This is a genomic window from Sphingomonas ginsenosidimutans (assembly GCF_002374835.1).
Lineage (GTDB): Bacteria > Pseudomonadota > Alphaproteobacteria > Sphingomonadales > Sphingomonadaceae > Sphingomonas > Sphingomonas ginsenosidimutans.
The window spans coordinates 902,499-959,693 of sequence record NZ_NWVD01000001.1 but is presented as its reverse complement, the minus strand read 5'-3'; the positions used below and the strand labels follow the sequence as shown (position 1 = coordinate 959,693).

Below are 57,195 nucleotides of genomic sequence, written 5' to 3'. Positions count from 1 at the left end.
CGTGCTCGGGCTGGTGGTGGAGCGCGTGTCCGGCATGAAGCTGCCGCAATTCTTCGCGGAACGGATCTTCGCGCCGCTGAAGATGCACGACACTTTCTTCACCGTGCCCGGCGACAAGGTCGATCGCCTGACCGACTGCTACACCGTCGTTCCGGGCAAGGGCCGCCAGATGTTCGATCGCGGCGCGGAGAGCATGTGGTCCACGCCGTTCAGGTTCATGTCCGGCGGCGGCGGGCTGGTGTCGACCGCGCTCGACTATCATCGCTTCTGCTGCATGTGCCGGAACGGCGGCGAGCTGGACGGCGCGCGCATCCTGGGGCGCAAGACCCTCGATCTGATGACGCAGAACCACCTGCCCGGCGGCGCCGACCTGTCCCAGCTGTCGCGTTCGCTGTTCAGCGAGACGCAGAACGCCGGCACCGGCTTCGGCCTCGGCTTTGCGGTGACGATCGATACCGCGCGCTCGATGATGCCCGGGTCGGTCGGCGAATATTACTGGGGCGGGATGTTCTCGACCGCCTTCTTCATCGATCCGGTGGAGCGGCTGCACATGGTCTTCATGACGCAATTGTCGCCGTCCATGCTCTACCCGATCCGGCGCGAGCTGAAGACGATGATCTATGCCGCGCTGACCTGATCGCCCCGCACCGTCACCCCAGCGAACGCGGGGGTTCCTGGCGGCTCAAGACCCCAGCCTTCGCTGGGGCGACGTTTTAGGAGACTGAAAAGCAATGACTTCCCCCGTCCGCACCGAACGCCATGGCGACATCCTGGTCATCATTTCCGATTCGCCCCCGGTCAACGCGCTCGGCGCGGCGGTGCGCGACGGGCTGGAGGCCGGGGTGAAGGAGGGCGTCGCCGATGCCAGCATCACCGCGATGGTGCTGCGCTGCGACGGCCGCACCTTCTTCGCCGGCGCCGACATCACCGAATTCGGCAAACCGCCGAAGGGCGCGTCGCTCCACGACGTGATCGAGATGATGGACGCCAGCCCCAAGCCGATCGTCGCCGCGATCCACGGCACCGCATTGGGCGGCGGGTGCGAGGTCGCGCTGGCGTGCCATTATCGCGTCGCCGTCCCCTCGGCGAAGCTCGGCCTGCCGGAAGTGAAGCTGGGCCTGCTGCCCGGCGCCGGCGGTACGCAGCGGCTGCCGCGCGTCGTCGGGGTGAAGGCCGCGCTGGAGATGATCGCGATCGGCGATCCGATCCCGGCGCAGAAGGCCGCCGACGTCGGGCTGGTCGACAAGGTCGTCGGGGAAGGATCGCTGGAGGCCGATGCCATCGCCTTCGCAAAGGAGATCGCCGCCACGCGCCCGATCCCGCGCGTCCGCGACAAGACCGCCACTCCCGATCCCGACGCGGTCGAGGCGTTCCGCAAGGCCAATGCGCGCAAGATGCGCGGCTTCGACGCGCCGGAAGCGTGCATCGCCTGCGTCGTCGCCGCCAGCGAAAAGCCGTTCGACGAGGGCATGACGTTCGAGCGCGAACAGTTCATGAAGCTGATGACCGGCACGCAATCCGCCGCGCAGCGCCACATCTTCTTCGCCGAGCGGCAGGCCGCCAAGATCGACGACGTCGATCCCAAGACCCCGTTGCGCCCCATCAACCGCGTCGGCGTGATCGGCGCCGGCACGATGGGCGGCGGGATCAGCATGAACTTCCTGTCGGCGGGCATTGCGGTGACGATCGTCGAGATGCAGCAGGAGGCGCTCGACCGCGGCACCGGCGTGATGCGCAAGAATTACGAGGCGTCCGCCGCCAAGGGCCGGATCAAGCCCGACGCCCCCGAAAAGGCGATGGCGCTGCTCACGCCGACGCTCAGCCTCGACGATCTGGCCGACTGCGACCTCATCATCGAGGCGGTGTATGAGAATATGGACGTAAAGAAGGACATCTTCACGAAGCTGGACGCGATCGCCAAGCCCGGCGCGATCCTGGCCAGCAACACCAGCTATCTCGACATCGACGAGATCGCCGCGGTGACGAAGCGGCCCGAGGACGTCGTCGGGATGCACTTCTTCTCCCCCGCCAACGTCATGAAGCTGCTGGAGGTCGTCCGCGGGGAAAAGACCGCCAAGGACGTGCTCGCCACCGTGATGGATCTGGCCAAGAAGATCCGCAAGGTCGCGGTGGTCGCGGGCGTGTGCCACGGTTTCATCGGCAACCGCATGCTCGCCCCGCGCCAGCTGGAGGCGAACAAGCTGCTGATGGAGGGCGCCACCCCGCAGCAGATCGACAAGGTGCACACCGATTTCGGGATGCCGATGGGGCCGTTCCAGATGGCCGACCTGGCGGGTGTCGACATCGGCTGGCACCGCGATCCGTCGCGGATCGAAAGCATCCGCGACGCGCTCGCCGCCGAGGGGCGCTGGGGGCAGAAGAAGGGCGCCGGCTTCTACGATTACGACGAGAAGCGTAACCCCACCCCGTCGCCGCGCGTCGCCGAGATCATCGAGGATTTCCGCAGCCGCTCGAACCTGCAGAAGCGCGAGATCACCGACCAGGAGATCGTCGAGCGCACGCTCTATCCGATGGTCAACGAAGGCGCGCTGATCCTGGAGGAAGGCAAGGCGCAGCGTGCGTCGGATATCGATGTGGTGTGGATCTACGGCTACGGCTGGCCGGTCTATCGCGGCGGCCCGATGTTCTGGGCACAGACCGAAGGCCTGCCGAAGGTCGTCGCCGGGCTGGAAAAGCACGGCTTCAAGGTCGCGCAGAGCCTGAAGACCGCCGCCGACACCGGCGGTTCGTTGTGATCCTCCGCGGCACGGGGAGGGGGACTGCGCCCGCAGGGCGTGGTGGAGGGGGCCGTCCGCGGGCGCCCCGTTCGCGGCGATCCCCCTCCACCATGCTGCGCATGGTCCCCCTCCCCGTACCGGGGAGGATGCAATGACCGAACCCACCGCCCTCGCCACCGCCGCCGCGATCCGCGCGGGCGAAACCACCGCGCTGGCCGAGACCGAAGCCGCGCTGGCCCGGATCGCGGAGCGTGACGGCGCGCTCAACGCGGTGGTGGTGCGCGACGGCGATCGCGCGCGTGCCGCCGCGGCGGAGCTGGACCGGCGCATCGCCGCCGGCTTCGACGCGCCGCTGCTCGGCGTGCCGATGACGATCAAGGAAAGCTTTGACGTCGCCGGCCTGCCCACCACCTTCGGGTTCGCGGAACATCGCGGCTTCATCGCGCGGGAAGATGCCGTCGCGGTGAAGCGGCTGAAGGCCGCCGGCGCGATCCTGCTCGGCAAGACCAACGTGCCGCCCGCGCTGTCGGATCTGCAATCGAACAACCCGGTCTATGGCCGTACCAACAACGCGATCGATCCCACGCGCGTCGCCGGCGGGTCGTCGGGCGGCTCGGCGGTGGCGGTCGCCTCGGGCATGGTCCCGCTGGAGTTCGGCTCCGACATCGGCGGGTCGATCCGCGTCCCCGCCGCATTCAACGGCATCTGGGGGCACAAGCCGACCTGGGGCGTGCTGCCGGCCGACGGCCATTATTTCCCCGGCACCGACAGCGCGCGCACCGCTTTGTCGGTGATCGGGCCGCTGGCGCGCGATCCCGCCGATCTGGAGGTCGCGCTGGGCGTCGTCGCCGATCACCCGCTCGCCCCCGCGCATCAGCATGTGTCGGGCACGTGGCGCGTGCTGCTGCTGACCGGCCATCCGCTGGCGCGCGTGCAGGGCGCGATCGTGACGGCGCTGGAGGAACTGGGCGAGCGGATGGCCGCCGCCGGCGCGCACGTCGATCGCACCAGCCCGCTGCTCCCCGATCTGGCGCACCAGCACGCCGGTTACTGGCAGATGCTCAACATCGCCATGTCGCGCCGGATGCCGCTGCCCGATGGCGCCACCCCGCCCGCGCTGGAGGACTGGCTCCACCTCCACGACGAACAGGCGCGCAACCAGCGCGCGTGGCGCCGCCTGTTCGAACAATATGACGTGGTGATCGCGCCGACCATCGGCATGACCGCCTTCGCGCACGACGACACGCCGCTCGCCACCCGCCGGCTCGACGTGGATGGCGAGGATACGCAATTCTTCCACCAGTTCGCCTTCCCCGGCATCGCCACCTTCCCGATGCTGCCCGCCACCAGCGTGCGGATCGGCACCGATCGCGACGGCCTGCCGATCGGGGTGCAGGTGATCGCCGATCTGTTTGCCGACCGTACCGCCATCGCCGCCGCCCGCACGGCGCACGAGCTTTCATGGAGTGACCGATGACGACCGATCTCGACACCTTCCGCGCTGACACGCGCGCCTGGCTTGAAGCGAATTGCCCGCCCGAAATGCGCGAGCCGGTGCGCGGCGAAAAGGATGCCGTGTGGGGCGGACGCGACCAGAGCGCGCTGACCCCGGCGCAGAAACAATGGATGGACGCGATGGGCCAGCGCGGCTGGACCGTGCCGGACTGGCCGAAGGAATATGGCGGCGGCGGCCTGTCGGCGGCGGAAACCAAGGTGCTGCGCGAGGAAATGGCCCGCATCCGCGCGCGCAATCCGCTCAATTCCTTCGGCATCTCGATGCTCGGGCCGGCGCTGCTGAAATACGGGACGGAGGAGCAGAAGAAGCGCTTCCTCCCCGAAATCGCGCGCGGCGAGATCCGCTGGTGCCAGGGCTATTCGGAGCCGAACGCCGGGTCGGACCTCGCCAGCCTCGCCACCAGCGCTGAGGACAAGGGCGATCACTTCCTGGTCAACGGGCAGAAGGTGTGGACCAGCTACGCCGACAAGGCGGACTGGATCTTCTGCCTGGTGCGCACCGACAGGACCAGCAAGCACAACGGCATCAGCTTCGTACTGTTCGACATGGCCAGCGAGGGCGTGTCGACCAAGCCGATCCTGCTCATCAGCGGCTATTCGCCCTTCTGCGAAACCTTCTTCGACAATGTGAAGGTGCCCAAGGAGAATCTGGTCGGCGAGCTCAACAAGGGCTGGGACGTCGCCAAATACCTGCTGGGGCATGAGCGCGAGATGATCTCCGGCATGGGCCTGGGCGGCACCGGCGCGAAGAACCCGCTGATCGAGGTGGCGAAGCGCTCGGTCGGCACCGGCGACGACGGGCAGCTCGCCGATCCGCTGCTGCGCGCGCAGCTGGCGCTGTTCGACGTGCGCGCCAAGGCATTCGCGGCGCAGAGCGAGCGCTTCATCGACGAGCTGAAGGCCGGCCGCGCCCATCCCGCTCAGCCCAGCATGATGAAATATTACGGCACGGAGCTGAACAAGACGCGCTACGAACTGCTGATGTCGGCGGGCGGCTCGGACGAGCTGGAATGGGAAAGCGCGGCGTCGGACGGCGGGCGCGAGGCGCGCGCCTGGCTGCGCACCAAGGCGAATTCGATCGAGGGCGGCACCAGCGAGGTGCAGCTCAACATCATCGCCAAGCGCATCCTGGAATTGCCGTCGTAACGCGCCTGACCCGTCACCCCGGCGAAAGCTGGGGTCTCCCGCTCCAACACATGCCCTCGCGGCACGCAATCCCGGCCTGCGCCAGGATGACGAACGGAAACGAACAATGCCTCTTTTCCTCAACGACGAACAGACGATGCTGCGCGACACCGCGAAGGATTTCGTCAGCGAACATGCCCCCGTCGCCCATATGCGTGCGCTGCGCGATGCGAAGGACGCGACCGGCTTTTCCCGCGACCTGTGGAAACAGTTCGCCGACATGGGCTTCACCGGCATCCTGATCGGCGAGGACGCCGGCGGGCTGGGCCTCGGCCATGTCGAGGCGGGCGTGGTGCTGGAGGAGATCGGCCGCAACCTGTCGCCCTCCCCGTTCCTCACCACCGCCGTCGCCGCGGTCGAGGCGCTGAAGGGCACCGCGCAGGCCAACCGCTGGTTCCCCGGCATCCTGGCGGGCGAGACGGTCGCCGCGCTGGCGATCGACGAGGGCGCCAAGCACCGCAACAGCGTCGGGATGAAGGCCGAGCGTTCGGGCAACGGCTTTCGCCTGTCGGGCGCCAAGCAGTTCGTCACCCATGGTCATGTCGCCGATCTGCTGATCGTCGCGGCGCGCACCGCCGGGTCGCCGGATGACGATGCGGGGGTGACGCTGTTCGCGGTGCCGCGCGACGCCGCCGGCCTCACCGCCACGCCGGAGCGGCTGGCCGACGCCAGCCTCGCCGCGCGCATCGCCTTCGACGGTGTCGAGGTGGATGCCGATGCGGTGATCGGGGAGGTCGATGCCGGCCGCGATCCGCTGTCGCGCCTGCTGCGCGCGGGGCGTACCGGCGCGGCGGCGGAAATGCTGGGCGTCGGCGGCGGCGCGATGGACATGACCGTCGGCTATCTCAAGGATCGCAAGCAGTTCGGCGTCGCCATCGGCAGCTTCCAGGCGCTCCAGCACCGCGCCGCGCATCTCTATGCGGAGATGGAAGTCGCGCGCGCCGCGGTCCTCAAGGCGCAGCAGCTGCTCGACGCCGGCGACGACAAGGCGGATCAGGCGGTGTCGGTGGCCAAGGCGATGACCGGCCTGGCCACCACGCTGGCGGTGCAGGAAGGCGTGCAGATGCATGGCGGCATTGGCATGACCGACGAATATGACATCGGCTTCTACATGAAGCGCGGGCGCGTGCTGGCGGAAATGTTCGGCGACGCCAATTTCCACGCCGATCTGCTGGCGAGAACCGCGGGCTATTGACCCGCCTCGCGCTCCTGCGCACGCAGGGGCCCGGAATCACAAGCGCACCGCGTGTGGCCCTGGGCTCCCGCCTGCGCGGGAGCACGCACGATGACCGACCCCACGCCCACCCCCGCCGATCTCGCCGCCGACCTGGTGGACCTGCTCGACGTCGAGGAGATCGACACCGATCTGTACCGCGGGCGCCGGTCGCGCGGCGGCGTGGGGCGCGTGTTCGGCGGGCAGGTGATCGCCCAGGCGCTGCAGGCGGCGCAGCGGTCGACCGATCCGTCGGGCAAGATCGCGCATTCGCTCCACGCCTATTTCATGCGGGCGGGCGCGGAGGATCATCCGATCATCTACCGCGTCGTGCGCGATTTCGAGGGCAAGAGCTTCGCCACCCGCCGCGTTATCGCGATGCAACGCGGCGCGCCGATCCTCAACATGGCCGCCTCGTTCCAGCTGCCCGAGGACGGCTTCGCACATCAGGATGCGATGCCCGACGTCCCCCCGCCCGAGGAACTGCGGTCGGAGGCCGAGTTGCGCGCCGCTGACAGCGCCGGGGTGGATGAGAAATTTCGCCGCGCGCTGCTGCGCCCGCGCCCGATCGAGCTGCGCCCGGTGTTCCCGCGCCGCTGGGCCAGCCCCGTCCCGACCGATCCGGTCCAGCACAGCTGGTTTCGCATCGTCGCGCCGATCGGCGACGATCCGGCGGTCCACCGCGCGATCCTGGCCTATGCCAGCGACATGTCGCTGCTCGGCACCTGCATGTTGCCGCACGGCGTCAACTGGACCTCGCCGGGGTTCCAGAGCGCCAGCCTCGACCATGCGGTGTGGCTCCACGAACCGTTCCGCGCCGACGAATGGCTGCTGTACACGACCGACAGCCCCTGGGCCGGTCACGGCCGCGGCATGAACCGCGGCAAGATCTTCAGCGCCGACGGCCGGCTGATCGCCAGCGTCGCGCAGGAAGGGCTGATCCGCCTGCGCGAGCCGCGCGGCTGATGACGGCGGGCGTCAGCCCGCGATCATCGCGCGCGCCCGCGCCGTTGCGGCATGGGTGTCGTTGGCCAGTTTCTTGACCTCGCTGGCCACCACCGCGAAGCCGCGCCCCGCCGCGCCCGCGCGCGCCGCCTCGATCGAGGCATTGAGCGCCAGCATGTTGGTCTGCTCCGCGATGCCCGCGATCGAATCGACCACCCGGCCCAGCTTGGTGAGCATCGCGTCGGTTTCATCGCGCCGTTCGTCGGCGACCAGGCGATGGCGCGCGATCTCGCTCAGCTGCGAGCGCAGCTCGCCCTGCCGGCGGACCTCGTCGGTGATATCCGCCGCGAACTTGACGATCCGCTCGACCGTTCCGTCGCGGCCCGGCACCGGGGTATAGGTCGCCTGCAACCACAGGTCGCGGCCGTCCGCGGCCAGCCGGTGGAATCGCCCCGCCTCGGCCTGCCCCGACGACAGCCTGCGCCAGAAGGCGGCATATTCGGGCGATCCGGCGTCCTCGCGCGCGCAGAAGATGCGGTGATGCCGCCCGACGATCTCCTGCAGGCGATAGCCGGCGGCGCGCAGGAACAGCGCATTGGCATTGCGGACGATGCCGTCTGGCGAGAATTCGATCACCAGCTGCGATCGGTCGATCGCTTCCCACAACAGATCGCTCTGCATCGCCACCATCACCACTGCTTCCGTGCCGAACGCGTGCACCCGCAACGGTTAACGCGCCGCTAAGCGATCACGCCGGCTCGACCATTCGTCCCGGTTCGTGGATCGGGCAGCCGTTCGTCCGCGCGCGAAACTCGGCGGAGTGGCGATAGGTGTCGCGGCGCGCGCGGTTGATGTTGCCCAGCGGCTGGTGCGCCGCCAGCCCGGTCCACACGCTGAACCGCATTCCTTCGTCGACCGCCGCGACACGGTCCGCATCCCAGCTGTCCTGCGCCCGCGCCCGCACTACGCCGACGCGCGCGAACGGCGCCTCGGCCTCGTCCCATTCGACGGTCGCATCCTCGACCGGCTGGCGCTGCGGGTCGCGCGCCAGCTGGACGCGGAATTCCCATTCGCCGTCCATCCGCTGCATCTCCTCGCGCACCGTCGCGCGGATCGCGTCGCGGTTCCCGGAGGTGTCGATGATCGCTCCATTGCGCTCGCGCAGCCCCGGCGCCACCGGCTTCAGGCTGAACTTGGCGATATGGTCGCCATATCGGAACGGCGTCGCGCTGTAATAGGTCTCGCCCAGCGGATCGACATTGGGCGCGCCGCCCAGCGTGCGGATCGCCGCGCTCTCGATCCCCACCGCGCTCAGCGCGCCGTTCACTCCGCGCAATACCGCGGACAGCATCTTCTTGCCGCCCTCCGCCACATCGGTCGTCTTCGCCAGCAGCTTCAGGTTGCCCAGGAACGCGTCGGCGCTCTTCGCCTGGAACGCGGTGGCGTTGACCATCACGAAATCCTGCGTGTTCCCCTCGGCACCCGGCAGCCGCTCGCCCGGAACGTCCAGAACCTTCATCGCCAGCCCGCGCGGCAGTGAGATCGCATCGTCCAGGATATCGCCCGGATTGGTCGACAGGCGCAGGAACACCTTGTGCTCGCCCGGCGTCGCGAACAGCCCCTGCGCCAGCTCGGGCGGCAGGTCGGCGTCGATCGTCAGCGTGCCCTCGATGATGCCGTGCGACTTGGCATGGACCGCGCGCACCGCATGGCCGTAATCCTTCGCGGTCGTCTCCAGGATCGTGTCGAACGTCTCGTTCAGCTGGCGGACCACGTCGGCCTCGTCCGGCTTCACGTCCTCGACGGCGGGGGTGTAACGGACGGGCGCGGCCATGATGTTTCTCCTCAGATCGCGGGAGAAACCCGTGTCAGCCGCGACCCGTTCCGTCGCGCGGTCCGCTACACCGCGGTGCGGCCATATTCCTGCTTGGTCACCGGGTGGCTCGACGACAGCCCGCCATCGACCGCGATCGCCTGTCCGTTGACATAGCTGGCATCGTCGCTCGCCAGGAACAGCGCCACCTTCGCCAGCTCCTCGGGCTGCGCACCACGGCGCAGCGGGTTCAGCCGGCCGACGCGGTCCATCTTGCCCGCGTCGCGCGCATAGTCGAACGTCGGCTTGGTCATCCCCGTTTCCGTCAGCCCGGGGCAGATCGCGTTGACGCGCACGTTCGATCCCGACAGCTGCTGCGCCGACACCATCGCCAGGTTGATGACACCCGCCTTGGACGCCGAATAGGCCGGCGATCCCGCGCCCGATCGGATACCCGCGACGCTGGCGGTCAGGATGATCGCCCCGCCGCCTCGCTCGGCGATATGCGGCGCGGCATGCTTCACCGCCAGATACGGACCGATCAGGTTGACGCGCAGCACCTCGGTGATGAGCGATACGTCGGTGTCGAAGATATTGGCCATGCCGCCCGAAATGCCGGCATTGGCGAACATCACGTCCAGCCCGCCGAACCGCTCGACCGCCAGCGCGACCGTCTTCGCCACGTCATCCTCGTTGCCCGCATCGATGCGGATCGCCTCGGCGGTGCCGCCGGCATCGCGGATCGCCTGCGCGGTGGCGTCGGCGGTGTCGTTGATGTCCGCCACCACCACGCGCCCGCCCTCGGCCGCGAACAGCGTCGCCGCCGCGCGCCCGATGCCCGAACCCGCGCCGGTGACGATGATCGATTTGTCCTGGAACCGCATTTCACCCTCCGTCATGCCGGGCTTGTTCCGGCATCCACCGGGCCGCGCGCGCCGGTGATGAATTCATGCGATGCGCCCGCCGCACGGTGGACCCCGGCACGAAGCCGGGGTGACGGACGCGGGGGGTTCAGATCGTCACGCCACCGTCGATCACCATCGTCTGCCCGGTCATGAACGCGCTGGCGGGGCTGGCCAGATAGACGACCGCGCCGGCGATCTCCTCCGGCTCGCCGATGCGGCGCAGCGGGGTGGTCGCGTTGCGCTCGGCCACCGCCGCCTCATCCTCCCACAATGCCTTGGCGAAATCGGTCTTGATCAGCCCCGGCGCGATGCAGTTCACGCGGATGCCGTGGCGGCCGTATTCGTGCGCCAGGTTGCGCGCCAGCTGCATGTCGGCGGCCTTGCTGATGCAATAAGCGCCGATCACCGTCGATCCGCGCAGGCCGCCGATCGAGCTGACGATGACAATGCTGCCCGCGCCGCGCTGCTTCATCTCCGGCGCCACCATCGAAATCAGCCAGTGGTTGGAGATGATGTTGTTGTCCAGGATCTTGCGGAACTGGTCGTCGGCGATCCCTTCCTGCGGCCCGTAATAGGGGTTGGACGCCGCGTTGCACACCAGCACGTCGATCCGACCGAACGCTGCGCGCGTCGCATCCACCAGCGCCTGCAACCCGGCCTTGTCGGAGATATTGGCCGCCACCGCGATCGCGGTCCCGGCCCCGAAACGCGCGTTGATCTCGCCCGCCACCGCCTCGCACGCATCCTGCTTGCGGCTGGAAATCACCACCTTCGCGCCCTGTTCGGCGCAGGCGATCGCGCTCGCCTTCCCGATCCCGCGCGACGATCCGGTGATGAGCACGACCTTCCCGGTCAGATCGAACAGCGACATCATCCCTCCTGGAGTTCCCGGGCATCACCCCAGCGCAGGCTGGGGTCTCCCCGTTTCTTGTGCGGCGCCGGCTAGGCCCCTGCCTTCTGCGCAAATCCCCACGCCGCATCCGCCAGCATCGGCACGCGCTTGGCGGTTTCCTCCGCACGCGCATTGCTGGCGGTGCCGATCAGCACGCGCTTCTTGATGCCCTGGACGATGCTGGCCAGCCGGAAGAGGTTGAACGCGAAATACCAGTCGAGCTGCGGCACGCCGTCGCGCCCGGTCCGCGCGCAATAGCGTTCCAGCATCTCCTCCAGGTGCGGAATGCCGGTGTCGGGACCGGTCAGCCCCATCACGCCCGATCGCCCTTCCGGTTCGGTCACCCAGCTCATCAGATAATAGGTCAGGTCCGCGATCGGATCGCCCAGCGTGCACAATTCCCAGTCCAGCACCGCCAGCACGCGCGGCTCGGTACCGGGCGCGAAGATCATGTTGTCGACGCGATAGTCGCCATGGACGATCGACGTGCGCGTCTGCTCGGGCACCGTGCGCGGCAGCCATTCGATCAGGCTTTCCATCGCGGGCATGTGCTCGGTCTCGGCACCGCGATACTGCTTGATCCAGCGCGATACCTGCCGCTCGAAATAATTGCCGGGCCGCCCGAACGTCTCCAGCCCGGCGGCGACATGATCGACATTGTGCAGGTCGGCCAGCGTGTCGATCATCGCATGATAATGGTCGCGACGCTGCGCCGGGGTCAGGTCGGGCATCGCGCCGTCCCAGATCGTCCGTCCGACGACCATCTCCATGACGTAGAAGGCCGAACCGATCACCGCATCGTCCTCGCACAGGCCGTACTGGCGCGGCACGGGGAAGCCGGTGGGGTGCAGCGCGGCCATCACGCGATGTTCGCGGTCCACCTGGTGCGCGGACGGCAGCAACTCGCCCATCGGCTTGCGCCGCAGGACGTAGTTGCGCGCCGGCGTCTGCAACTTGTACGTCGGGTTGGATTGCCCGCCAGCGAACTTGGCATAGGTCAGCGGGCCTTCGAAGCCCTCGACATGCGCCTGCATCCACGCGCTCAGGCGATCGGTGTCGAGCCGGTCGCGCTCGGCGATCTCGGACTGAAGATTGCTGTCGGTCATGCGTCGAAGGTAATGACGCTGCGCGTCGCGTCGCCCTTGCGGAGCTCGTCGAACGCATGGTTGATCCGGTCGAGCGGCACGCGCTCGGCGATGATCGTGTCGAGGTCGAGCAGACCGCGCTGGTAGAAGTCGACCAGCCGCGGGATATCGACGGGGAAGCGGTTCGATCCCATCAACCCGCCCTGCAATTTCTTGCCCGACAGCAGGTCCATCGCCGACAGCCCGACCTTTTCCGACAGCGGCATCATCCCCAGGATCGTCGCGGTGCCGCCGCGGCGCAGCACCGATACGGTGGTCGCCGCCGACTGCGGGCGTCCGACCGCCTCGATCGCATGGTCGACCCCGCCCTTCGACAGTTCGACCACCTCGGCCACGACGCCCTCGGCCAGCGCATCGAACGTGTGGGTCGCGCCCAGCTTCTCGGCGATTGCGCGCTTTTCGGGGACGGGGTCCAGCGCGATGATCTTGCCCGCGCCGGCGATCTTGGCGGCGTTGACCGCGGCCAGCCCGATCCCGCCGCATCCCACCACGCACACCGTCTCGCCCGGCGATACGTCGCTGGTGTTGAACACCGCGCCCGCGCCGGTCGTCACGGCGCAGCCGATCAGCGCGGCCCGGTCCAGCGGCATGTCGCGGTCGATCGCGACGCACGCATGTTCGTGGACCAGCATCATCTCGGCATAGGCGGACAGGTTCAGCATCTGGTTGACGACGCCGCCGTCCGCCAGCGTCAGCCGCGGCGCCTCGCCCTTGCCGCGCCGCGTCTCGCCGCTGACGCACAGGAACATGCGGCCGGTGATGCAGAATTCGCAATGTCCGCAAAAGGCGGACAGGCAGGTGACGACATGGTCGCCCGGCTTGACGGTGCGCACCTCGCTGCCCACCGCCTCCACCACGCCCGCCGCCTCATGCCCGGGGATCGCGGGCAGCGCGTGCGGATAGGTGCCGTCGACGAAATGCAGGTCGGACCGGCACACGCCGACCGCGCGCGTGCGGATCAACACCTCGCGCGGGGCCGGCTTGGCGACGACGACGTCCGCCACCTCCAGCGGTTGTCGCGTCTCGAACAGGACTGCGGCCTTCATGTTTCGGTCCTCTCGCTATCGTCCTGCCGCCGCGCTTACCGGCTCACCCCGATATCGCCGCTCGACACCTCCGGCCCGCGGTCGTTCGACGGGCGCTCGGCCTTCCATTCGCCATGCTTGCCGAATTCGTTGCGGGCGATCGCACGGTTGTGGACCTCGTCCGGGCCGTCGGCGAAGCGCAGCGTGCGCATCGCGGCCCAGGCATGCGCCAGCCCGTAATCCTCCGCCACGCCGCCGCCGCCATGCGCCTGGATCGCATCGTCTAGGATCTGCAGCGCCATGTTGGGCGCCTGCACCTTGATCATCGCGATTTCCTGCTGCGCGGCCTTGTTGCCGGCCTTGTCCATCATGTCGGCGGCCTTCAGGCAGAGAAGGCGCGTCATTTCGATGTCGATGCGCGCGCGCGCGATCCGCTGTTCCCAGATCGAATGGTCGGCGATCCGCTTGCCGAACGCGACGCGGCTCAGCAGCCGCTTGGCCATCTTCTCGATCGCGACCTCGGCGACGCCGATCGTGCGCATGCAATGGTGGATGCGCCCCGGCCCGAGCCGCCCCTGCGCGATCTCGAACCCGCGCCCCTCGCCCAGCAGGATGTTCTCCACCGGCACGCGCACGTTGGTGAAGCTCACCTCGCCATGGCCGTGCGGTGCATGGTCATAGCCATAGACCGACAGCATCCGCTCGATCTTCACGCCCGGCGTGTCCATCGGCACCAGGATCTGGCTCTGCTGCTGGTGGCGCGATCCCTCGAAGCTGGTCTTGCCCATCAGGATGCCGATCTTGCAGCGCGGATCGCCCACCCCCGACGACCACCATTTGCGGCCGTTGACGACATAATGGTCGCCGTCGCGCTCGATCCGCGTCTCGATATTGGTGGCGTCGGACGATGCGACCGCCGGCTCTGTCATCAGGAAGACCGAGCGGATCTCGCCGTTCATCAGCGGGCGCAGCCACTCCTCCTTCTGCGCCAGCGTGCCGTAGCGGTGCAGCACTTCCATGTTGCCGGTATCGGGGGCGGAGCAGTTGAAGCATTCGCTCGCCCATCCCACCCGGCCCATCTCCTCGGCGCACAGCGCATATTCGAGGTTGGTCAGCTGCGTGCCCTCGAATTGGAACGTGTCGTCGACATGCTGCTGGCCCGAATGCGGCGGCATGAAGAAATTCCACAGCCCCGCCTCGCGCGCCTTGGCCTTGACCTCCTCGATCACCGGGATCACCTTCCACGGATCGCCTTCGTGGTGCTGGCGGTCGTGCTCGGCCTGGCGGGGGGCGATTTCCTTGGCGATGAACTCGCGGACCCGGTCGCGGAAATAGGTTTCCCGTTCGCTCAGCGTGAAATCCATCGCATCTCTCCAATTCGGTTTCGGATGCGGGCTTAGGCCATACCGCATCTTCGGTAAAGCGCCTGTTTGATCGCGATACCCCCGCGTCACCGTGGCGATGCGATGCGCAGGAAAAGGGACTGTACCTTCGAAACGCGCATGCTAACGTGACTCGGATGGGGGACGTCCACATCAGCGAAAACACCAGCACGCGCCGCTTCCGGGAAAAGCGCGAGGCGATCCTGGCCGCCGCCGCGGAAGCGATCAACGAACAGAGCGCGAAGGGCATGACCTTCGCCGATGTCGCGCGCCGCGTCGGGCTCAACACCACCAGCGTCACCTATTATTTCAAGCGCAAGGAGGATCTGGCCGCCGCCGCCTTCGAACATACGCTCGACTATCTGCTGGCGATGCTGGACGAAGCGGCGGAGGCGACCACGCCGGAGGAGCGCGTCGGACGCTTCGTCGCGATCAACATGGCGCGGCTGGCGCGGATCGAGCGCGGCGAGGAACGCCCGTTCGCGGTCCTGTCCGACCTGCGCGCCATGGACGAGCCGGCGCGCGGCCGCCTGATGACCACCTGGCGGGAGGTGTTTCGCCGCACCCGCGCCTTGTGGGGGGACGGTCTGGGCCGCGCACGCACCGATCTGGCGGGCGCGCGCGCACACGTCCTGCTGGAGAACATCTTCTGGTTGCCGGTCTGGCTGCCGCGTTACGACGCCGATCAATATGCGCGGATCGAAGCCTGGCTGATCGACTTCTTCCGCCGCGGCGTCGCGGGGCCGGGCGCGCTGTGGGCGCCGCGCCCGATGGAGGTGCCGGTCGACGACGTCGTACCGGGGCGCGAGGCGTTCCTGCTCGCCGCCACGCGGCTCATCAACGAACTGGGCTATCGCGGCGCGTCGGTGCAGCGGATCGCGTCGGAACTGAACGTCACCAAGGGCAGCTTCTACCACCATCTGGATGCCAAGGACGATCTGGTCGTCGCCTGCTACCGCCGCAGCTTCGACACGATCACCGCGACGCAGGCGCTGGCCGATCGCATGGGCGGCACCCACTGGCAGCGGCTGTGCGATACCGTCGCCGCGCTGCTGGCGGTGCAATTCTCCGATCAGGCATCGCTGCTGCGCACCACCGCGCTCAGCGGGCTGCCCGCGGGGGAGCGCCAGTCGATGGTCGACCGCTCGAACCGCATCGCGCGCCGCATCGCCGGCACGATGATGGACGGCATCGCCGAGGGGACGATCCGCCCGCTCGACTGCCTGGTCGCCAGCCAGGCGATGATGGCGCTGCTCAACGCCGCGTTCGACATGCGCAAATGGGCCTGGCCGATGCCGCGCGACCGCGCGATCGCGCTCTACGCCTCCACGCTGATGTTCGGCATGTTCGACGACCGCGCGCTGGAGGCGTGAGCGACGGCAAACGGATCGGGCGACATGCCCGCGCCCTCCCCGTCACGCCGGACGTGATCCGGCATCCATCGCCGCGCACGCGCTGAACTGGCTGACGACGCGGAACGGTGAAGCCGGGACGAGCCGAAAGCTCCCCGAACCGCGCTGCCCGCACCCGGCAAAGTCCGTCACCTCGGACCCGTTCCGGCATGACGAACGGACGCCATCGCCTCCGACGACGACACCCAACGCCCCGCACCGCAACGGCTTACCCGTCCCGCCCCCTCACACCGGTTCGCCCAGCGCCTCCACGCGCCGCTGGATCGCCAGCTGGTTCATCGGCCCGCGCTGCCGCACGAAATCGCGGATCGAACAGCCCAGGAACAGGTGGCTGTCGCGCAGGAAGTGCGACCGATCCCAGTAACCCGCCGCCTCCAGCGCGCTCGCGCCCGATGCCGGGTCGATCAGAATCGCCGACAACGCGCGCAGGAAACGGTTGCGGCGCAGCAGCACCTTGGGCGTGAACCCGAACGTCGCGCGCGTCAGCGTGGTCAGCGCGCGCGGCGTCATCTCCAGCGTCTCGGCCACCGCCTCGATCCGGCTGGTCGCGGGATCGTCCAGCAACCGCGTCAGCACCGGGATTCGCGGGTCGGCGGGCGGGCGGCGCTGCAACCGCGTCTCCAGCCATGCCGCGAACGCTGCGACCGGGCTGTCGCCCGCCGCCTCCGCCGCCGCCAGCGCATCGCGCAGCGCCTCGCCCCCGCCGTCCAGCGTCGCCAGCGGCACGACCCGGTTGGCATGGCGCGACAGGTCGCCGCCGAACAATTGCGCCCAGCCGATCGGACGCAGGCCCACGCCGATCAGCGTGCCGCTGCCCTCCACCGCCACCTGTCCCGCCTGGCTGGTCGGCCCCATGAAGGTGCGGTCCGGCACATTGTCGAACACGCGATTGCCGATGCGGGTGGACCAGCGTGCGCCATCGTGCAGCGCGATGCGGATCGTGGCCGGGCTGGGCAGCAGGATGTCGCGATAGCCGCCCGGTACGTCGGGCACGCGAAAGCGATGGAAACCGGTGACATACCCCGTCAGGCCCGCCGGCGGCGCCCAATAGCCGACCGGCCCGTGTTGATCGTCCATCCCCTGCCCTTCCCCCCAGAAGGCGTTATCATGCCGCTCTCATACGGAGCGCGCGGCATCGGGCAAGCGATTGTTCCAAAACGGGACGATTTGATCAGCGCGCGGCGCGGCGCATCAATACGCCGGCGCGCCAGTACAGGAAGATCGGCACCGGCGTCATCATCGCCACCGCCAGCATCGCGTAGCGGAGCGACTGGTCGCCCAGCGCCGGCCGCATCAGGTCGCTCAGCCGCCCGACCGCCAGCGGCCCCAGTCCCAGCCCGATCAGATTGACCATCAGCAGCGTCAGCGCCGCCCACATCGCGCGCAGCCGCAGCGGCGCCAGATGCTGGATCAGCGCATAGGTCGGCCCCAGATAGACGCCCGCGAACAGCAGCGACACGAAATAGGCGCCCAGCGCGACCGGCACCGAATCGAAGAAATAGAAGGATACGGCGAACGGAAAGGCGATCGCCTTCATCGCCGCGATCACCCATGCCTGCGCGTGCAGGCCGTAGCGTTTCGCCATCCGGTCGGCGATCGCCCCGCCCAGCAGCGCGCTCGCCCCGCCGACCAGCGCGGCGGGCAGCGCGATGTAATTGGCGACCGTCAGCATCGACATGCCCATCGACCGCTGCATGTAGCTCGGGCCCCAGCCGGTCAGCGCATAGCCGACCAGCGACGTCAGCGTCATGCCCGCCACCAGATACACCGCCGCCGGATTGTGCAGCATCGCCAGGAAGCCGCGCCACATGCTCGGCAGCGGTTCGGCCTCCTCCTCCGCGACGCGCTGCACGTCGGACAGGCCGCGGCGCGGCTCGGCGACGAACAGCCGCACGATCAGCGCCAGCACGATGCCCGGGATGCCGACCACCAGCATCGCCGCGCGCCAGCCATGAGCGTGCGCGACATTGCCGCCGATCATGATCCCCAGCCCCCCGCCCAGCAGGACGCCCAGCGAATAGATCGCCATCGCGCTGGCGCGCTTTTCGGGCGGGTACAGGTCGGCGATGATCGACTGGCTCGGCGGCCCCGCCCCCGCCTCGCCCACGCCCACGCCGACGCGCGCCAGCAGCAGCTGCGTGAAGTTCTGCGCCACGCCGCACAATGCGGTCATCACGCTCCACACCGCCAGGCTGGCGGCGATGATGTTGCGCCGGCTGGTCCGGTCTGCCAGCCGCGCGATCGGGATGCCCAGCGTGGCGTAGAAGATCGCGAACACCAGCCCCGACAGCAGCCCCAGCTGCGTATCGCTCAGCGACAGGTCGCGCTTGATCGGCTCCAGCAGGATCGCCAGGATCTGCCGGTCCATGAAGCTGAAGAAATAGGTCAGCGTCAGCAGTGCCAGCGTGATCCAGCGGCGCTTGAGGACCAGGGTCTCGTCGATTTCCCGCCGGTGCGTGATCGGGGTCATCCGCCTCTCCTCATTTTTGTCTTTTGTCGGATGAGGCTAGCCGTTGCGACCCGGCGCGGCGACAGGATGCGACATGGAAAACATTCATTACAATAATGTACCGGCGGGACCGGCGACGGCATCACACAGATGCCGCCGCCCGCCCCGGCCCGGTCAGAATCGCCCGCGCAGCGTCACGCCATAGGTGCGCGGCTCGGCCAGGAAGTTCGAGAAGATCTGCCGGCCGCCGGGATATTGCGGATCCTGGAACGCGGCGGTGTTGGCGCCTTCCTGGAACGGCGAATTGAACGCGACCTGCGCATAATCCTTGTTGAAGATGTTCTGCGCCCACAGCTCGACCGCCCACCGCTCGCTCGGCCCGCGGATGCCGACGCGCGCGTTGACCAGCGCGAAGCCGTCCTGCACCTTTTGCGGGAACAGGTCCGACCCGGTGTTATAGTCGCCCGTCAGCCGCGTATCGACGTAGAACAGCGCCGACAGGCCGCTGCTGCCGATGTCGGGGGTGAAGGCGACCGATCCCGTCACCGTGATCGGCGCGGCCAGCGAGAGTTGCTGCCCCGGCAGCTTGCGCAGCGCCTGGTTCAGCGGTGCGCCGCTGGCCCGGCCGACCAGCTGCTCGCGGAACTTGGTGTCGGCATAGGTCATGCCCGCCGTGACGCGGAAGTCGCGGATCGGGACCAGCGTCGCTTCCAGCTCGACGCCCTGCGATCGCACGCCATAGCCGACGTCGCCGCTCGGGCACGCGCCGGTGGTCGCCGCCGCGGCATTGTAGTTCGGTGCCGCGGTGAACTTGCTCTGGTCGCGATCGCCGCCGCCCAGGCTGGACGAGCAGCCGTTGACGTTCTCGACGATGAAGACCGTACCGTCGAAGGTGTTCAGCTGGAAATTGCTGAAGTCCTGACGGAACGCCGCTGCCGACAGGCTGAACGGCCCGGTCGCGTATTTGAAGCCGATTTCGAAGGCGTTCACCGTCTCGGCATCGAACTGCAGGTTGCGCGCTAGCGCCTGTGCCCCGGCTTGCGCGCTGCCCCCGCCGAAGCTGGCGAAGGGCAGCGTCGGCGCCTTCAGCGCGGACCGGTCGAAGTTGAAACCGCCCGCCTTGTAGCCGCGCGAATAGCTGCCGTAGACGAGCAGGTCGTCGATCGGCTTCCACGACGCGATGGCGGTGCCCGTGAATTCGTCCTCGCTGCGCTCGTCGGCGATGCTGACGCCGTTCAGCTCCGCGGTCGAATTGCCCTGGCACGACAGGCCGATGATGCCGCCGGCCACCGCCGCAAGCGCGGTGTTGGTCAGGAACGGCGTCAACGCGGCCTGGTTCTGCGTGCAGGCGACGTTGTCGTTGCCGAACGTCGCGGAGAAGCGCTTCTTGTCCTTGGTGTAGCGCAGGCCCAGCGTCAGGTCGAACGTGTCGGTGATGTGGATGATATTGTGCGTGAACGCCGCGAAGCTGGTGGTGTTCTGGTTGTAGAAATCCACGGTCGAGCCGCGATCATTGAGCCCGTCGAGCCGCAGCAGCGAGGCGAGCAGCGGCGCGCCGGCCGCCCCGAACGCGCCCGAGAACGCCGCTTGGCTGGCGACGCAGCCCGCCGCCGCCGGATTGTACAGCGCCGCCAGCCCGCCGCCGCTGATCAGGCGGCACGTCGCGAAGCGGCCGTACTGGCTGCCGAAGCGCAGGTTGCTGCGCCCGCGATACTTTTCGTCCATGAAGAAGCCGCCGATCAGCCAGTCGAGCTTGTCGCCGAACGCGCTGCCGTTCAGCCGCAGCTCCTGCGTGAAGGTGCGGAACTGGCGGCGGTTGTTGCCGTCGTTGGCGTTGTACAGGATGTCGACGGTGCCGTAATCGACGTCACCGGCCTGGGTGTTATAATAATCGCGATAGGCGGTGATCGACGTCAGCTTGACGCCGCCGAAGTCCCAGTCGAGCTGCCCCGATACGCCCCAGTCCTCCATCTTGCCGCCATAGCTGCGGCCCGGTGTGACGGAGACGTCGCGGCTGTAATTCTGGTTGAACGCCCCCAGGTTCTGGCCCAGGTCGCGCAGCACGTTGATGATGTTGTTGCCGTTGCTCCCCGCCGCGACGCCCGCGTTGACCGAGCCGACCGGCGTGGTCAGGTTGCCGATGAATTCGTTCATCGACGGGCTGACATAGGTCGCCGCGCAGCAGCTTTCGTCGCGCTTGGTATAGTCGCCGATCAGCCGGAAGCTGATCGCGTCGGTCGGTTCGAAGACCAGCTGCGCACGCCCGAAGAAGCGGTCGCGATCGTTGATCGTCGTATCGTTGGTGCGATCGTTGTAGAAGCCGTCGCGCTTCACGTAGACGCCGTCGAGCCGGAAGGCGAGCGTTTCGCTGATCGGCCCGGTGACCCCGGCGGCCAGCCGCCAGAAGTCGAAATTGCCGTAGGTCACCTCGCCATTGGCGCCGAACGTGAAGCTGGGCCGCTTGCTGACGACCGAGATCAGGCCGGCGGACGAATTGCGCCCGCCCAGCGTGCCCTGCGGGCCGCGCAGCACCTCGACCCGGTCGATCTCGCCGAGTTCGTTGAGGCCGATGCCGGCGCGCGAGCGATAGACGCCGTCGATCAGCACGACGACTGAGCTTTCCAGGCCGGGGTTGTCGCCGACCGTACCGATACCGCGGATGCGCGGCGAACCGTTCGCTTCCGAGCCCGTCGAGGTCACCAGCAGCGACGGCGCCAACTGGTTGAGCTGGCGGATGTCGTTGGCACCCGACAGCGCCAAGCTGTCGGCGTTCACCGCGGAAATCGCCACCGGCACGTCGGCCAGCGCCTGCGCGCGCCCCTGCGCGGTCACGACGATGTCGGCGGCGTTGAGGTCCTGCGCGCCGCCAGCGGTCTGGTCCGCAGGCGCCGCCTGTCCGGCGTTGGCATCGGTGGTCGCCTGCGCCGCCGCGATCGGCGCCACGAAACAGGCGGCCGCGCACGCGGCCAGCAGCGTGTACCTGGTCATCATCTCTCTCCCGTCGCGGTCGTCGCATCTCCCTGACGATCGTACCGCGTCTTCGATTGGAGCGATTCGGAGAATGAATTACAAGTGAAAAATGGTGTTATATTACCGAAGTGGACCGACCGATGCTTCTATGTCGCACTCCAAACGAAAACGGGCGCGCGGCCTGCCGATGGCCGCGCGCCCGATCGCGCATCGTCCGCCGCGCCGCCGTGGCGCGCCGCCCGGTCAGTATCCGTTGAGCCGCCCGAAGCGGTCGCGGTGGAACGCGCTGTTCCCCCACATCACCTCCAACACCGCCGCGCGCTTCAGGTACAGGCCGGCGTCATATTCGTCGGTCATGCCCACCCCGCCGTGCAGCTGCACCATCTCGCGGCTGATCAGCTTCAGCGTCTCGCCCGCGGTCGCCTTGGCCAGGCTCACCGCCTGGTCGACGTCGCTGCGCCCGGCGTCGATCGCCTCCAGCGCGCCTTCGACCGCCGATCGCATCAGCTGCAATTCGGTGAATTGCCTGGCCATGCGATGCTGGAGCGCCTGGAACGTCGACAGCACCTGCCCGAACTGCACGCGCTGCTTGAGGTAATCGTTGGTCTGCTGGAACGCCGCCTCGGCCATCCCCAGCATCTCGGCACAGGTCACCGCCGCCGCGCGGTCGACCACCGCCGCGGTCAGCTCCGGCCCGCCCAGCTTTTCCGCCGGGGCATTGTCGAACGCGACATGCGCGTGGCTGCGCTCGTCGGCCATGTGGCGGTGGCTGACGGTCACGCCCTCGCCCTTCTCGACCAGGTACAGCCCGTCCTGCGCGGCGACGACGAACACGTCCGCGCCGTCGCCCTCCGCGACGAACGGCTTGGCGCCGGTAAGCCGCCCGCCGGCGACCGTGGTGCCGGATACCGCACCGTCATGCACCGGCCCCTCGTCCACCGCCAGCGTCGCGATCTTCTCGCCCGATGCCAGCTGCGGCAGCCACGTCTGCTTCGCCGCGTCGGACGATCCCATCACGATCGCGCTCGCCGCCACCGCGGTCGATGCCAGCGGCGATGCGGTCAGGTTGCGGCCCAGCTGCTCCACGACCAGCCCCAGCGACAGGTAACCGAACGCCGATCCGCCGAATTCCTCCGGGATTACCACGCCCGCCCAGCCCATCTGGCCGATCGCGCCCCAGGCGTCGCGGTCGAACCGCTCGGCCGGTGCGGCGGCGCGCATCTTGCGGAACGCCGCCACCGGGCCTTCATTGTCGGCCCATTCGCGCGCCATGTCGCGCAGCATCACCTGTTCGTCGTTGAGTACCGCCACCGTCGTCTCTCCCGTTTCGTCGAGGATAACCGGGGAGGGGGCGCCTCTTGGCGGGCGCACCCCTCTACCCGGCCCTCTCCTGACGCGGCGATCCGTCCGCCGCCGCGCCTAGCCGATCTCTACCGCCGCACCCTTACTGGTGGTCCAGCATCCCCAGGATACGCTTGGCGATGACGTTGTTCTGGATCTCGGTCGAGCCGCCATAGATCGACACCGCCTTGCCCCACAGCCAGCTGCGGGTCTGCGCCAGTTCGTCCTCGGCAAAGCCCTCGCCTTCCCAGCCCAGGCCCTGCATCCCCATGATCTCGATGTTCAGTTCGGCACGGTCCTGCGTGATGCGCGCGCCGACGTTCTTCATGATGCTGGTCGCCGCCGACGGCCCGGCATTGCCCTTGGCCTCCAACGCGGCACGCCGCAGCGTCAGCGCGAAGGCGCGCTGGTCCATCTCGTGCTTGATGATGCGGGTGCGCAGGTCGGCATCGCCGATCCGCCCCTCGCCATCCGCGCCGCGATATTTCTTCGCGATCTCCGGCACGCTCCTGCCCGCGTTCATCCGGCTCGCCGAACCGCTGCCACCCGACAGCGAGCTGCGCTCGTGCTGCAACAGGCGGGTGCCGATTTCCCAGCCCTGCCCCTCGCGCCCGACCAGATTGCCCTTGGGCACCTTCACGTTGGTGAAGAACGTCTCGCAGAACGGCGACTGCCCGCTGATCAGGCGGATCGGCCGCGTCTCGACACCCTCGGCATCCATGTCGATCAGCAGGAAGCTGATGCCGGCGTGCTTCTGCGACTTGTCGGTGCGCACCAGCGCGAAGCATTTGTCGGCCCATTGCCCGCCCGACGTCCAGGTCTTCTGCCCGTTGACGACATAATGGTCGCCCCGATCCTCGGCGAAGGTCTGGAGGCTGGCGAGGTCCGATCCCGCGCCCGGCTCTGAATAGCCCTGGCACCAGCGCACCTCGCCGCGGACGATGCCGGGGATATGCGCCTGCTTCTGCTCCTCCGTGCCATATTCCAGCAGCGTGGGGCCGAACATCATCACACCCATGCCGCCGATCGGGTTCCACGCGCCGATCCGCGCCATCTCGTCCTGCAGCACGCGCGCCTCGGCCCGCGACAGCCCGCCGCCGCCATATTCCTTCGGCCAGGTCGGCACGCCCCAGCCCTTGGCGCCCATCGCCTCGCGCCATGCCTTCTGCTCGGGCGTCTCCTCGGTCGGCCCCTCCACCGCCGACATGGCATTGTCATGCCCCTTCAGCGACGGGGGGAAGTTCGCCTCCAGCCAGCTGCGCGCTTCCTGACGGAAACCGTCGAGGGCGTCGGCGGGGCGGTCCAGTTCGGGGGCCGTGGCCATGACATCATTCTCCGCGTGATCGGATCGGGTTCCCGATTCTGAAGATCGGGTATGCTCGCCACCCATGACACGTTTGCCGGGCGATGCAAAGCGCGAAGCGCGCGGCGCGACCGGCCGGTGCGGTCGGCACGCGCGCAGGCGCGCTCCGAACGCGGCACGTGCCGCATTTTGACCGCCCAAACCGGTTCCGGTGACGCATTTTACCCCGCATCACCCGCCTCCCACCGCGAACAAAAGGTGTCTAAAGGCCGCTTTCGGGACTACCGTGCGCGCCAAAAGGGGGAATCGGAGTGCGTTTCGGGATCGGCTTCATCATCGGCCCCGCGCTCGGCGGCCTCGTCGCGACCTTCGGCCACCGCGCGCCGTTCGTCGCCGCCGCCGCGCTGGCCGCGCTCAATGCCGCCGCCATGTTCCTGTTCTTGCCCGAAACATTGCGCGCCGAGCACCGCCGCGATTTCGTCTGGCGCGATGCGCATGTGGTCGGCGCGTTCCGCCCGCTGTTCGCCGCCGGGCGCGCCGCGCCGCTGCTGGTGGCGTGGTTCGTGTGGCAGGTCGGCGGCGTCGTCTATCCCGCCGTCTGGAGCTTCTGGGCGACGATCCGCTTCGGCTGGAACGCGACGCAGATCGGCTGGAGCCTCGCCTGGGTCGGGCTGCTCCAGCTGATCGTGCAGGCGACGTTGACCGCGCGGACCGTCCGCCGGCTGGGTGAGCGGACCACCGCCGTGCTGGGCCTGGGGTGCAGCGCCGCGACGCTGTTCGCCTATGCCTTCACCACCCATGGGCGGCAGGTTTATGCCTTCTTCCTCGTGGGTTGCCTGGGGGCATTGGCATGGCCCGCGATGAACGGGCTGCTCAGCCGGCTGGTCGATGCGCAGCGGCAGGGCGCGTTGCAGGGCGGGCTCGGCAGCCTCAATTCGGTCGCTGCGATCATCGGCCCGTTGCTCGCCTCGCAAAGCCTGGCGTGGGGCGCCGCGCGCGGGTTCGACGGGCTGGCTTTCCTGATCGCCGAGGTGCTGATCGGCGTCGCGGCATTGATCGTCGCGCTGCTCGTCCCCACTCTTCGCGCTCCCGATGGAGACAGCGCATGATCGACCTGCATTACTGGCCCACCCCCAATGGCCATAAGATCACGATTTTTCTTGAGGAAACGGGCCTCGACTACACGATCCACCCGGTCAACATCGGCAAGGGCGAACAGTTCGCGCCCGATTTCCTGGCCATCGCCCCCAACAACCGGATGCCCGCGATCGTCGATCGCGCGCCCACCGATGGCGGCGCGCCGATCAGCGTGTTCGAATCGGGGGCGATCCTGCTCTATCTGGCGCACAAGACCGGCCGGTTCGGCGGCGCCACGCCACGTGCGCATGTCGACGTGCTGCAATGGCTGATGTGGCAGATGGGCGGACTGGGGCCGATGGCCGGGCAGAACCATCATTTCGGCCGCTACGCGCCGGAGAAGATCCCCTATGCGATCGACCGTTATGTGAAGGAAACCAACCGCCTGTACGGCGTCCTTGATCGCCGGCTTGAGGGGCGCGAGTTCGTAATCGGCGACGAATATACCGTCGCCGACATGGCCGCCTTCCCGTGGATCCTGCCGGAGGCGCAGGGGCAGGACATGGCCGATTTCCCCCATTTGTCGCGCTGGCATGCCGCGATCAAGGCGCGCCCCGCGGTGGAGCGTGCCTATGCCCGGGGGCGCGAGATCCAGCCCCAGCCCGCCGAGATGACCGACGAACAGCGCCGGGTCCTGTTTGGCCAGTCGTCAACCCCGGCGCGCTAGATTTCCCGCCCCGGGCGGCGGCTCATCCCGATGTCGAGATGCCCGCCCCCGTCCAGCAGCAGGACCTCGCCGGTCATCACCCGGCTGGCGGGGTCCAGCAGCATCACGATCGGCCCCGCGATATCGTCCGGCCCCGCCGCCATCGCCATCGGCAGCGCGCCCGCGACCTTGTCGTTCAGCGCCGCAAACCCCTGCTCGCCCAGCCGTTTCTCGAACCAGCCGGTCCCGACATAGCCCGGCGCCACCGCATTGACGCGGATCGCCGGCGCCAGCACGCGCGCCAGGCTCTTGGTCATCGTGATCAACGCGCCCTTGGACGCGGCATAGGCGACCGACGATCCGATCCCGAACACGCCCGCGACGCTCGCCACGTTGACGACCGCGCCCATGTCGCTTTGCCGCAGGTGCGGGGCGCAGGCGCGGATCATCTGGAACGGCGCGATCGTGTTCAGGCGGTAGATGTCGATGAAATCCTCGGCATCCAGCGCGTCCATGTCCTCATGCGCGGCGAACTTGGTGCGCCCGGCGTTGTTGACCAGGAAGTCGACGCGACCGAACGTCTCCGCCGCCGCCGCGGCCAGCGCCCGGCACTGGCCGTCATCGGCGATATCCGCTCGCACCGCGATCGCGCCATTCCCTACCTCGGCGACCAACGCCTCCGCCTCGTCGCGGCTCGATGCATAATTGACGACGCACCGCACCCCACGCGCCCCCAACCGCCGCACCACCGCCGCCCCGATCCCGGTCCCACCCCCGGTCACGATCGCCACTGCGTCCCGCATCATCCGCTCCTATGGTTTTCGAAGATCGCGTATGGCATTCGCGGTCCGCTTCGCCTAGCCATGGCGATCATGACGACCACTGCCGCCGATCTGCTCGACCGTGATTTCGGTACATTGCCCGATCTCATCCGCGCCAATGCGCTGCGCCACCCGGACAAGCTGGCGATCGCCGATGACGACAGCGCGATCAGCTATGCCGAGCTTGACCGGCTGATGAACCGCATCGCCGCCGCGCTCCAGCGCGACGGCACCGCGCAGCGGCAGGCGGTCGCCTCGGTCTCCTATCCCTCTGTCGCGCAGGCAGCGGTGTTCCTGGGAACGCTGCGCGCCGGGTCGGTCGCCGCGCCCATCCAGCCGTCGGCGACGCCGGAGCAGATCGCCGGGATGATCGCCGATTCCGGTGCGGACATCGTCTTCCTCGATGCCGCCAACGCCGCCGCGCTGTCCGGGCAGGCGATCGCCGCGCGCGTCCTGATGCTGGAGGAACTGGACGCCTGGCTCGCCCGCGGCGACGCCGCCCCCGCGCCGGTCACGATCGCGCCCGGCGACGGGTTCAACATCATCTATTCCTCCGGCACCACCGGCATTCCCAAGGGGATCGTGCAGAGCCATGCGATGCGCTGGCAGCATCTGTCGCGCAACGCCGCCGCCGGGTTCGACCGCGCGGTCACGCTGCTGGCGACGCCGCTCTATTCGAACACCACTTTGGTCAGCTTCCTGCCGACGCTCGCCTGGGGCGGCAGCGTGGTGCTGATGAAGAAATTCGACGCGCGTCGCTATCTGGAACTGGCGCAGCACTATCGCGCCACGCACACGATGCTGGTGCCGGTACAGTATCAGCGGATCATGGCGCTGCCCGATTTCGACGCTTTCGACCTCGCGTCGTTCCGGTTCAAGACGTGCACCTCCGCCCCGTTCAAGCCGGAACTGAAGCGCGACGTCCTGACGCGCTGGCCCGGCCTGCTGGTCGAATATTACGGCATGACCGAAGGTGGCGGCAGCTGCGGCCTCAACGCCACCGAACATCCCGACAAACTGCATACCGTCGGCCGCCCAATGCCGGGGCACGACATCCGCCTGATCGACGACGACGGCAACGAAGTCCCCCCCGGCGCCACCGGGGAGATCGTCGGCCGCTCGCCCGCGATGATGAACGGCTATCACGGCCGCGAACAGGCCACCGCCGACGCGACCTGGGTCTCGCCGCAGGGCGAACGCTTCATCCGGCACGGTGACGTCGGCCGCTTCGACGAGGACGGCTTCCTGATCCTGATGGACCGGAAGAAGGACATGATCATCTCCGGCGGGTTCAACATCTACCCGTCGGATATCGAGGCGGTGCTGGCGCAGCATCCCGCGGTCGCGGACGGCACCGTCGTCGGCGTGCCGAGCGAGCAATGGGGCGAGACGCCGGTCGGCTTCTACGTCCCGCGCGCGGGCACCACCGCCGATGCGGCGACCGTCCTGGCGGACACCAACGCGAAACTGGGCAAGACGCAGCGGCTGTCGGCGCTCCATGCCACCGACGAGCTGCCGCGCAGCGCGATCGGCAAGGTGCTGAAGCGCGAGTTGCGCGACCGGCTGGCCGCCGGCGAATTCGCCTGACGAAAAAAGGGGCACCACATGAACCTGAAAGACGTGCTGGCGGCGCTGGAGCCGCAGGACGACGGCGCCAGCTGGCGCGGCATCATCCCCGACAACTGGTTGCAGGGGCGCACCGCTTATGGCGGGCTGTCGAGCGCGATCGCGCTTCATTGCGCGATGCGTTCCGACACCGATTTGCCGCCGCTTCGCTCGGCCCAGGTCAGCTTCATCGGTCCGCTCGCCGGCCCGGTGACCGTCACCACCCGCCGCCTGCGCCGCGGCAAGAACGCCGCCTTCATCGAGGCGAATGTGGAAAGCGAGGCGGGACTGGGCCTGCGCTGCACCTTCGTGTTCATGCGCGCGGTGGATAGCCAGATCGACCATGAGGACACCCCCGCCCCCGACTTCCCGCGCCCCGGCTCCGGCGACACTACGTTCAGGGGCAATCCGCACGTCGCCTTCACCCAGCAGTTCGAATTCCTCGACCGGCGCGAAGGCCCCGCGTTGAAGCCCGCGGAATGGCTGCGCTGGACGCGGCTGAACGATCGCGACGGCATCGATCCGATGGTGGAGCTGGTCGCGATCGCCGACTGCCTGCCCCCGGCGGCGCTGCGCATCCTGGGCAAGAACGTGCCGATGAGCTCGCTGACCTGGATGCTCAACATCCTCGGCCCGACGCCCGCTACCGACGACGGCTGGTGGCTGCTGCGTTCCGACGCCGATTACGCGCGCGGCGGCAGTTCGTCGCAGGTGATGGGGGTGTGGAACGCGCGGGGGGAGAAGGTCGCGGAGCAGATGCAGTCGGTGGTTATCTTCGGCTGATACATTTCGCGACACTTTCGGGGTTACCGCGACACAGGTGGACGACAGGCCGCGAGTACGAAGGGCCATCGACGGCGGCATCCCCCTAATCGGCCGCCGTCGAACCCCTTTTCGGAAGGATCGACCGTGAACAAGTCCCTGCTCCTTGCCTTGTCGTTGGGCGGCACGCTGCTGGCCGGCGCACCCGCGCTCGCCGCCGCGCAGGCCGCGCCCGCTGCCGCCCCGACCACCCCTGCCCCGACCACCCTTGCCCCGGATCCGGCCCGTTCCCAGACCCGCGCGGACGCGATCGCCGCCGCCGATCGCCGCTTCGCCGCGATGGACGCCAACCACGACGGCACCGTCACCGCCGAGGAACGCCACGCCTGGCGCGACGCGCGCCGGGCCGCGCGCGGCGGCGGCGATGCGGCGACCGCCGGTCGCCCGGACCGCGCCGGCCCCGATCGTGCCGGCAAGGGGCGCGGGATGAAGGCGCGCGAAATCACCCAGGCCGAATTCCGCGAGCGCGCGCTGCGGATGTTCGACCGGATGGATACCAACCATGACGGGGTCGTCGACGCACGCGAGCGCGAGGCCGCTCGCCTGCTGATGCGCGCACGGATGACCGGCGGCGACGACGGCGCGAACTGATCGCACGCCCGCATCCGTCCGCTGCGGCGGGCGGATGCGGGGGCTTCCCATCGGGGTATCCGCCATGCCAATCCCGGACGTGATGGGCGACACACCTCACCTCCTGCTCGTCGATGACGAACGCTCGATCCGCGAACCGCTGGCGGTATATCTGACCAAGCAGGGGTTTCGCGTGACGCAGGCGGGCGACGCCGAAAGCGCTCGCACGCGGCTGGCCGCCTATGCGATCGACCTGATCGTACTCGACATCATGATGCCGGGCGAGGACGGCCTGTCGCTATGCCGCCACATCCGCGCCACCGGCGAGACGCCGATAATCCTGCTGACCGCGCGCAGCGAGGAAACCGACCGCATCGTCGGGCTGGAGATGGGCGCCGACGATTATGTCGTGAAGCCCTTTTCCCCGCGCGAGCTGGCGGCGCGGATCAAGACCGTGCTGCGCCGCGCGGCGGGTGGCGGCGGCCTGCGCCAGCATGCGCCGGAAAGCGGCTCCTACGCCTTCGCCGGCTGGGTACTGAAGACCGGGGAGCGCGCGCTGGTCGATCGCGAAGGCGTGTCGGTGGCGCTGTCGACCGGCGAATACAATCTGCTGCTCGCGCTGGTGCAGCGCCCGCGACAGGTGCTCACCCGCGACCAGTTGCTCGACCTGACGCAAGGGCGCGAGGCCGCCGCCTTCGATCGCGCGATCGACAATCAGGTCAGCCGCCTGCGCCGCAAGATCGAAGCCGATCCCAAATCGCCGGAGATCATCAAGACCGTCTGGGGCGGCGGCTACGCGCTGTCCACCGACGTGACCCGCCTGTGACGCCACGCCCGTGACCCGCCGCCTTCCCTGGCCGCGCAGCCTGGCGGGGCAGATGGCGCTGCTGGTCGCGCTGGCGCTGTTCGTGGCGCAGGCGTTCAACCTTGCGCTGGTCCTGCGCGATCGTACCGCCTTTCGCGTGGCGCAGGCGACTCGCCCCGCCGCGGTGCAGATCGCCGACGCGCTCGATCGCGAGGCGCAGGGACGGGCGCTGTTGCAGGATCGTGGGCGGGTGCGGATCGCCGCCGCCAGCCCGCTGACCCCGGCGATGCATGCCCAGCCCGATCTGGCGCACGAACTGGCATCGCAGCTCGCCGAGCTGGGCGTGCCGGTGCGCCGGGTCGCCGTCGCGCTCGCCTCCCCCAATCAATATGCGCTGCGCCCCACCCGCATCGAACGGCGGATGATGGCCCGCGACGGCATGGCGTCGCAGCGCCGCGATGCGCTGGTGATGGCGGTGCAGCAGCCCGGCGGACGCTGGCTGGTCGTCGCCTCGCCATGGTCGCGCAACGATTCGCGGCTGTTCTGGCGGCTGCTGGCGCAGACGCTGATCCTGTACGGCGCGGTGCTGCTGCCGGTGCTGTGGATCGCGCGGCGCATCTCGCGGCCGCTGCGCGAACTCGCCGCCGCGGCGCGCGCCTATTCCCCCGCCTCCGCGCCGGTGCCGCTGGCGGAAAACGGCCCGCCCGACGTGCAGGCGGTGATCGCCGCGTTCAACGCGCTGCGGCTGCGTGTCACCGCGATGCTGGACGAAAAGGACCGGATGCTCGGCGCGATCGGCCACGACCTGCGCACCCCGCTGGCGGCGTTGCGCGTCCGCGTCGAATCGGTCGAGGACGACACCGATCGCGCGCGCATGGTGGAAACCATCGCGGAGATGAACAGGACGCTGGACGATATCCTGTCGCTTGCGCGGATGGGCCGCCCCAGCGAGCCGCCGACCGAGGTCGATCTGGCCGCGCTGGTCGATGCCGTGGTCGAGGATTTCCGCGATCTGGGCGCCGCCGTCACCTTCGAGGAAGCGGAGCGGCTGCGGATGCGGCTGCGCCCGTCGCTGATCCGGCGCGCGATCCGCAACCTGATCGAGAATGCCGTCAAATATGCCGGCGCGGCCGAGGTCACGCTGGAGGCCGGCGAGCGGCACGCCGCCATCCATGTCGCCGATCGCGGCCCGGGCATCCCGCCGGAGCGGCTGGACGACGTGTTCGATCCGTTCATCCGCCTCGAAACCTCGCGCAATCGCGATACCGGCGGGATCGGACTGGGGCTCGCGCTGGCGCGGTCGATCGTGCGCGAGGCGGGCGGCGAGATCGTGCTGGCCGCGCGCGACGGCGGCGGACTGCGCGCGACGATCACGCTGCCGCGATGAACGCATAGTTTTTCTACGGCCCCGCGACGCAGGTCTTGCCCGCCGCGCTATCGACTTCGCGCGCCCGTGTAATATCCTATCGGATAACTGGAGTAAGGGCGTAGGAGCGCGTTCGTATGACCATTCCCGATACCGTGTCGGGGCTGCGGGCCGCCCGCGGCGACTGGCGGCGCCGTCACGATCATCGCCGCGACATCGGCAGCTTCCCGTCGCGTGATGCGATCGCGGCGATCGTCGATACGCTGTCCGCCGCGCTCTATCCGCGCAGGCTGGGCCACTACCGTGCCCCCACCGCGGCGAGCGAGGACGATTACGTCGCCGCCAAGCTGATCGCCGGGCTGCGCGACCTGGAGCGCGAGGTCGCGGCGGAGATCGGCTATTGGCAGGAGGAAGCGAGCGCCGATTTTCCCGAGCATCAGGCCGCCACGATCGTCCGGCTGTTCGCCACCACCCTGCCTGAGATCCGCCGGCTGATCGACGGCGATGTGGAGGCCGCTTTCCTCGCCGATCCCGCCGCGCGCAGCGTCGACGAGATACTGGTCTGCTACCCGGGAGCCATCGCCAGCCTGCACCACCGGATCGCGCACCAGCTCCACCAGCTGGGCGCGCCGATCGTCGCGCGGCTGATGTCCGAACTGGCGAACGAGCGGACCGGGGTCGACATTCACCCCGGCGCGACGATCGGGCGGCATTTCTTCATCGATCACGGCACCGGCGTCGTGATCGGCGAAACCGCGATCATCGGCGACCGCGTGCGGCTGTACCAGCATGTCACGCTGGGCGCGCGCAGTGCCCTGGGACTGGCGCCGCAATCGCCCCGCGCGCGACTGGCACGCCATCCGATCGTGGGAAACGACGTCATCATCTACGCCGGGGCGACGATCCTGGGGCGCGTCACGATCGGCGATCGTTCGGTGATCGGCGGCAACGTCTGGCTGCTGTCCGACGTCGCACCGGACAGCGTGCTGGTGCAGCCGGAGGCGCTGCACCTTGACCCCGCCGGGGCTGCAGATCTGCGCGACACACTGGAGCACGCGGCATGAACCGCCGCGCACGCCGGCCGGTCGTGGGGATCATGTGCGGCAACGAACAGGCCGCGCGCCCGATCCAGGCGGTGGCGACGCGCTTCATCGCGCCGGTCACGCACTGGTGCGACGCCACCGTGCTGCTGGTGCCGGCGGTGGCGGATGCAATCGACGTGGGGGCGACTGCCGCCTGCCTCGACGGACTGCTGCTGACCGGCGCGCGTTCGCACGTCGCGCTGGCGTCGGACTGCACCGACGACAGCGTCGGCGCGACCGACCCGGCGCGCGACATCGTCGCGCTGTCGCTCGCCGAACGGATGATCGACACGGGCAAGCCGGTGTTCGGCATCTGCCGCGGCTTGCAGGAGATCAACGTGCTGTTCGGCGGCTCGCTGCGCACGCTGGATCACGGATCGCACCTGCGCGGCAATTGGGCGGACGATTACACCGATCTGTTCGACCATGTACATCCGGTCGATCTGACCCCCGGCGGCAAGCTGGCGCGGATCAGTGGCTGCGGCCGGCTGGACGTCAATTCGGTGCACCAGATGGCGATCGACCGGCTCGGCACCGGCCTGTCGGTGGAGGCGGTGGCGGCTGACGATGCCGTCATCGAGGCGATCACCGCGCACGACGTCGCGGCCGACGTGCTGGCGGTGCAATGGCATCCCGAATGGCAGGGCACGCATTGCCCGGCCAATCGCGGTTTCTTCGCGCTGTTCGGTGCCGCGCTGGCGCGGGCGGCAGCGCGATGAGCGCCCGCCGCCTCCCCGGCTTCGGCGTGCAGGTCGCGATCGGCATGGCCGCCGGGCTGGCGCTGGGCTTCGCCGCGCGCAGCCTCGGCGGGGCCAATGCGCCGCTCGGCACGACGCTCCATACGCTGGGGCAAATCTTCGTCCAGCTGCTCAAGGCGCTGGTCCCCGCTTTGGTCTTCACCGCGATCGTCGGGTCGATCGCGGCGCTGCGCGATCTTCAGAACGCCGCGCGGCTGGTCGTGCAGACATTGCTGTGGTTCGCGCTGACCGCGCTGGCGGCCGTGTCGATCGGGATCGCACTGGGCCTGCTGCTTCAGCCGGGGCTGCACGCCGGGGTCAGCCCGGCCACCGCCGCCGCGCCGTCCACCACCGGGTCATGGCTCGATTTCCTGAAGGGGCTGGTCCCCGCCAACATGCTGGGCCTGACCGCCAGCACGACGTTGGCGGACGGCGGCGCGACCACGGTCGTCGGGTTCAACGTGCTGCAGATCATCGTCGCCGCAATCGCAATCGGTGCCGCCGCGGTCAGTGTGGGGGAGGCCGGCGCGGGCTTCCTTGCGTTCAACGCCTCCGCGCTGGCGGTCTTTCGCCGGTTGCTACGCTGGGTGATCGCGCTGACGCCGATCGGATCGGCGGCGCTGATCGGGGATGCGGTGGTCCGCTACGGCTGGACCACGCTCACCTCGCTCGGCACCTATGCGCTGGCGGTCTATCTCGGCCTCGCGCTGGTCTTGCTGGTCGTCTACCCGGCGGTGCTGGCGTCCCACGGGCTAAGCCCGGCGTGGTTCTATCGCCGCGCCTGGCCCGCGATCCAGCTGGGTTTCGTCTCGCGCTCCTCGGTCGGCACGCTCCCGGTGACGGAGGAACTGACCGAACGCGCGCTGGGCGTCCCGCGCGCCTATGCCGCCTTCGCGGTACCGCTGGGGGCAACGACGAAGATGGACGGGTGCGCTGCGGTCTATCCGGCGATATCGGCGATCTTCGTGGCGCAATTCTTCGGCATAGCGCTGCACCCGTCCGACTATGCGGTAATCGCGGCGGTCTCTGTGCTGGGATCGGCGGCGACGGCGGGGCTGACCGGCGCCACGGTGATGCTGACGCTCACGCTGTCGACGTTGGGGCTGCCGCTGGAAGGCGTCGGCCTGTTGCTGGCGATTGACCCGATCCTCGACATGGGGCGCACCGCCACCAATGTTGCGGGCCAGATGCTGGTCCCGGTGATCGTCGCGCATCGCGAGCGCCTCGTCACGTCTGTCACGACGTGACGAAAACGGGGTGCGCCGCCGCACCCCGTCCCGATCATCAGCCGCGCGCGCCGCGCAGCGTGTTAAGCACCGCCGCTGCGGCAACGCCCGCCAGCGCGAGCGACGCCCACGGCCGCTCCTTCACGAAGCCGCTGGCCTTTTGCGTCAGCGGCGCATCGCCCGAAAAATGCTGGCGCAGCGAATCGGTCAAGCCGGTCTTGCCGTTCGAAACCTTGGCATCGGCAGTCGACATGATCGTATCTCCGGTGGTGGAAAGGACGCCGCGTCAACGCACCGGCACGCCGCCGGTGCCATCGCCGTCCCACCGGCGCGCGTCAGGTCAGCGCAATCCCCTCTCGCCCCGCCAGTTCGACGACATATTGCCACGCCACCCGGCCCGAGCGGCTGCCGCGCCGCGTCGCCCACTGGATCGCGTCCGCGGCATCGAACGGCAGCCCGTAGCGCTCGGCATAGCCGCGCACGATTGCGCAATAGCCGTCCTGATCGACAACGTGAAAGCCCAGGCTCAACCCGAAGCGATCCGCCAGCGCCAACTGGTCGTCGACCGAATCGCGCGGGTTGATCGCGCTGTCCTGCTCGCGAATGTCGCGCGTCACCAGGTGGCGGCGGTTCGACGTGACGATCAGCCGCGCATTGCCCGGCCGCGCCTCCGCTCCGCCCTCCAGCAACGATCGTAGCACGCGCGCATCGCCCGCCGCGTCGAAGCCGAGATCGTCGAGGAAGATCGCGAAGGCGCGCGGCGCCGCGGCGATCGCGTCGAACAGCGCGGGCAGCGTCGCCAGCCGGTCGCCCGGGACCTCGACCAGCGCCAGCACGCCACCGCCGCCCTGCACCGCGCCTACCGCCGCCTTCACCAGCGCGGACTTGCCCGTGCCGCGCGCACCCCACAGCAGCGTATCCTGCGCGGCATGGCCGGCCGCCAGCCGCCGCAGATTGTCGGTCAGCGCGGTCTTCTGCGCATCGACGCCGTGCAGCATCGCCAGCGGCAGCGGGGCGAAGGCGCGCGCGGCGACCAGCGCGCCGTCGCGCCAGACATAGGCGGGGTGCGCCAGCGGGTCGGCGCCGGCGGGCGGCGGCGGGACAAGCCGCTCCAGCGCGGCGGCGATCCGGTCGAGGGGGTCGGGCATGACGCCCGCGCTACCCTTACCGTGCGCGCGGCTCAACCCGGTGGCAGGCTGGCGAGCAACCGGCGCGCGCCGTCGCGATCGGGCAGGTCGGCACGGCGCAGCAGCGCGGCGATGGCCGTGCGCGCCTCGGCAGGGCGTTTCGCGCCCGCCAGCGCCTGCGCGCGGTGCCACGCGATCGTCGCGTCGCCGGGCGCCGCCTGCGCCGCCTTGTCGAGCAGTTGCAGCGCCGCCGCGACCTGCCCGCGCCCCAGCAGCGCCCAGCCATAGGCATCCGCCGCAGCCGCTCGCATCGGTTGCAGGCGACAGGCGGCGCGCGCCAGCGCCAGTCCCGTCGCCGGATCGTCGGCATCGCTGTAGGCGCCCGACAGGCTGGCGAGCAGCAGGTCGTCGCGCATTCCCAGATCGGTGCGCAGCCGCTCCAGCGTGTCGATCGCCTCGTCGTCGCCGGCCGCACGCTGGAGGTTCGCCAGCGTCCGCCGCGCCGCGATGTTCTGCGGGTTCTGGCTGAGGAACAGCGCCAGTGCCTGCGCCGCGCCGCGCCGGTCGCCGGCCATCGCGCGCGCCTCCACCAGCCGCAGCATCACCGACTGGTCGAACCGCAGGTCGGCGGCGCGGGCATAGTCGCGCGCCGCCGCCGCCCAGCGCCCCGCCGCCGCGTTCAGATCGCCCAGCAACATCGCCGCCGCGGGCGCGCCGGGGGTCTGGCGGGCGATCCGCTGCGCCAGCGCGGTCGCCTCCGCCCCGCGCCCGTTCTCCAGCAGGCCGCGGACATAGGCGACCGCCGCACGCGGATCGTCGGGCACCTTGCTGACCGCATCGGCCAGAACCGCCTGGCTGTCATCCTGTCCAAACGGCGCGGCATAGGGGTGCGGCACCGCCGCCGCGCGATCCAGGAAGCGCGCCGCCCAGTCGCGCTTGCCCTGCGCCTCGAACGCGCGCGCGACCAGCGTCAGCGTATAGCTGTCGGCATCGCCGCGCAGCGCGATCGGGCGCAGCACCGCCAGCGTCCCCGCCGCATCGCCCGACCGCAGCAGCGCCGCGCCCAGCAGCCGCCGCGCCACCAGATTCATTGGCTGGCGGTCCAGCAGCGCGCGCCACTTGACCGCCGCCTGCTCCAGCCGCCCCGCGGCATAATCGGTCGCCCCGGACAGCAGCAGCCCACCCGGCAGGCCGTCCAGCGCGCCGCCGCTGCGATCCAGCAGGTCCGCCGCCAGCTGCCGGTTGCCCGCACGCGCGGCGATCACCGCCAGCAGGTAATAGCCCTGCGGACTGTTGCGGCGCGTCATCAGCGCACGCCGCGCCGCCGCCACCGCCTCGCCGTTGCGGCCCAGATCGCCCAGCGTTGCGGCATATTCGGCCAGCGCCGGATGGTAATAGGGATCGCGCCGCAACGCCGCCGCGAACCATGGCAAAGCCGCATTCAGGCCATAGCGACTGCGCACCACCTCCCCCGCCAGCACCAGCGCCGACAGGCAGGCACGATCCGCCGCCAACGCGCGCTGCACCGCCTCGCCCGCGCCGGCCACATCGCCCAGGTTCCAGCGGATCCGCCCCAGGTCGACCCACGCCGCCGCATCGCGCGGGTAGCGCACCAGCACGGTCTGCAGCAGCGCCACGCCGCCGACGGTATCGCCCTTGTCCGCCATCGCGCGGGCGCGGGCGCGCTGCGCCAGCGGGTCGCCGCCGGCCTGCGCCGCTTCCGCGATCGCGCCATCGGCATCGTCCTGCAACTGGCGCGCGGCGGCGCGCAGCGGGTGCAGCGTCGCCGGGTCGACGCCGGCCGCCGCCGCGCGATCCACGGCCCCCTCCGCCGCGACGCCCTCGCCCAGAAGCAGGTTGGCGCGCGCCAGCCCCAGTTGCGCCGTCGCATTGCCCGGCGCCACGCCGGTCGCGGTCAGGAAGTGATAGCGCGCCGCCGAATAATTGGCCTGCGCCAGCGCCGCTTCGCCCTGGCGGATCGCGACCAGCGGGTCGGGCCGCTCGGCGCGCCGCGCCAGCGCGACGATCGCCAGCACCACCGCCGCGGCCAGCAGCAGCGCCAGCAGCGCACGCACCCGCACGCGTGTCGCTACCCGCCCCGCGCGCGCTGCGATACCATGCCACGGCCGATGCCGCCGCCGCCGGCGCCAGCCGCGCTGCGCCGGCGGTTGATCGCCCGGCGCCTCACGCATTCAGGTCGTAGCTTTTCATCAGGTCGTACAGCGTCGGCCGGCTGACGCCCAGCAGCCGCGCGGTGCCGGAAATATTGCCATCCGACTGCGCCAGCGCGCGGCGGATCGCGCCGCGATCGGCCGCCTCGCGCACCGCGCGCAGGTTGATCGGCAACGCGCCGTCCTCAGGTGGCGCCAGATCGAGGTCGGCGGCCGTCGCCAGTTTCCCATCGGCCATGATGACCGCGCGCTTCACGCGATTTTCCAGCTCGCGCACGTTCCCCGGCCATCCCCACGCATCGATCGCCGCAGTGGCATCGGGCGAAAAGCCGGTGACCGCGCTGCCCATCGCGCGCGCGAACCGCGTCAGGAAATGCCGCGCCAAAAGCGCCGCATCGCCCGGCCGCTCGGCCAGCGACGGGATGCGCACGACGATCTCGGCCAATCGGTAATACAAATCCTCGCGGAACCGGCCGTCCGCCACCATCGCGTCGATATCCTGATGCGTCGCGCATACGATCCGCGTGTCGACCGCGATCGGCTTTCGCCCGCCGACCCGCTCGATCACCCGCTCCTGCAGGAAACGCAGCAGCTTGACCTGCAACGCCAGCGGTACGTCGCCGATCTCGTCCAGGAACAGGGTGCCGCCGTCGGCCTGTTCGATCTTGCCCGGCGTCGTCTTCACCGCGCCGGTGAACGCGCCCTTCTCATGCCCGAACAATTCGCTTTCCAGCAGCGTCTCCGGGATCGCGGCGCAATTGATCGCGACGAACGGCGCGTCGCGGCGGCGCGATGCGTCGTGCAGCCCGCGCGCCAGCACTTCCTTGCCCGTGCCGCTCGCGCCCAGCAGCATCACCGTGATGTCGGCCGGGGCGACGCGCTCGACCGTGCGCGTCACCTTCAGCATCTCCGGCGCGGCGGTGATCAGGCCGCCCAGCGCCCCGCCCAGCGCATCCTCTTGCGCGCGCGCCGCCAGCCGGCGGTTCTCCGCCTCCAGCGCATGGACGTGGAACGCGCGCGCCACGATCAGCCCCAGCTGGTCGATATCGATCGGCTTCTGGTAGAAATCCCACGCCCCGCCCGCGATCGCCGCCAGCGCGGATTCTCGCGCGCCATGGCCGGATGCGACGACCACCTTCGCGTCGGGCTTCAGCGCCAGTATCTCGGCCAGCGCACGCAGCCCCTCGGTCGTGCCGTCGGGGTCGGGCGGCAGCCCCAGGTCGAGCGTCACCACCTGCGGCTCGTGCAGGCGCAGCGCCTCAAGCGCGGCGGCCCGGTCGCCCGCCACCACCACCTCGTAACCGTCATAGGCCCAGCGCAGCTGGCGTTGCAGCCCGGCGTCGTCCTCGACGATCAACAGCGTCGGTCGCTTTGCTTCGGTCATGCGGCGGCCTCCAACGCCTGAGCGCGCGGCAGGGCGATGCGGAACCGGCTCCCCTCGCCCTCCCGGCTCGTCACCAGCAACCGTCCGCCCATCGCCTCGACCAGCTGCCGCGCCTCGAACGCGCCCAGCCCGAAGCCGCTTGGCTTGGACGACACGAACGGCCGGAACAGGCCGTCGCGAACGAAATCGGCGCTCATTCCGCCGCCCTGGTCGATCACGTCGATGAACACCTCGTCGCCCTCATCCCCGACCACCAGCGTGACCGGCTGGCCCGCCGCACTCGCTTCGACCGCATTCTGGATCAGATGGCCCAGCACCGTTTCCAGCGCCGCCGGATCGGCCAGCGCCATTGCTTCATGTCCCTCGGCACGCAGCGGGTGCTGCGCGCGGCGCGCATCCGCCAGCCGCTCCGCCAGCGCCAGCATCCCCACCGGGTGCCGCTCGCCCGCCGCCCCCGCCTGCCGCTGCGACAGGCGGGCGAGCAGCGCGGTCATCCGCTGCGACGAATCGCGCAGCGTCGCGATCATGTCGGCGCGGAATTCGGGGTTGTCGGCGTGCCGCTCGGCATTGCGCGCCACCAGCGCCATCTGGCTGACCAGATTCTTCAGGTCGTGCAGGATGAACGCGAAGCGGCGGTTGAACTCATCGAACCGCTGCGCCTCGCCCAGCGCGCCATGCGCCTCGTCCTCGGCCAGATAGCTGGCGACCTGCCGCCCGGCGACGCCCAGCAGGTCGAAATCCTCCCAGTCGAGTGCGCGCGATACCGGCGGTGGGGCGAGCATGATCGCCCCGATCAGCCGCCGCGCGTGCAGCAGCGGCACCAGCGCCCAGCCGTCGGCGCGCGCGGTCATCCACGCCGGGACCAGCGCGGCTTCCTCCGCCGGCGCACGCCCCGCCGCCACTGCCGGCAGGTCGATGACCCGCGCGGTCCGCTCCAGATACCGCGCCAGCGCGGCGCTGCCGGCCTCGTCGGGCGCCGCCTCGCACCGCCACGCCGCGCGGGCGCGCAGCCCGCCCGCCTCGCTGGTCAGCAGCAGCCCGGCGGGCGATTCGGTCAGTTCGGCCAGCGCGGTGACGACCCGCACGGTCAACGTCGCGCCCTTCCCCCCGTCACCGCCCAGCGTTTCGGTAAAGCGCAGCCAGGCGTTGCGGTAATCGTAGCGGTGCCGGAACAGGTGCTTGGTCACCACGACCTTGGCCCAGCCGCGCAGCCACGGTGTCGATGCCAGCGTCAGCACGCTGGCGGCCGATCCGAACACGAACGCGGTCTGCACGATCCGCGCCTGGTTGCCCGCCAGCGATCCCAGATATCCGGTGACGATCCCGGTCGCCAGCACGTACAGCCCCGCCAGCACCGCCGCCGCCGCCCGCAACGCCACGGTGCGCGACGCGCGGATCGCCTGCGCATCGCCCTGTTGCGCGGCGAACATCACCAGCGGGGCGACCACCACCATCACCGCGCCACGCGCGATCGTCAGCGTGGGCGGCCAGCCGTCGATGATGAACGCCAGCAGATAGACGACCAGGTCGGTCGTCCACATCAGCGCCAGCGCCGCCAGCAGGACATGGCGCGCGCCCCCGCCCTGCTCGCCCGTCCCCAGCAATGCGCGCTGCATCAATACCAGCGCGCCGACGCTGCCCAGCATCCGCAGCGACAGCCCGGTCGAATCGAGCGCCCCGACCGCCTCTGGCAACGTCACCATCGCCGCGGCGATCGCCGTCCCCGCCGCCAGTACGAAACACGATGCGGTCGCGGCATAGGCGCCCAGCCGCGCCGGCGCCTCGATCCCCTGCCCGGCGCGCGCGGCGACGCCCAGCACCGCCAGCCACGCCAGGTCGCGCAGCGCCCCGGTCACCCGCGCGGCGACGTCGGCGCTGCCGATCCCCGCGATCGCCAGCGCCCACAGCGCCGTCGCCACCGCCGCCGCGGTCAGCAGCCAGCGCGCGACCGGCGCCGCGCTGTCCGGGCGCGGCAACGTCACCGCGACGCCGCAAAACAGCAGCGCGACCAGCGAATGGATCCAGATGACCGACGTCGGCGTCATCGCGTCATCGCGCGCCTTCGGGCCACAACACCACGCGCAGCGTCTGGAGCAGGATCAGCAGGTCGAGGAACGGCGAATAGTTCTTTGCGTAATACAGGTCGTATTCCAGCTTGTTGCGCGCATCCTCCACCGACGCGCCATAGGGATAGTTGATCTGCGCCCAGCCGGTGATCCCCGGCTTCACCATGTGTCGCTCGGCATAATATGGCAGCTCGCGTTCCAGTTCGGCGACGAACTGCGGGCGTTCGGGGCGCGGGCCGACGAAGCTCATGTCGCCCTTCAGGACGCTCCAGCATTGCGGCAGCTCGTCGATGCGCACGGTGCGGATGAAGCGGCCGACGCGGGTGACGCGTGGGTCGCGCTTCTCCGCCCATACCGCCTTGCCGCCCGCCTCGGCGTCCTGCCGCATCGAACGCAGCTTCACGATGTCGAACGGCTCGTTGTACAGCCCGACGCGGCGCTGGCGGTAGAAGGCCGGGCCGGGCGATTCGAGCACCACCGCGATCGCGGCGATCGCGATCACCGGGAACGTCAGCGCCAGCACGATCAGGCTGGCGACGATATCGAACGCGCGCTTGGCGATCGTCGACAGGAACCGCCCGGACGAGAATCCATCGGAGAAGATCAGCCACGACGGGTTGACGCTCTGCAGGTCGATCCGCCCGGTCTCGCGCTCCAGGAAGCTGAAGATCTCCGACACGCTGACCCCGGTGGTCTTGACGCGCAGCAGGTCCTGCAGCGGCAGCGCGTTGCGCCGCTCCTCGATCGCCAGCACTACCTCGCTCGCGCGCAGCGCGGTGACGTGGTCGGCAAGGTTGTCGATCGCGCCGCGCGGCACTGCCCCGTCCACCGCCGGCACATGGGTGTCCCCCATCGCGACGAAGCCGGCGACGACGAAGTTCGCGCCGTTGCGCGCCGCCAGCCGCTCGATCCGCGCTGCACGCGGCCCGGCGCCCAGCACCACCACCCGCCGCCGCAGCGCCTCCCCGCCGATCGTCCCGCGCGCGGCGATGCGCAGCGTCACCAGCCCACCCAGCGCCAGCAGCATCGCGTAGAACAGGTTCGATCGCCAGAAGGTGATCGCCGGCACCAGGAAGAAGATCACCGACAGGAACAGGATGCCCAGCGACACCGCCACCAGCAGCCGCGACACCGCGAAGCGCACCGAATGGAGCGCCCCCGGCCCATAGGCGCCGACCGCAACCATCGCCAGTTGCAGCGGCACCGCGAACGACAGCAATTGCGGGATGCGCGTCGCCGGCGTGTCCGGTGCCATGCCGATCTGCCACGCGCGCACCTGCCAGCCCGCCTCCGCCGCCAGCAGCAGCAGCGCGAAATCCAGCAGCCCGAGCAGCAGCACGGCATTGGGCACGTAATGTTTGAACAGACGGACCATCGGCCGGTGTCGGTCCCCGGAAATGACGCAAGCGATACCGGGCGAGCTATCGCCGCAATTGGCAAAGAAAGGCTGAACGACGCGCTTTTGCGCGATCCTCGCCCGGTCGCGGAGCCTTCAGCGACCTCGGCAGTTATCGCGGCGGCGACGCGGTCCATGCGCGGTCGCGGGGGAAAGGGTAGTTCATTGATCGACATCGTTCCGGTGATCCTGTCGGGCGGATCGGGGACGCGGCTGTGGCCGCTGTCGCGGGCGGAGAAGCCCAAGCAGTTCCTGTCGCTGACCGCGGCGGAGACGATGCTGCAACTCACCGCCGCGCGCGCGCGGGGGGCGGGGTTCGCCGCGCCGGTGGTGGTCGCGAACGCCGCGCATGCCGACGAGGTGGAGGCGCAGCTCGCCGCCGCGGGCGCCGAGGCGCTGGTGCTGGAACCGGTCGGGCGCAACACCGCGCCCGCGATCGCGCTGGCGGCGCTGTCGGCGGACCCGGACGCGGCGCTGCTGGTGATGCCGTCCGATCATGTCATCGCCGATGTCGATGCGTTCCACGCCGCGATCCGCCGCGCGCTGCCGCTGGTCGAGGACGGCTGGCTGGTGACGTTCGGGATCACCCCGGACGCGCCCGAGACCGGCTATGGCTATATCCAGGTCGGCGAGGAGGTCGCCGCGGGTGTCCACCGCGTCGCGCGCTTCGTGGAGAAGCCCGGGCGCGACGTGGCGGAGGCGATGCTGGCGGCGGGGGACCATGCGTGGAACGGCGGGATCTTCCTGTTCCGCGCCGATGCCTTCGTCGCCGCGCTGGCGCGGTTCGCGCCCGACATGCTGGCGGCGGTGCGCGCGTCGCTGGACGCCGCGCGGCGCGAGGGCGCGCGGGTGTGGCCGGATGCCGATGCGTTCGCGGCCTCGCCGTCCGATTCGATCGACTATGCGGTGATGGAAAAGGCCGACCGGGTCGCGGTGGTGCCGGTGGCGATGGGGTGGAGCGACGTGGGCAGCTGGGACGCGCTGCACACGATCAGCGAGGGCGACGCGCAGGGCAATGTCGTCAGCGGCGACGTGGTGGCGCTGGACGCGGCGAACTGCCTGGTGCGGGCCGAGGGCGTGCGCGTCGCGATCGCCGGGGTCAGCGACCTGATCGTGGTGGCCAGCGGTTCCGACGTGCTGATCGTCCCGCGCGGGCGCAGCCAGGACGTCAAATTGCTGCTGGATGCGATGAAGAAATAAGCCTCAGCCGCTCATCAGCCACGCCCAGCACGCCGCCAGCCCGGCGCAGCCGACCAGAAGCTGTGGCAGGCGCAGCCGTGCGAGGTGCGCCGGGGCATCGCCCGACAGCGCCGCGCGCCGGTCGACCAGCGCCGCCAGCGCATAGCCTGCCGTCAGCAGCGCCACTGCGATCGCCGCGCGCGGCACCACCAGTGCCAGCCCCGCGATCGCGACATAGGCGATCGCCGCCGCCAGCTCGGCCATGGTCGACGCCCGCGGCGTCGCGAACCCGAACCCGCGGCGCACCCCGCCGATGAACGACAGGATCAACGCCCCCCAGATCACCGCCAGCTGCACCGCCAGCACCGGCCACCCGCCGGGCAGCACCCATACCCCGATCCCCACCGCGACCAGCGGCAGCATCGGACCATAGCCGAAGACGATACTGGCGGCGGGAATGCGCGGATCGGGTTCCATGTCCCGCGCAACGCACGAACCGACGATCAGTCGCGCGCGAAAATCTCGTCGTGCGGCAGCGTTACGTCGAGTGACGGGAGGACGACGTCGTGCGGCTGAGCGAACAGATCGTCGCGCCATGACGTCGGGCCCAGCCGCTGGACAACGCGGCTCAGCTCGCGCTCGGGATCGACGAAGACGACCGTATCGACCGACGGCAGCGTGCGATAACTCGCCAGCTTGTCATTCTCATCGATGCGCGACGTGGACGGGGACAGTACCTCGACGATCACGACCGGATCGTCGAACGCCCGTTGCATCTCGCGCTCGCGCGATGCCGGATCTCCGCAGAAGACGCTGACGTCGGGATAGCGCAGTTCGTCGTCGCGGATGCGCACGCCCATATCGGAATTATATGCCCGGCACCCGCTGCCGCGCAGCCGCGCGTGCAGATAGGCGAGGATGTTGCTGGCGACCCGCGAATGCGCCGGTGTGCCACCGGTCATCATGCGGATCGTACCGTCGATCAGCTCGAACTTGCGGTCGGTACCAAAATCGATCTCGAGAAACTGCTCGACGGTGATCGGCTGGTAGATCGCATCGTGGCGCATGCTGCACATCATAGAGGGTTTCTGGTGACAGACAAAGGGCCGGCGGATCGCTCCGCCGGCCCTTTGCTCGAACCATCGGCGACGCAAAGCCGTCGCCGTGACGTCGGACCGGTCGAGCGGCATGGCCGCCCGCCTGCCGGCCGTTCCGATCTTCTGTCCGGGGCAGCGTCACGCTGCCCCGGTCGTAGATCAGAAGTCCATACCGCCCATACCGCCGCCGGGCATCGCCGGCATCGCGGGCTTGTCCTCCGGCAGCTCGGCCACGGTGGCTTCCGTGGTAATGAGCAGGCCGGCAACCGAGGCGGCGTTCTGAAGCGCGGTGCGCACGACCTTGGTCGGGTCGATCACGCCGGCCGCCACCAGGTTCTCATACGTGTCGGTCGAGGCGTTGAAGCCGAACGACGTGTCCGACTGGTCGAGCAGCTTGCCCGACACGACGGCGCCGTCCTGACCGGCGTTCTGCGCGATCTGGCGCACCAGCGCGGTCAGCGACTTGCGGACGATGTCGACGCCGCGCGTCTGGTCGTCGTTGATGCCCTTGACGCCGTCCAGCGCCTTGGTCGCGTACAGCAGCGCGGTGCCGCCACCCGGGACGATGCCTTCCTCGACCGCGGCGCGGGTCGCATGCAGCGCGTCGTCGACGCGGTCCTTGCGCTCCTTCACCTCGACCTCGGTCGCGCCGCCGACCTTGATGACGGCCACGCCGCCGGCCAGCTTCGCCAGACGCTCCTGCAGCTTCTCGCGGTCATAGTCCGAGGTCGTGACCTCGATCTGCTGACGGATCGCCTCGGTACGGCCCTTGATCGCATCGGCGTCACCCGCGCCATCGACGATGGTGGTGTTGTCCTTGTCGATCGTCACGCGCTTGGCGGTGCCCAGCATGCCCAGCGTCACGGTCTCGAGCTTGATGCCCAGGTCCTCGCTGACGACTTCGCCCTTGGTCAGGATCGCGATGTCTTCCAGCATCGCCTTGCGGCGATCGCCGAAGCCCGGCGCCTTGACGGCCGCGACCTTCAGGCCGCCGCGCAGCTTGTTGACCACCAGAGTGGCCAGCGCCTCGCCCTCGATATCCTCGGCGATGATCAGCAGCGGGCGACCCGACTGCACGACCGCTTCCAGGATCGGCAGCATCGACTGCAGGTTCGACAGCTTCTTCTCGTGGATCAGGATGTACGGGTCGTTCAGCTCGACCGTCATCTTCTCCGGGTTGGTGATGAAGTACGGCGACAGATAGCCGCGGTCGAACTGCATGCCCTCGACGACGTCCAGCTCGAATTCGAGGCCCTTGGCCTCCTCGACGGTGATGACGCCTTCCTTGCCGACCTTCTCCATCGCTTCCGCGATCTTCTCGCCGACTTCCTTGTCGCCGTTGGCCGAGATGATGCCGACCTGCGCGACTTCCTGCGAGCCGGACACCGGCTTCGAGCGCGACTTGATGTCCTCGACGACCTTGGTCACCGCCAGGTCGATGCCGCGCTTCAGGTCCATCGGGTTCATGCCGGCGGCGACCGACTTCATGCCTTCACGCACGATCGCCTGCGCCAGCACGGTGGCGGTGGTGGTGCCGTCGCCCGCGATGTCGTTGGTCTTCGAGGCCACTTCGCGCACCATCTGCGCGCCCATGTTCTCGAACTTGTCCTTCAGCTCGATTTCCTTGGCGACCGACACACCGTCCTTGGTGATGCGCGGCGCGCCGAAGCTCTTGTCGATCACGACGTTGCGGCCCTTCGGCCCCAGCGTGACCTTGACCGCGTCGGCCAGGATGTCGACGCCCTTCATGATGCGCTCACGCGCGTCGCGCGAGAATTTCACGTCCTTGGCTGCCATGTGGCTACCCTTTCAAATGACGAATGTTGAGAAAGTTGAGGCTGTGGACGTCGGCTCAGGCGATGATGCCGAGGATGTCCGATTCCTTCATGATGAGCAGGTCTTCGCCGTTCACCTTGACCTCGGTGCCGGACCACTTGCCGAACAGGATGCGGTCGCCGGCCTTGACGTCCAGCGGGGCGACCTCGCCCTTGTCGTTCTTGGCGCCGGCGCCGGCGGCGACGACTTCGCCTTCCTGCGGCTTTTCCTTGGCGGTGTCGGGAATGATGATCCCGCCGGCCGTCTTCTCCTCCGCCTCGACGCGGCGGACGAGAACGCGGTCGTGCAACGGACGAAAGTTCATTGCTCTTACCTCTTCTAAGGGCATGTGACACATTTTTGGCACTCACCGAAGTCGAGTGCCAGCGGTGCGGATATGTGGTCGCTCCCCCGCCCCGTCAACGGGGTCGGGAACCTTTTTTCAGGCGGCGCGTGCGGGCAGCAGGCCCAGCCGCTCGCGCATCGACCAGCGCCACAGCAGCAGCGCCGACACCACGCCCAGCCCCGCGGCCAGTCCCCACCAGATGCCGATCGCCTGCCAGCCCAGCGTGAAGCCCAGGAAGGCGGCGGTGCCGAACCCCATCACCCAGTAACCGAACACCTGGATCATCATCGGCACGCGCGTGTCCTGCACCCCGCGCAGCACGCCCGCGGCCACCGCCTGTGCCCCGTCGACCAGCTGGAAGATCGCCGCGACGCCCAGCAGCTGCGCCGCCAGCGCCGCCACCGCCACCTCGCGCGCGGGGTCGACATAGGCGCGTACCAGCAGGTGCGGCACCGCCCACAGCACGGCGGCGGTCGCCACCATCACCCCGATGCCCAGCGTGATCGCCACCCCGCCCGCGCGCCCGACCCAGGCGGCGTCGCGCGCGCCATAGGCGAAGCCGACGCGGATCGTCGCGGCCTGCGCCAGCCCGAACGGGATCTGGAACGCGATCGCCGCAATGTTGAGCGCGACCGCATGCGCGTCGATCGCGGTGACGGAGATCAGCCCCATCAACAGCCCGGCACCGCCGAACAACCCGCCCTCCGCGACCCAGCCGAGCGCGATCGGCGCGCCCAGCTTCACGATCTCGCGCATCCGCGACCATTCGGTGCGCCACCATTTGCCGAACAGGTGGAACCGCCGCAGCTTGCGGTCGGTAACCAGGATCGCGGCATAGGCCAGGCAGCTGGCGAAGGAGACGGTGACGCTGGCCAGCGCGGATCCCTCCAGCCCCAGCGCCGGGAAGCCCCCGTTGCCGAAGACGAGGCACCAGTTGGCCAGGATCGCGACGCCCAGCGCCAGCAGCGTCACCACCATCGCCCAGCCCGGCCGCCCCAGCGCCGCCGCGGTCATCCGCATCAGCGCGGAAAGCACCGCGGGCAGCACCGCCAGCGACAGGATGCGGCAGAACACGCCCGCGCGCGCCGCGACCGCGGCGTCCTGTCCGGCCAGCCGCAACAGCGGCTCGGCGATGTTCAGCAGCGCGACGACCACGATCGTCCCCAGCCCCGCCAGCCACATGCCCATGCGGAACGACCGGCGCACCTGCCGCACCGCGCCCACCCGCGCGCCCAGCGCGGCGGCGATCAGCGGCTCGGCCGCGCCGACCAGCCCGACCAGCGCGAACGCCAGCACGTTGAACAGGAACACCCCCAGCGTCGCCGCCGCGAATTCCACCGGCCCCAGCCGCGCGACGAACACCACGTCGACCGCGAACACCGCCATCTGCAACAGGTTCGCGCCCACCAGCGGCCCCGCCAGCGCCAGCAGCGCGCGCAGCTCGTCGCGCCACGTTTCGGGCGGCGCCTCGGTCAGCGGGGAAAGGGCGGCATGGCCATGCATGGTGGGCGCGTTAGGCGAAAACGGGACACGGCGCCACTCATGTGGCGTATTGCTCGATTGATACACGTCGCGCTACACCCCCGGGCGACGGGCGCTCCGCCCGAAGATGGGACGACACATGAAGCTGGTTCGCGGCGCCTGGAAACTGCTGGTGGGGATCAAGGACGCGCTGGTGCTGGTCGCCATGCTGCTGTTCTTCGGCCTGCTGTTCGCCGCGCTCAACGCGCGCTCGCGCCCCGCTGCGATCAAGGACGGCGCGCTGGTGCTGGAACTGAACGGCCCGATCGTGGAACAGCCGGAGGATGTCGCGCCGCTGGCCATGCTCAGCGGGCAGCAGATCGGCAACCAGTATCGCCTGCGCGACGTGCTGCGCGCGATCGACCTGGCACGCGAGGACAAGCGCGTGAAGGCGATCGTTCTCGATCTCGACCGGTTCGGCGGCGCCTATCCCGCCGCGCTGGGCGAGGTGCAGGAGGCGCTGATGAAGGCGCGCGCCGCGGGCAAGCCGGTGCTGGCCTATGCCACCGCCTATACCGACGGCGGCTACCGCCTCGCCTCGGCCGCCAGCGAAATCTGGATGGACCCGATGGGCGGCACGTTGTTCATGGGGCCGGGTGGCAGCCAGCTGTTCTACAAGGGGCTGCTCGACAAGCTGGGCGTCAACGCGCACGTCTATCGCGTCGGCAAGTTCAAGTCGGCGGTCGAACCCTATACCCGCGCCGACCAAAGCCCCGAATCGCGTGAGGCGTCGCAGGCGCTGTACGGCGCGCTGCTCGACCAATGGCGCGAATCGATCGCGCGCGCACGGCCCAAGGCGCAGGTCGCCGGGCTGCTGACCCGGCCGGCGCAGCTGGTCCAGGCCGCCGGCGGCAACCTGGCGCAGGTCGACATGCAGGCCGGGCTGGTCGATCATCTGGGCGACCGCATCGCCTTCGGCCGCCGCGTCGCCGAACTGGCGGGCAGCGACGACAAGAAGCCCGCGGGCAATTTCACCACGATCAAGTACCAGGGCTACGTCGATGCGCATCCGCTGCCCAAGAAGGGCAAGATCGGCGTGCTGACCGTCGCGGGCGAGATCATCGACGGCCAGTCGCAACAGGGCAATGCCGGCGGCGATACCGTTACCGACCTTCTCTATCGCGGGCTGATCGATCAGGATCTGAAGGCGCTGGTGCTGCGCGTCGATTCGCCGGGCGGTTCGGTGCTGGCGTCGGAGAAGATTCGCCGCGCCGTCATGGAGGCGAAGCGCCGCGGCCTGCCGGTCGTCGTGTCGATGGGCGGGCTGGCCGCGTCGGGCGGCTACTGGATTTCGACGCCCGGCGACGTGATCTTCGCCGAACCGGGCACGATCACCGGGTCGATCGGCATCTTCGCGGTGCTGCCCACGTTCGAGAAGACGCTGGCCAAGATCGGCCTGTCCACCGACGGCGTGCGCACCACGCCGCTGTCGGGCCAGCCCGACGTGCTGTCCGGCACGTCGCCCGAGCTGGACGCGGTGGCGCAGGCCGGGGTCGAGCATGGCTATCGGGAGTTCATCACCCGCGTGTCGCAATCGCGCAAGCTGCCCCCGGCGCGGGTGGACGAGATCGGCCAGGGCCGCGTGTGGATCGGCGGGGTGGCGCATCAGCTGAAACTGGTCGACCGCTTCGGCGGGCTGGACGCCGCGGTGGCGGAGGCCGCGCGCCGTGCGAAGCTAGACGCCGCCAAGCCCGACGTCGTGTGGCTCGACAAGAAGCCCGGCTTCGCTGCGGAGCTCGTGCGCCAGATCAGCAACAACGAGGATGACGATGCCGGCGCCCCCGCCGACGCGCTCGGCCGGATCGCGTGGCAGCAGCAGCAGGTGATGGCGACCGCGCTGGGCGATGCTCGGCGGCTGATTGCGGGCGGCGGCGGGGTGCGCGCACAATGCCTGGAATGCGGCGGGCTCGGGCCCGTGCGCGCCAGCCTCGCCGATCGCACCTTGTGGCAAATGGTGCTGGCCAAGCTGGGCTGGTGATGCAAGGGGGCGTGGTGATGACCCAGGGACCGATCACCATCCGCCCCGCGACCGCCGCCGATGCCGCCGCGATCGCCGCCATCTACGCCCCTTACGTCCTCTCGGGCACGGTCTCGTTCGAGAACGAAGCGCCCGACACGCGCCAGATCCGCACCCGCATGGCCGCGTCGGACGGGCTGTACCCGTGGATCGTCGCCACCTCGGGCGACGACGGCGACGGTGCCGGGGTGCTCGCCTACGCCTATGCCACGCGCTTCCGCGACCGGCCGGCCTATCGCTACGTCGTCGAAACCTCGATCTACGTCGCCGGCGGCACGCAGCGGCAGGGCGTCGGCCGGCTGCTGTACGAGGCGCTGGTCGATACGCTGCGCGCGCAGGGCTTCACCCAGGCGATCGGCGTCATCTCGCTGCCCAACGACGCCTCGATCACGCTGCACGAGGCGGTCGGCTTCCGCCGCGCAGGCGTCTATCGCGAGATCGGGTACAAGCAGGGGCGCTGGATCGACGTCGGCTTCTGGCAGTGCGAGCTGAACCCGTCGGCCGTCCCGCCGACGGAACCGCGCCCGTTCAGCGAGGTCGGCGTCGTCCGCGCCTGACGCGGAACGGGGCCCCCCCGCCCGCCGCCCCGGACGTGTTCGACGTCTACGAAAGTCGCCCCGGCAGCCACGTTCGATGTGTCACCCCGGACCTGTTCCGGGGTCCACCGGTCCGGAGCTCGTCGGCCTGTGGGTGCGCGGCACCGTGGCTGCCGGAACAGGGCTCTCCTGAGCGAAGTCGAAGGGTCCGGCATGACGGACCAAGCTTCGAAGCGTTCCTAGCGCCCCGCGTCGCCATAGGCGGGCAGCGCCAGCCGGAACCGGATCGCCGCCGCACGCAGTCCGAAACCGGCCAGGCCCGCGACCCCGGCGGCCAGCCACGGGTCGATGCCGATCGTGCGCATCGCCACGTACAGCCCCGCCGCCAGCGCCGCGGCGGTCACGTACAGTTCGGGGCGCATCAGGATCGACGGCTCGCCCGCCAGCACGTCGCGGATGATCCCGCCGACGCAACCCGTCATCACCCCCATCAGCGCGGCGGGCAGCGGCGGCACGCCGTAGCCCAGCGCCTTGGCCGCACCATAGACGGCATAGGCAGCCAGCCCGACCGCATCGAACCAGTCGAGCGCCGCACCGCGCCACCAGCGCGCCGGCGTGATCCAGATCACCATCGCCATGACGAGGCACACCGACGCCGCGCGCGCATCGTGGACCCAGAACACCGGCGCCCCGATCAGCAGGTCGCGCACCGTTCCCCCTCCGACCCCCGTGATCAGCGCGAAGAAGGCGAAGGTCACCAGCGTCTGCCCGCGCCGCGCCGCCGCCAGCGCGCCCGACACCGCGAATACCGCCAGTCCCGCGACGTCCAGCCACGGCGCGAACGCGGGCAGCAGCACCTGCGGCGTCAGTGCCTCCGCCGGCGGCATCGCGCCGGTCAGGCCCGCTCGATCAGATAGTTCATCCGCGCCGACGCGATCGGTCGCGCGCGATCGTCCTGCCACGCCACCGCCTCGACATTGGCGACGCGGTTGCCCAGCCGGGTGATGATCCCCGCGGCCAGCGTATCGTGGTCGCGCCCGCCGCGCATGAAATCGACGGTGACGTTGATCGGCTTGATCCGGCCCCCGCCCTCCTCCGCCAGCGCGTGGCGCAGCGCCGCGATCGCGGCTACCTCCAGCAGGCCGGAAATCGCCCCGCCCTGCAGGAATCCGGGGCGGCCCAGCACCGCCTCGGCGAACGGCATCCGCATCACCGGCGTGCCGTCGGCGGCATATTCCAGCTGCGCACCCAGCAGCGTCGCATACGGGGGCAGGCGCATCACGGCGTCACCTTCGGATAGCTGCCGCTGGGCACCATGAACGTGGCAGCGACATGCGCGACCGGATCGTCGATATCGCCGTCATGCGCGATGCCGCGCGTGAACGAGATCGACCTCGCGACGCGCAGGCATTCGGCGCGCCCGATCACGGTGCGGCCGGGCCGCGCGGGGCGCAGATAATCGATGCGCAGGTCGACGGTGGCGTGCGGCACGAACGTCGCGATCCGGTTCCACACCGCCAGGCTGGTGGCGATATCCATCATCGCGATGATCGGCCCGGACGCGATCACGCCACTGTCCTCGTCGCCGATCATATCCTCGGCATAAGGCATCGCCAGTTCCACCCATTCGGCGTCGCGCGCATGGAAACGGATGCCCAGCCGCCCGCCGTGCCCGCCGAAACGGCGCAGGTCGATCTGGTCCATCATCTTGGCCGGATTGAACGTCATGCCGCCGCCCTACACGCCCGCGCGCGCGCCGCGCAACGTTGCAGCGTTTTAACTAACGCCCGCCGCGCGCGCCGCCACACGATGGCGCATCGTTTCGATGGATGTGGGGGCAAGGATGACGAACGGCGCGATGGGCACGGCACGGCGGATCGACATCGCCGACATTCCCGATCTGGCGACGATGATCGCCCCGGCCGGCAGCGTACGCACCGCCGAACGCGGCGCGGATCATATCTGCGATTACATCGTCGAGCTGGTGATCCTGATCCAGTCCGATTCGCGGTCGTGATCCCGTCGCGCGCGGCGCTCGCCGCCGCGGCGGAGCGGTCGGCGTCGATCGCGCGCGCGTGGCATGATGGCGAGGCGGTGCGCCACGTCACCGCCGCCTTCGCCGCGCTGACGCCCGACGATGCGGAGCGGGTGGCGGACGCCGCCGCGACGCTGCTGGCCGAGGCATCGTGGATCGCCGCGCTGCTCGCCCCGCTGACCGCCGCGCTGCGCGAGGACCCGTGGTTCGACGCCCCGCTGCGCGTCGCGCGCGATCCGCGGCGCACCGTGGTGCGGTTGCTGGACCTGCCCGCCGCCACCGTCTCCGCGACGGTCGCGATGGGCGACGCTGACGCGACGACGCTGACCGTTTCCGGGCGGCTGGCGGTGACGCGCTACCACCGCGCGGGCGGCGCGCGGCTGCTGCGCTGGGACGCCGGCCCGCCAGATGCGGGAGAGGCGCTGCCGCTCGCCTCGCTGCCCGCGGTCGAACTGCATGACGGGCTGGTGCTGCGCACCGATGGCCGGCGCGAGGCGACGCTGCTCGACACCGTCACGCCGGTCGCGACGGTCACCATTGCCACCCGCGCGCCCGCGATGGTGCGCGAATATGACCGCGCGACCGGCCGCCGCCTGCGCATCGCCACCGGCGACGACGGCGCGTCGCGCACCCATATGCTGCTGACGCTGCTGCGCATCGCCGGCCGCACCGACGCGGGCGCGCGCTTCGACGCCGCGACCCGCGCCGATGCCTTCCACCTGCGCTGGGAGGCGATGCGCGAATGGCTCGCGCTCGACGCCGACGCCGCGCTGCCGCGCCTGCGCGAAATGGCGGCGGGCGATCCCAACGTCGACGTGCGCGCCGCCGCCGCCGCCACGCTCGCCCGGCTGGGGGCCGCGCCATGCCCCGCCTGATCGACACCGCCGCGGACGACGCGATCACGCTCGACGAACTGGTCGATGCGCTCGACGCCGATCCCTGGGATCCGCGTGACGAGGATGCGTTCGCCGCGCGCGGCATCTGGCTGGCGCGGCTGGCGCGCAACCGCCGCTTCCTCGCCGACATGGCGATCGCCGAGCTGGAGACGCGCTTCGCCGGACAGGCGCGCAACAGCTATGGCGCGCAGGTGCTGATGCTGCGCCCGCCCGGCGGCCGCTACGCGCTACGCGCCGCCTTCTGGCCCGCTCACGGCGACGCGGTGGTGCGCGCGGCGGGGACCGCGCCGTTCTTCTACGACCTGCCGCACGACCATAATTTCTCGTTCCTGACGGTCGGTTATCTCGGGCCGGGTTATTGGAGCGATTATTATCTGGCCGACCAGGCGTTCGACGGCAGGACGCACCGCGTCGTCGGCGATCGTGCCGGGCTGACGTTCGATCGCCGCGCTCGGCTGGAACCGGGACAGGTGATGCTCTACCGCGCGCACCGCGACGTCCATGTCCAGCATCCGCCCGACCGATTCTCGGTCTCGCTCAACATCCTGGGCCACGACCGGGCGCAGCCGTGGCGGACGCAATATCGCTTCGACACCGCCACCGACACGATCGCGCAGGCGATGACGGTCACCCCGTCGGAGGCGCTTGTGACGATCGCCGCGCAGCTGGGCGGTGACGACGGCACCGGCCTGGCGCAGGATATCGCGCTCCGTCACCCGAACTCGCGAATGCGCGCGACCGCGCTCGCCGCGCTCAACGGGCTGCTCTCCCCTCCCGCCACCCACCGGCTGGCGGAGCGCGCCGCGGACGATCGCGACCCGTGCAACGCCGCCGCGGCACGCGCGATTCTGGCCGGCTGACCGGTCCAAATCGGATCAGGTGTTGCGCCACGTCAGTGCCGCCCCGGTTACGATGCGGCGATGGCGGTGCGTCTGCTGATCGAACGCCCCGGACTGGCCGCCGCGCTTCGCCAGGTCGGCCTTGCCTGCGTCGTCGAGGGCGCCGCGCCGACCGTCGTGATCGGCGCGCCCGCCGACCTGTCGATCCTTGCGCAGCGGTTCGCCGGCGCCGCCACGCTGATCGTCGCGCGGGACGAGGCGGAGGAGATCGCGACGCTTGCTGCCGGGGCCGGCGATTGCACGCGCGGCGGCGATGCGGTCATCGCGGCGCGCGCCGCCCGGCTCCATGCCCAAGCGCCCGTCTGGCGGATCGGCGACCTTGTGATCGACCGGATCGCGCGCACCGCCGCGCGCGCCGGGCGGCCGCTCGACCTGCGCCCGCGGGAATATGCGTTGCTCGCGCATCTGGCGGCGCGGGTCGGCCGCACCGTGCCGCACGACGATCTGCGCCGCGCGGTGTTCGGCCTTCGCTTCGATCCGGGCACCAACGTGCTGGCGGTGCAGGTGTCGCGCGTGCGCGCCGCGCTGGAATGCGATGCCGCGCCGCCGATGCTGCTCACCGATCGCGGGCGCGGCTATCGGCTGGTTGCGGCGCCCGTGCCCGCCCTGTAGCTAAGCCGCAGGGCTTAGGAAGAGGATGCACCATGAACGATCGCGTTTCGATCACCGTCGCCGACGGGATCGCCGACGTGCGGCTGACCCGCGCGGACAAGATGAACGCACTCGATCCGGCAATGTTCGCCGGCCTGCGCGATGCGATCGACCGGCTGGGCACGATGCCGGAGGTGCGCGCGGTGGTGCTGTCGGGCGAAGGGCGCGCCTTCTGCGCCGGGCTGGACATGGCGTCGATGGCCGGCGGCGGTTCGGGACTGAAGCTGTCGGAGCGCAGCCGCGGCCCGTCCAACGATGCGCAGTTCGTCTGCACCGGCTGGCGCGAGTTGCCGGTGCCGGTGATCGCGGCGGTGCACGGCGTCGCGATGGGCGGCGGGTTCCAGCTGCTGTCGGGCGCCGACATCCGCGTCGCGCATCCCGATACACGCATGGCGATCCGCGAAACCTATTGGGGGCTGGTGCCCGACATGGGCGGCTTCGCGCTGTGGCGCGGCACGGTGCGCGACGATATCCTGCGCGAGCTTGTCTACACCAGCCGCGAATTCTCCGCCGCGCAGGCGCAAGGCTGGGGGCTGGTGACGCATCTGGACGACGATCCCCACGCCCGCGCGATGGCGATCGCGCGCGAGATCGCCGGGCGCAACCCAGATGCCGTGCGCGGGTGCAAGCGGCTGTTCGCAGAAATGCACGACGGCGACACCGCCTCGATCCTGCTGGCCGAAAGCGTCGAGCAGGTCGCGTTGATGGGATCGCCCAACCAGGTGGAATCGGTGAAGGCCAATATGGCCAGGCGCGCGCCGGTCTTCGTCGACGGGAACCCGCCGCCGCGAAGCTGAACGCGGCGTTGTTTCAGGTTCATGCAACCGGGGTACAAGGGACACGTTTCGACGGCATTACGAATTTCGGAACGGGAGAAATGTCACATGCGTAACCTGATGCTCGCCTTTGGCGCCGCCGCGATGGTCGCCCCCACGCTCATCGCCACCACCACCGACGCGGATGCGCGCCGCCACTCGCGCTATCGCGAATGGCGCGGTGAGGACGGCCG

The 57,195-nt window shown here is 69.7% G+C and carries 53 protein-coding genes (2 of these 53 running past the window's edge); 26 read left to right on the top strand and 27 right to left on the bottom strand.

The features are described 5' to 3' along the window. The 6 genes from COA17_RS04485 to COA17_RS04460 all read left to right on the top strand — a co-directional run. Positions 1-637, top strand: partial view of a serine hydrolase domain-containing protein gene (locus COA17_RS04485; RefSeq protein ID WP_096610378.1) — the 3' portion only. 587 nt of this gene lie to the left of the window's left edge; the window shows 637 of its 1,224 coding nt (coding positions 588-1,224); its start codon lies off the left edge, out of view; it ends in the stop codon at positions 635-637. A 94-nt stretch (positions 638-731) separates the two neighbouring features. Further along, complete coding sequence (locus tag COA17_RS04480) at positions 732-2,756, top strand: 3-hydroxyacyl-CoA dehydrogenase NAD-binding domain-containing protein (protein WP_096610376.1); 2,025 nt, start codon at positions 732-734, stop codon at positions 2,754-2,756. Between the two features lie 133 nt (positions 2,757-2,889). After that, complete coding sequence (locus tag COA17_RS04475; RefSeq protein ID WP_096610374.1) at positions 2,890-4,215, top strand: amidase family protein; 1,326 nt, start codon at positions 2,890-2,892, stop codon at positions 4,213-4,215. Then, positions 4,212-5,399, top strand: a complete 1,188-nt coding sequence (locus COA17_RS04470; protein ID WP_096610372.1) for an acyl-CoA dehydrogenase family protein — start codon at positions 4,212-4,214, stop codon at positions 5,397-5,399. Before COA17_RS04475 ends, COA17_RS04470 begins: the two co-directional genes overlap by 4 nt. 106 nt (positions 5,400-5,505) lie before the next feature. Continuing rightward, positions 5,506-6,633, top strand: coding sequence for an acyl-CoA dehydrogenase family protein (locus tag COA17_RS04465; protein WP_096610370.1), 1,128 nt, complete (start codon positions 5,506-5,508; stop codon positions 6,631-6,633). A 90-nt stretch (positions 6,634-6,723) separates the two neighbouring features. Further along, a complete protein-coding gene (locus COA17_RS04460) occupies positions 6,724-7,617 on the top strand; it encodes an acyl-CoA thioesterase (protein ID WP_096610368.1) in 894 nt (297 codons plus the stop codon). A 12-nt stretch (positions 7,618-7,629) separates the two neighbouring features. Here the strand turns inward: COA17_RS04460 and COA17_RS20030 are convergent, their stop codons facing one another. The 7 genes from COA17_RS20030 to COA17_RS04425 form a co-directional block, all read right to left on the bottom strand. Continuing rightward, a complete protein-coding gene (locus tag COA17_RS20030) occupies positions 7,630-8,286 on the bottom strand; it encodes a methyl-accepting chemotaxis protein (protein WP_096610823.1) in 657 nt (218 codons plus the stop codon). A gap of 58 nt (positions 8,287-8,344) precedes the next feature. Further along, a complete protein-coding gene (locus tag COA17_RS04450) occupies positions 8,345-9,430 on the bottom strand; it encodes a catalase family protein (protein ID WP_096610365.1) in 1,086 nt (361 codons plus the stop codon). A 65-nt stretch (positions 9,431-9,495) separates the two neighbouring features. Continuing rightward, the gene (locus COA17_RS04445) at positions 9,496-10,308 is read right to left on the bottom strand and encodes an SDR family NAD(P)-dependent oxidoreductase (protein WP_082741045.1); all 813 of its coding nucleotides are present in this window, start codon (positions 10,306-10,308) and stop codon (positions 9,496-9,498) included. A gap of 112 nt (positions 10,309-10,420) precedes the next feature. Continuing rightward, positions 10,421-11,185: an SDR family NAD(P)-dependent oxidoreductase gene (locus tag COA17_RS04440; protein ID WP_066490726.1), complete on the bottom strand. Its 765-nt coding sequence runs from the start codon at positions 11,183-11,185 to the stop codon at positions 10,421-10,423. Positions 11,186-11,256: 71 nt separating this feature from the next. Then, entirely contained in the window at positions 11,257-12,312 is a 1,056-nt protein-coding gene (locus tag COA17_RS04435) for a phosphotransferase family protein (protein WP_096610363.1), read from the bottom strand. Next, the gene (locus COA17_RS04430; protein ID WP_066490715.1) at positions 12,309-13,397 is read right to left on the bottom strand and encodes a Zn-dependent alcohol dehydrogenase; all 1,089 of its coding nucleotides are present in this window, start codon (positions 13,395-13,397) and stop codon (positions 12,309-12,311) included. Before COA17_RS04430 ends, COA17_RS04435 begins: the two co-directional genes overlap by 4 nt. Before the next feature lie 35 nt (positions 13,398-13,432). After that, complete coding sequence (locus COA17_RS04425) at positions 13,433-14,740, bottom strand: acyl-CoA dehydrogenase family protein (RefSeq protein ID WP_096610361.1); 1,308 nt, start codon at positions 14,738-14,740, stop codon at positions 13,433-13,435. Between the two features lie 155 nt (positions 14,741-14,895). Here COA17_RS04425 and COA17_RS04420 point away from each other — a divergent pair, with 155 nt between their 5' ends. After that, positions 14,896-16,131 (top strand): TetR/AcrR family transcriptional regulator, encoded by a 1,236-nt coding sequence (locus COA17_RS04420; protein WP_066490615.1) that lies wholly within the window; start codon positions 14,896-14,898, stop codon positions 16,129-16,131. A gap of 264 nt (positions 16,132-16,395) precedes the next feature. Here COA17_RS04420 and COA17_RS04415 read toward each other — a convergent pair whose 3' ends face one another. The 5 genes from COA17_RS04415 to COA17_RS04395 form a co-directional block, all read right to left on the bottom strand. Then, positions 16,396-17,247, bottom strand: coding sequence for an AraC family transcriptional regulator (locus COA17_RS04415; protein WP_096610359.1), 852 nt, complete (start codon positions 17,245-17,247; stop codon positions 16,396-16,398). A 94-nt stretch (positions 17,248-17,341) separates the two neighbouring features. Then, positions 17,342-18,640 carry a spinster family MFS transporter gene (locus tag COA17_RS04410; protein WP_096610357.1) on the bottom strand — a complete coding sequence of 433 codons (1,299 nt, stop codon included), beginning with the start codon at positions 18,638-18,640 and terminating at the stop codon, positions 17,342-17,344. A 153-nt stretch (positions 18,641-18,793) separates the two neighbouring features. Next, complete coding sequence (locus tag COA17_RS04405) at positions 18,794-21,607, bottom strand: TonB-dependent receptor (RefSeq protein WP_096610821.1); 2,814 nt, start codon at positions 21,605-21,607, stop codon at positions 18,794-18,796. Positions 21,608-21,832: 225 nt separating this feature from the next. Next, the gene (locus COA17_RS04400) at positions 21,833-22,900 is read right to left on the bottom strand and encodes an acyl-CoA dehydrogenase family protein (RefSeq protein WP_066489318.1); all 1,068 of its coding nucleotides are present in this window, start codon (positions 22,898-22,900) and stop codon (positions 21,833-21,835) included. A 133-nt stretch (positions 22,901-23,033) separates the two neighbouring features. Beyond that, a complete protein-coding gene (locus COA17_RS04395; protein WP_066484368.1) occupies positions 23,034-24,254 on the bottom strand; it encodes an acyl-CoA dehydrogenase family protein in 1,221 nt (406 codons plus the stop codon). 290 nt (positions 24,255-24,544) lie between these two features. Here COA17_RS04395 and COA17_RS04390 point away from each other — a divergent pair, with 290 nt between their 5' ends. Continuing rightward, the gene (locus COA17_RS04390) at positions 24,545-25,342 is read left to right on the top strand and encodes an MFS transporter (RefSeq protein WP_096610355.1); all 798 of its coding nucleotides are present in this window, start codon (positions 24,545-24,547) and stop codon (positions 25,340-25,342) included. After that, positions 25,339-26,037 (top strand): glutathione binding-like protein, encoded by a 699-nt coding sequence (locus COA17_RS04385; protein WP_066484370.1) that lies wholly within the window; start codon positions 25,339-25,341, stop codon positions 26,035-26,037. The genes COA17_RS04390 and COA17_RS04385 overlap by 4 nt, the downstream gene beginning before the upstream one ends. On the opposite strand, the gene COA17_RS04380 is transcribed toward COA17_RS04385, so the two are convergent. Continuing rightward, positions 26,034-26,819 carry an SDR family NAD(P)-dependent oxidoreductase gene (locus COA17_RS04380; protein WP_096610819.1) on the bottom strand — a complete coding sequence of 262 codons (786 nt, stop codon included), beginning with the start codon at positions 26,817-26,819 and terminating at the stop codon, positions 26,034-26,036. The two genes, COA17_RS04385 and COA17_RS04380, sit on opposite strands and share 4 nt — an antisense overlap. Before the next feature lie 69 nt (positions 26,820-26,888). On the opposite strand from COA17_RS04380, the gene COA17_RS04375 reads away from it, so the two are divergent. The 8 genes from COA17_RS04375 (at position 26,889) to COA17_RS04340 (ending at position 35,071) form a co-directional block, all read left to right on the top strand. Continuing rightward, positions 26,889-28,424: a class I adenylate-forming enzyme family protein gene (locus tag COA17_RS04375; RefSeq protein WP_096610817.1), complete on the top strand. Its 1,536-nt coding sequence runs from the start codon at positions 26,889-26,891 to the stop codon at positions 28,422-28,424. Positions 28,425-28,442: 18 nt separating this feature from the next. Next, a complete protein-coding gene (locus COA17_RS04370) occupies positions 28,443-29,225 on the top strand; it encodes a thioesterase family protein (RefSeq protein WP_066486333.1) in 783 nt (260 codons plus the stop codon). A gap of 126 nt (positions 29,226-29,351) precedes the next feature. Next, on the top strand, positions 29,352-29,855 hold the full coding sequence (locus tag COA17_RS19530) for a hypothetical protein (RefSeq protein WP_245857410.1): 504 nt from the start codon (positions 29,352-29,354) through the stop codon (positions 29,853-29,855). An 82-nt stretch (positions 29,856-29,937) separates the two neighbouring features. Then, on the top strand, positions 29,938-30,660 hold the full coding sequence (locus COA17_RS04360) for a response regulator (protein WP_066484575.1): 723 nt from the start codon (positions 29,938-29,940) through the stop codon (positions 30,658-30,660). 52 nt (positions 30,661-30,712) lie between these two features. Further along, positions 30,713-32,026, top strand: coding sequence for a sensor histidine kinase (locus tag COA17_RS04355; RefSeq protein ID WP_096610351.1), 1,314 nt, complete (start codon positions 30,713-30,715; stop codon positions 32,024-32,026). Positions 32,027-32,142: 116 nt separating this feature from the next. Continuing rightward, the gene (gene epsC / locus COA17_RS04350) at positions 32,143-33,069 is read left to right on the top strand and encodes a serine O-acetyltransferase EpsC (protein ID WP_096610349.1); all 927 of its coding nucleotides are present in this window, start codon (positions 32,143-32,145) and stop codon (positions 33,067-33,069) included. Next, complete coding sequence (locus tag COA17_RS04345; protein ID WP_176484792.1) at positions 33,066-33,806, top strand: gamma-glutamyl-gamma-aminobutyrate hydrolase family protein; 741 nt, start codon at positions 33,066-33,068, stop codon at positions 33,804-33,806. Before epsC ends, COA17_RS04345 begins: the two co-directional genes overlap by 4 nt. Then, complete coding sequence (locus COA17_RS04340; protein ID WP_096610347.1) at positions 33,803-35,071, top strand: dicarboxylate/amino acid:cation symporter; 1,269 nt, start codon at positions 33,803-33,805, stop codon at positions 35,069-35,071. The genes COA17_RS04345 and COA17_RS04340 overlap by 4 nt, the downstream gene beginning before the upstream one ends. 37 nt (positions 35,072-35,108) lie before the next feature. On the opposite strand, the gene COA17_RS04335 is transcribed toward COA17_RS04340, so the two are convergent. From COA17_RS04335 to COA17_RS04310, 6 genes are all read right to left on the bottom strand, one after another. Then, positions 35,109-35,303 (bottom strand): hypothetical protein, encoded by a 195-nt coding sequence (locus COA17_RS04335; RefSeq protein ID WP_096610345.1) that lies wholly within the window; start codon positions 35,301-35,303, stop codon positions 35,109-35,111. A gap of 82 nt (positions 35,304-35,385) precedes the next feature. Next, positions 35,386-36,198, bottom strand: coding sequence for a DUF815 domain-containing protein (locus tag COA17_RS04330; RefSeq protein ID WP_096610343.1), 813 nt, complete (start codon positions 36,196-36,198; stop codon positions 35,386-35,388). A gap of 32 nt (positions 36,199-36,230) precedes the next feature. Further along, positions 36,231-38,258, bottom strand: a complete 2,028-nt coding sequence (locus tag COA17_RS04325) for a tetratricopeptide repeat protein (RefSeq protein WP_245857408.1) — start codon at positions 38,256-38,258, stop codon at positions 36,231-36,233. 103 nt (positions 38,259-38,361) lie between these two features. Beyond that, a complete protein-coding gene (gene prsR, locus COA17_RS04320; RefSeq protein WP_096610339.1) occupies positions 38,362-39,732 on the bottom strand; it encodes a PEP-CTERM-box response regulator transcription factor in 1,371 nt (456 codons plus the stop codon). Further along, positions 39,729-41,777, bottom strand: coding sequence for an XrtA/PEP-CTERM system histidine kinase PrsK (gene prsK / locus COA17_RS04315; protein WP_096610337.1), 2,049 nt, complete (start codon positions 41,775-41,777; stop codon positions 39,729-39,731). The genes prsR and prsK overlap by 4 nt, the downstream gene beginning before the upstream one ends. Positions 41,778-41,781: 4 nt before the next feature. Beyond that, positions 41,782-43,173: a TIGR03013 family XrtA/PEP-CTERM system glycosyltransferase gene (locus COA17_RS04310; RefSeq protein ID WP_066491856.1), complete on the bottom strand. Its 1,392-nt coding sequence runs from the start codon at positions 43,171-43,173 to the stop codon at positions 41,782-41,784. A gap of 156 nt (positions 43,174-43,329) precedes the next feature. On the opposite strand from COA17_RS04310, the gene COA17_RS04305 reads away from it, so the two are divergent. Further along, positions 43,330-44,394: a mannose-1-phosphate guanylyltransferase/mannose-6-phosphate isomerase gene (locus COA17_RS04305; RefSeq protein ID WP_096610335.1), complete on the top strand. Its 1,065-nt coding sequence runs from the start codon at positions 43,330-43,332 to the stop codon at positions 44,392-44,394. Between the two features lie 3 nt (positions 44,395-44,397). Here the strand turns inward: COA17_RS04305 and COA17_RS04300 are convergent, their stop codons facing one another. From COA17_RS04300 to COA17_RS04280, 5 genes are all read right to left on the bottom strand, one after another. Beyond that, on the bottom strand, positions 44,398-44,850 hold the full coding sequence (locus tag COA17_RS04300; RefSeq protein WP_096610333.1) for a DUF3429 domain-containing protein: 453 nt from the start codon (positions 44,848-44,850) through the stop codon (positions 44,398-44,400). Between the two features lie 26 nt (positions 44,851-44,876). After that, positions 44,877-45,452: a Uma2 family endonuclease gene (locus tag COA17_RS04295; RefSeq protein WP_245857407.1), complete on the bottom strand. Its 576-nt coding sequence runs from the start codon at positions 45,450-45,452 to the stop codon at positions 44,877-44,879. Between the two features lie 177 nt (positions 45,453-45,629). Next, positions 45,630-47,267, bottom strand: coding sequence for a chaperonin GroEL (gene groL, locus COA17_RS04290; protein WP_096610331.1), 1,638 nt, complete (start codon positions 47,265-47,267; stop codon positions 45,630-45,632). Between the two features lie 55 nt (positions 47,268-47,322). Continuing rightward, positions 47,323-47,610: a co-chaperone GroES gene (groES, locus tag COA17_RS04285; RefSeq protein WP_066489812.1), complete on the bottom strand. Its 288-nt coding sequence runs from the start codon at positions 47,608-47,610 to the stop codon at positions 47,323-47,325. Between the two features lie 117 nt (positions 47,611-47,727). After that, positions 47,728-49,134, bottom strand: coding sequence for an MATE family efflux transporter (locus tag COA17_RS04280; protein ID WP_176484791.1), 1,407 nt, complete (start codon positions 49,132-49,134; stop codon positions 47,728-47,730). Positions 49,135-49,252: 118 nt separating this feature from the next. Between COA17_RS04280 and sppA the strand changes: the two genes are divergently transcribed. Together sppA and COA17_RS04270 are read left to right on the top strand one after the other, a co-directional pair. Continuing rightward, positions 49,253-51,130: a signal peptide peptidase SppA gene (gene sppA, locus COA17_RS04275; protein WP_096610329.1), complete on the top strand. Its 1,878-nt coding sequence runs from the start codon at positions 49,253-49,255 to the stop codon at positions 51,128-51,130. A 17-nt stretch (positions 51,131-51,147) separates the two neighbouring features. Continuing rightward, positions 51,148-51,726: a GNAT family N-acetyltransferase gene (locus COA17_RS04270; protein ID WP_231738891.1), complete on the top strand. Its 579-nt coding sequence runs from the start codon at positions 51,148-51,150 to the stop codon at positions 51,724-51,726. 218 nt (positions 51,727-51,944) lie between these two features. Here the strand turns inward: COA17_RS04270 and COA17_RS04265 are convergent, their stop codons facing one another. Genes COA17_RS04265 through COA17_RS04255 form a run of 3 tightly spaced genes read right to left on the bottom strand, consistent with a single transcriptional unit; the run spans position 51,945 to position 53,433 of the window. Further along, a complete protein-coding gene (locus COA17_RS04265) occupies positions 51,945-52,592 on the bottom strand; it encodes a trimeric intracellular cation channel family protein (protein WP_070321831.1) in 648 nt (215 codons plus the stop codon). Positions 52,593-52,600: 8 nt separating this feature from the next. Beyond that, positions 52,601-52,984 carry a PaaI family thioesterase gene (locus tag COA17_RS04260; RefSeq protein ID WP_096610327.1) on the bottom strand — a complete coding sequence of 128 codons (384 nt, stop codon included), beginning with the start codon at positions 52,982-52,984 and terminating at the stop codon, positions 52,601-52,603. Continuing rightward, positions 52,984-53,433, bottom strand: coding sequence for a PaaI family thioesterase (locus COA17_RS04255; RefSeq protein ID WP_066486578.1), 450 nt, complete (start codon positions 53,431-53,433; stop codon positions 52,984-52,986). The genes COA17_RS04260 and COA17_RS04255 overlap by 1 nt, the downstream gene beginning before the upstream one ends. Before the next feature lie 115 nt (positions 53,434-53,548). Between COA17_RS04255 and COA17_RS19275 the strand changes: the two genes are divergently transcribed. The 6 genes from COA17_RS19275 to COA17_RS04230 form a co-directional block, all read left to right on the top strand. Then, entirely contained in the window at positions 53,549-53,722 is a 174-nt protein-coding gene (locus COA17_RS19275; RefSeq protein WP_156445705.1) for a hypothetical protein, read from the top strand. Continuing rightward, positions 53,719-54,615 (top strand): hypothetical protein, encoded by an 897-nt coding sequence (locus tag COA17_RS04250; protein ID WP_096610325.1) that lies wholly within the window; start codon positions 53,719-53,721, stop codon positions 54,613-54,615. The genes COA17_RS19275 and COA17_RS04250 overlap by 4 nt, the downstream gene beginning before the upstream one ends. Further along, complete coding sequence (locus COA17_RS04245) at positions 54,603-55,496, top strand: transposase (RefSeq protein ID WP_096610323.1); 894 nt, start codon at positions 54,603-54,605, stop codon at positions 55,494-55,496. The genes COA17_RS04250 and COA17_RS04245 overlap by 13 nt, the downstream gene beginning before the upstream one ends. Positions 55,497-55,556: 60 nt before the next feature. Continuing rightward, entirely contained in the window at positions 55,557-56,147 is a 591-nt protein-coding gene (locus tag COA17_RS04240) for a winged helix-turn-helix domain-containing protein (RefSeq protein ID WP_066486600.1), read from the top strand. Between the two features lie 32 nt (positions 56,148-56,179). Continuing rightward, a complete protein-coding gene (locus COA17_RS04235; RefSeq protein WP_096610321.1) occupies positions 56,180-56,983 on the top strand; it encodes a crotonase/enoyl-CoA hydratase family protein in 804 nt (267 codons plus the stop codon). 87 nt (positions 56,984-57,070) lie between these two features. Next, a protein-coding gene (locus tag COA17_RS04230) for a glycine zipper 2TM domain-containing protein (protein WP_070321830.1) crosses the window boundary here: on the top strand, positions 57,071-57,195 show its 5' end (the start). It continues 184 nt past the right edge of the window; the window shows 125 of its 309 coding nt (coding positions 1-125); it begins with the start codon at positions 57,071-57,073; its stop codon lies off the right edge, out of view.

Coding starts and splice junctions, on each gene's coding strand:
- COA17_RS04480 (WP_096610376.1), top strand. CDS start 732: ATGACTTCCCCCGTCCGCACCGAACGCCATGGCGACATCCTGGTCATC.
- COA17_RS04475 (WP_096610374.1), top strand. CDS start 2,890: ATGACCGAACCCACCGCCCTCGCCACCGCCGCCGCGATCCGCGCGGGC.
- COA17_RS04470 (WP_096610372.1), top strand. CDS start 4,212: ATGACGACCGATCTCGACACCTTCCGCGCTGACACGCGCGCCTGGCTT.
- COA17_RS04465 (WP_096610370.1), top strand. CDS start 5,506: ATGCCTCTTTTCCTCAACGACGAACAGACGATGCTGCGCGACACCGCG.
- COA17_RS04460 (WP_096610368.1), top strand. CDS start 6,724: ATGACCGACCCCACGCCCACCCCCGCCGATCTCGCCGCCGACCTGGTG.
- COA17_RS20030 (WP_096610823.1), bottom strand. CDS start 8,286: ATGGTGGCGATGCAGAGCGATCTGTTGTGGGAAGCGATCGACCGATCG.
- COA17_RS04450 (WP_096610365.1), bottom strand. CDS start 9,430: ATGGCCGCGCCCGTCCGTTACACCCCCGCCGTCGAGGACGTGAAGCCG.
- COA17_RS04445 (WP_082741045.1), bottom strand. CDS start 10,308: ATGACGGAGGGTGAAATGCGGTTCCAGGACAAATCGATCATCGTCACC.
- COA17_RS04440 (WP_066490726.1), bottom strand. CDS start 11,185: ATGTCGCTGTTCGATCTGACCGGGAAGGTCGTGCTCATCACCGGATCG.
- COA17_RS04435 (WP_096610363.1), bottom strand. CDS start 12,312: ATGACCGACAGCAATCTTCAGTCCGAGATCGCCGAGCGCGACCGGCTC.
- COA17_RS04430 (WP_066490715.1), bottom strand. CDS start 13,397: ATGAAGGCCGCAGTCCTGTTCGAGACGCGACAACCGCTGGAGGTGGCG.
- COA17_RS04425 (WP_096610361.1), bottom strand. CDS start 14,740: ATGGATTTCACGCTGAGCGAACGGGAAACCTATTTCCGCGACCGGGTC.
- COA17_RS04420 (WP_066490615.1), top strand. CDS start 14,896: ATGGGGGACGTCCACATCAGCGAAAACACCAGCACGCGCCGCTTCCGG.
- COA17_RS04415 (WP_096610359.1), bottom strand. CDS start 17,247: ATGGACGATCAACACGGGCCGGTCGGCTATTGGGCGCCGCCGGCGGGC.
- COA17_RS04410 (WP_096610357.1), bottom strand. CDS start 18,640: ATGACCCCGATCACGCACCGGCGGGAAATCGACGAGACCCTGGTCCTC.
- COA17_RS04405 (WP_096610821.1), bottom strand. CDS start 21,607: ATGACCAGGTACACGCTGCTGGCCGCGTGCGCGGCCGCCTGTTTCGTG.
- COA17_RS04395 (WP_066484368.1), bottom strand. CDS start 24,254: ATGGCCACGGCCCCCGAACTGGACCGCCCCGCCGACGCCCTCGACGGT.
- COA17_RS04385 (WP_066484370.1), top strand. CDS start 25,339: ATGATCGACCTGCATTACTGGCCCACCCCCAATGGCCATAAGATCACG.
- COA17_RS04380 (WP_096610819.1), bottom strand. CDS start 26,819: ATGCGGGACGCAGTGGCGATCGTGACCGGGGGTGGGACCGGGATCGGG.
- COA17_RS04375 (WP_096610817.1), top strand. CDS start 26,889: ATGACGACCACTGCCGCCGATCTGCTCGACCGTGATTTCGGTACATTG.
- COA17_RS04370 (WP_066486333.1), top strand. CDS start 28,443: ATGAACCTGAAAGACGTGCTGGCGGCGCTGGAGCCGCAGGACGACGGC.
- COA17_RS04360 (WP_066484575.1), top strand. CDS start 29,938: ATGGGCGACACACCTCACCTCCTGCTCGTCGATGACGAACGCTCGATC.
- COA17_RS04355 (WP_096610351.1), top strand. CDS start 30,713: ATGGCGCTGCTGGTCGCGCTGGCGCTGTTCGTGGCGCAGGCGTTCAAC.
- epsC (WP_096610349.1), top strand. CDS start 32,143: ATGACCATTCCCGATACCGTGTCGGGGCTGCGGGCCGCCCGCGGCGAC.
- COA17_RS04345 (WP_176484792.1), top strand. CDS start 33,066: ATGAACCGCCGCGCACGCCGGCCGGTCGTGGGGATCATGTGCGGCAAC.
- COA17_RS04340 (WP_096610347.1), top strand. CDS start 33,803: ATGAGCGCCCGCCGCCTCCCCGGCTTCGGCGTGCAGGTCGCGATCGGC.
- COA17_RS04335 (WP_096610345.1), bottom strand. CDS start 35,303: ATGTCGACTGCCGATGCCAAGGTTTCGAACGGCAAGACCGGCTTGACC.
- COA17_RS04330 (WP_096610343.1), bottom strand. CDS start 36,198: ATGCCCGACCCCCTCGACCGGATCGCCGCCGCGCTGGAGCGGCTTGTC.
- prsR (WP_096610339.1), bottom strand. CDS start 39,732: ATGACCGAAGCAAAGCGACCGACGCTGTTGATCGTCGAGGACGACGCC.
- prsK (WP_096610337.1), bottom strand. CDS start 41,777: ATGACGCCGACGTCGGTCATCTGGATCCATTCGCTGGTCGCGCTGCTG.
- COA17_RS04310 (WP_066491856.1), bottom strand. CDS start 43,173: ATGGTCCGTCTGTTCAAACATTACGTGCCCAATGCCGTGCTGCTGCTC.
- COA17_RS04305 (WP_096610335.1), top strand. CDS start 43,330: ATGCGCGGTCGCGGGGGAAAGGGTAGTTCATTGATCGACATCGTTCCG.
- COA17_RS04300 (WP_096610333.1), bottom strand. CDS start 44,850: ATGGAACCCGATCCGCGCATTCCCGCCGCCAGTATCGTCTTCGGCTAT.
- COA17_RS04295 (WP_245857407.1), bottom strand. CDS start 45,452: ATGATGTGCAGCATGCGCCACGATGCGATCTACCAGCCGATCACCGTC.
- groL (WP_096610331.1), bottom strand. CDS start 47,267: ATGGCAGCCAAGGACGTGAAATTCTCGCGCGACGCGCGTGAGCGCATC.
- groES (WP_066489812.1), bottom strand. CDS start 47,610: ATGAACTTTCGTCCGTTGCACGACCGCGTTCTCGTCCGCCGCGTCGAG.
- COA17_RS04280 (WP_176484791.1), bottom strand. CDS start 49,134: ATGCATGGCCATGCCGCCCTTTCCCCGCTGACCGAGGCGCCGCCCGAA.
- sppA (WP_096610329.1), top strand. CDS start 49,253: ATGAAGCTGGTTCGCGGCGCCTGGAAACTGCTGGTGGGGATCAAGGAC.
- COA17_RS04270 (WP_231738891.1), top strand. CDS start 51,148: ATGACCCAGGGACCGATCACCATCCGCCCCGCGACCGCCGCCGATGCC.
- COA17_RS04265 (WP_070321831.1), bottom strand. CDS start 52,592: ATGCCGCCGGCGGAGGCACTGACGCCGCAGGTGCTGCTGCCCGCGTTC.
- COA17_RS04260 (WP_096610327.1), bottom strand. CDS start 52,984: ATGCGCCTGCCCCCGTATGCGACGCTGCTGGGTGCGCAGCTGGAATAT.
- COA17_RS04255 (WP_066486578.1), bottom strand. CDS start 53,433: ATGACGTTCAATCCGGCCAAGATGATGGACCAGATCGACCTGCGCCGT.
- COA17_RS19275 (WP_156445705.1), top strand. CDS start 53,549: ATGACGAACGGCGCGATGGGCACGGCACGGCGGATCGACATCGCCGAC.
- COA17_RS04245 (WP_096610323.1), top strand. CDS start 54,603: ATGCCCCGCCTGATCGACACCGCCGCGGACGACGCGATCACGCTCGAC.
- COA17_RS04240 (WP_066486600.1), top strand. CDS start 55,557: ATGGCGGTGCGTCTGCTGATCGAACGCCCCGGACTGGCCGCCGCGCTT.
- COA17_RS04235 (WP_096610321.1), top strand. CDS start 56,180: ATGAACGATCGCGTTTCGATCACCGTCGCCGACGGGATCGCCGACGTG.